24 protein-coding genes, 1 tRNA gene and 1 pseudogene (1 of these 26 only partly in view) are annotated in these 41,634 nt (G+C 56.1%); 15 read left to right on the top strand and 11 right to left on the bottom strand.

Going from position 1 to position 41,634, the window contains the following annotated elements:
* Positions 1-14: 14 nt before the first annotated feature.
* Positions 15-728, top strand: coding sequence for an integron integrase (locus Poly51_RS08920; protein WP_146456427.1), 714 nt, complete (start codon positions 15-17; stop codon positions 726-728).
* Between the two features lie 883 nt (positions 729-1,611).
* On the opposite strand, the gene Poly51_RS08915 is transcribed toward Poly51_RS08920, so the two are convergent.
* From Poly51_RS08915 to Poly51_RS08910, 3 genes are all read right to left on the bottom strand, one after another.
* Positions 1,612-2,094, bottom strand: coding sequence for a hypothetical protein (locus tag Poly51_RS08915; RefSeq protein WP_146456425.1), 483 nt, complete (start codon positions 2,092-2,094; stop codon positions 1,612-1,614).
* Positions 2,095-2,492: 398 nt separating this feature from the next.
* Positions 2,493-2,897: a hypothetical protein gene (locus Poly51_RS30360; protein ID WP_186775431.1), complete on the bottom strand. Its 405-nt coding sequence runs from the start codon at positions 2,895-2,897 to the stop codon at positions 2,493-2,495.
* Positions 2,898-3,015: 118 nt separating this feature from the next.
* Entirely contained in the window at positions 3,016-3,363 is a 348-nt protein-coding gene (locus Poly51_RS08910) for a M48 family metallopeptidase (RefSeq protein WP_146456423.1), read from the bottom strand.
* A 566-nt stretch (positions 3,364-3,929) separates the two neighbouring features.
* On the opposite strand from Poly51_RS08910, the gene Poly51_RS08905 reads away from it, so the two are divergent.
* From Poly51_RS08905 to Poly51_RS08880, 6 genes are all read left to right on the top strand, one after another.
* Positions 3,930-4,982, top strand: a complete 1,053-nt coding sequence (locus Poly51_RS08905) for a hypothetical protein (RefSeq protein ID WP_146456421.1) — start codon at positions 3,930-3,932, stop codon at positions 4,980-4,982.
* A gap of 178 nt (positions 4,983-5,160) precedes the next feature.
* Positions 5,161-5,406: a helix-turn-helix domain-containing protein gene (locus tag Poly51_RS08900; protein WP_146456419.1), complete on the top strand. Its 246-nt coding sequence runs from the start codon at positions 5,161-5,163 to the stop codon at positions 5,404-5,406.
* Between the two features lie 146 nt (positions 5,407-5,552).
* Entirely contained in the window at positions 5,553-6,206 is a 654-nt protein-coding gene (locus Poly51_RS08895) for a DUF669 domain-containing protein (protein WP_146456405.1), read from the top strand.
* Positions 6,203-7,174: a DNA primase gene (locus Poly51_RS08890; protein ID WP_246114365.1), complete on the top strand. Its 972-nt coding sequence runs from the start codon at positions 6,203-6,205 to the stop codon at positions 7,172-7,174. The genes Poly51_RS08895 and Poly51_RS08890 overlap by 4 nt, the downstream gene beginning before the upstream one ends.
* Positions 7,171-8,082, top strand: coding sequence for a DnaB-like helicase C-terminal domain-containing protein (locus Poly51_RS08885; protein WP_246114364.1), 912 nt, complete (start codon positions 7,171-7,173; stop codon positions 8,080-8,082). The genes Poly51_RS08890 and Poly51_RS08885 overlap by 4 nt, the downstream gene beginning before the upstream one ends.
* Positions 8,079-8,411 carry an HTH domain-containing protein gene (locus tag Poly51_RS08880; RefSeq protein WP_146456402.1) on the top strand — a complete coding sequence of 111 codons (333 nt, stop codon included), beginning with the start codon at positions 8,079-8,081 and terminating at the stop codon, positions 8,409-8,411. Before Poly51_RS08885 ends, Poly51_RS08880 begins: the two co-directional genes overlap by 4 nt.
* Before the next feature lie 461 nt (positions 8,412-8,872).
* Here the strand turns inward: Poly51_RS08880 and Poly51_RS31220 are convergent, their stop codons facing one another.
* Positions 8,873-9,094 carry a hypothetical protein gene (locus Poly51_RS31220; RefSeq protein ID WP_246114363.1) on the bottom strand — a complete coding sequence of 74 codons (222 nt, stop codon included), beginning with the start codon at positions 9,092-9,094 and terminating at the stop codon, positions 8,873-8,875.
* Between Poly51_RS31220 and Poly51_RS31670 the strand changes: the two are divergent.
* Positions 9,008-9,997, top strand: a pseudogene (locus Poly51_RS31670) (tyrosine-type recombinase/integrase); the annotation flags it as partial. The gene Poly51_RS31220 and the pseudogene Poly51_RS31670 overlap by 87 nt on opposite strands.
* Before the next feature lie 350 nt (positions 9,998-10,347).
* Here the strand turns inward: Poly51_RS31670 and Poly51_RS08870 are convergent.
* Positions 10,348-10,421: transfer RNA gene (locus Poly51_RS08870), tRNA-Val, on the bottom strand.
* 344 nt (positions 10,422-10,765) lie between these two features.
* On the opposite strand from Poly51_RS08870, the gene infC reads away from it, so the two are divergent.
* The 4 genes from infC (at position 10,766) to Poly51_RS08850 (ending at position 14,910) form a co-directional block, all read left to right on the top strand.
* On the top strand, positions 10,766-11,296 hold the full coding sequence (gene infC / locus Poly51_RS08865) for a translation initiation factor IF-3 (RefSeq protein WP_146456400.1): 531 nt from the start codon (positions 10,766-10,768) through the stop codon (positions 11,294-11,296).
* A 59-nt stretch (positions 11,297-11,355) separates the two neighbouring features.
* The gene (locus tag Poly51_RS08860) at positions 11,356-12,204 is read left to right on the top strand and encodes a Nif3-like dinuclear metal center hexameric protein (protein WP_315853660.1); all 849 of its coding nucleotides are present in this window, start codon (positions 11,356-11,358) and stop codon (positions 12,202-12,204) included.
* Between the two features lie 244 nt (positions 12,205-12,448).
* The gene (locus tag Poly51_RS08855) at positions 12,449-13,201 is read left to right on the top strand and encodes a glycosyltransferase family 2 protein (protein ID WP_146457284.1); all 753 of its coding nucleotides are present in this window, start codon (positions 12,449-12,451) and stop codon (positions 13,199-13,201) included.
* Between the two features lie 86 nt (positions 13,202-13,287).
* Entirely contained in the window at positions 13,288-14,910 is a 1,623-nt protein-coding gene (locus tag Poly51_RS08850) for a hypothetical protein (protein WP_146456398.1), read from the top strand.
* A 22-nt stretch (positions 14,911-14,932) separates the two neighbouring features.
* On the opposite strand, the gene Poly51_RS08845 is transcribed toward Poly51_RS08850, so the two are convergent.
* Both Poly51_RS08845 and Poly51_RS08840 read right to left on the bottom strand, forming a co-directional pair.
* A complete protein-coding gene (locus tag Poly51_RS08845; RefSeq protein ID WP_146456396.1) occupies positions 14,933-17,497 on the bottom strand; it encodes a serine/threonine-protein kinase in 2,565 nt (854 codons plus the stop codon).
* A gap of 6 nt (positions 17,498-17,503) precedes the next feature.
* Entirely contained in the window at positions 17,504-18,121 is a 618-nt protein-coding gene (locus tag Poly51_RS08840; protein ID WP_146456394.1) for an ECF-type sigma factor, read from the bottom strand.
* A 140-nt stretch (positions 18,122-18,261) separates the two neighbouring features.
* Here Poly51_RS08840 and Poly51_RS08835 point away from each other — a divergent pair, with 140 nt between their 5' ends.
* The 3 genes from Poly51_RS08835 to Poly51_RS08825 all read left to right on the top strand — a co-directional run bounded on the left by Poly51_RS08835 (position 18,262) and on the right by Poly51_RS08825 (position 34,087).
* Positions 18,262-32,253: a dockerin type I domain-containing protein gene (locus Poly51_RS08835; RefSeq protein WP_146456392.1), complete on the top strand. Its 13,992-nt coding sequence runs from the start codon at positions 18,262-18,264 to the stop codon at positions 32,251-32,253.
* Between the two features lie 389 nt (positions 32,254-32,642).
* Complete coding sequence (locus tag Poly51_RS08830; RefSeq protein WP_146456390.1) at positions 32,643-33,092, top strand: EVE domain-containing protein; 450 nt, start codon at positions 32,643-32,645, stop codon at positions 33,090-33,092.
* Positions 33,093-33,202: 110 nt separating this feature from the next.
* Positions 33,203-34,087: a D-hexose-6-phosphate mutarotase gene (locus tag Poly51_RS08825; protein ID WP_146456388.1), complete on the top strand. Its 885-nt coding sequence runs from the start codon at positions 33,203-33,205 to the stop codon at positions 34,085-34,087.
* A 569-nt stretch (positions 34,088-34,656) separates the two neighbouring features.
* On the opposite strand, the gene Poly51_RS08820 is transcribed toward Poly51_RS08825, so the two are convergent.
* The 4 genes from Poly51_RS08820 to rplO all read right to left on the bottom strand — a co-directional run.
* Positions 34,657-39,258 carry an outer membrane protein assembly factor BamB family protein gene (locus tag Poly51_RS08820; RefSeq protein ID WP_146456386.1) on the bottom strand — a complete coding sequence of 1,534 codons (4,602 nt, stop codon included), beginning with the start codon at positions 39,256-39,258 and terminating at the stop codon, positions 34,657-34,659.
* 118 nt (positions 39,259-39,376) lie between these two features.
* Positions 39,377-39,946 carry an adenylate kinase gene (locus tag Poly51_RS08815; RefSeq protein ID WP_146456384.1) on the bottom strand — a complete coding sequence of 190 codons (570 nt, stop codon included), beginning with the start codon at positions 39,944-39,946 and terminating at the stop codon, positions 39,377-39,379.
* A gap of 46 nt (positions 39,947-39,992) precedes the next feature.
* On the bottom strand, positions 39,993-41,387 hold the full coding sequence (gene secY, locus Poly51_RS08810; protein WP_146456382.1) for a preprotein translocase subunit SecY: 1,395 nt from the start codon (positions 41,385-41,387) through the stop codon (positions 39,993-39,995).
* Positions 41,388-41,596: 209 nt separating this feature from the next.
* On the bottom strand, positions 41,597-41,634 hold the 3' end of the coding sequence (rplO, locus tag Poly51_RS08805; protein ID WP_146456380.1) for a 50S ribosomal protein L15. Its footprint extends 460 nt past the window's final position; 38 of the gene's 498 nt are visible here — the last part of the coding sequence; its start codon lies off the right edge, out of view; it ends in the stop codon at positions 41,597-41,599.

The following is a 41,634-nucleotide window of genomic DNA, read 5'->3' as shown; positions in this document are numbered from 1 at the left end:
AGGTGCCGACGGTGATGAGCACTCGCGAGGTGGCGTCCGTTTTCGAGGGACTCGAGGGAGTTCATCTGACGATCGCCCAGTTGTTGTATGGATGTGGAATGCGGATCAGTGAGGCAATCCGTTTGCGAGTGAAGGACATCGACTTCGACAATCACCTGATCGAAATTCATGGTGCGAAGGGTGATAAAAGTCGTCTGGTGCCGCTGCCGGCTGAGTTGGTGGAGCCGTTGCAGCGATTCGTCGAGTCCCGCCGGGCTCTTCACGAACATGACTTAGCCAATGGTACGGCGTCGGTGTGGTTGCCGCACGCTTTACATCGCAAGTATCCGTCGGCTCATCGCGAGTTCCGCTGGCAGTACTTGTTTGCTTCGCACCGATTGTCGCGGGACCCTCGCACCGGCGATCGCCATCGGCACCACATTCATTACGAAACATTTCCGCGACATTTGAAAGTGGCGGTTGATTCGGCGGAAATCGATAAGCATGTGACAAGCCACACGTTCAGGCACTGTTTTGCGACACACTTGCTTTGGTCGGGGACCGACATCCGAACGGTGCAGGAGCTGCTCGGGCACAGCGACGTCAAGACGACGATGATTTACACCCACGTGATGANCCGGCCGGGCGTGCGGATCGTTAGCCCGCTGGATCGACTGTCGGAGGCAACCGGCCGGCAGCCCGCGGGGAAAAGTTACCAGGAAGGCCGGATCGCCTACGAGGCCGGCTGACTCGTCCAACAGCCTGCTGTGTCGAACGGGCAGAAATTTTGAGTGCGATCGCGAATCCTTCACAGGTTTGCTTTACGCCATCCAGATGGCGGCATCGAAACGCCGTCGGCTTTGCGAAGCTGTTGTCAGTCGACACTGGTCAAGCAGTTGATTTGCCATCGCGAGTTTCGATGGCATCGGTTTGGGAAGAACCTACACCGGATCCAACAAGCTTCGATTGTCGGTGGCAATTGTCGCGGGCCACACTGATCAGGACTGCATTGACGATCAATGAAGCGTTGCTGGCCCATTGCGTGGGATGCAAAAGCCCAGGCACGTGGTTTGAAACCGCACCCGCTCGGCACCCGCAAAGCTCATTGATTGGGTGTCGAAACTGGCTTCGCACCATGCCGTTAATTCGGGTGCCCAGTAGATGCATTTCGAATTCTTTGACCACGCTTCTCGATTTTTAAGGTGGCAAACGTTTGGGCACCAGTTTTGGCCCCTTTTGGCGTTCAGAAGGCCATTTTTGGAAACATGGCGATGCAATAAGTTGCTAAAACACCGTGTTTTCGGGGCCGCGTTGGTTGGCACCTCTGCTGAGATTCCGAACAGGTGCCAAAACGGGATTTGCAATAGGTCGGGAAAAAGCATGGGAATCACCCCCTTTCCCACATCCTTTTGACTACACATCTTTTGCCTCTCCCCCGTTGCAGGGGACGGAGGCGGGTAATTCCTTTTGACGATTTCCGATCGAAAAATTGTTACGACGGATCAAAAACTTGGGTGCCAACCGGCGACGGTGGTGAAGTCGCCGGTATCGTGACGCCCGGCCTCTCGTTCTTGCCGGTGCCTACCGTCGCGGCAGGCACCGGCGTGTTACGACGTAGGCACGGCTGCCTGATCAGGCGACCTGCGAACGCTTTGCCCTTCTGGCTCTCGCTCTTCGGTTAGCACGAGTTGAGATGCCCCGCTTTAGCGACGTCATCAGATCCGCGTTGTCAGATGGACTGGTTGCGGCCATCCACTTGTTCGCGTCTTTGATGCGATAATTCAGTTCATCGTAGTAGTCGTCATTCAACGCGACGTAGGGACAGATGCCAGCGAACACGTTTAGCAGACTGATGGTGCGACGACTCGGATTCAAGGTATCGCCGGACGCAATTCGGTTGATCGTTGACGGGTAGCAACTGCAAAAATCAGCCAGTCGCGTCAGTGTCGGGAACCGTTTTGAGGATCGAACGCCTTGCTGGTTGCATTTGTTCAGATAGTCGACCAACCGCTCATCGGAATCCATTATCCGCATTTTGGATCGGTGGCTTAGTCCCTGCATTTCGATCATCTCGCCGAAGGCTTGCAGGTCAATATCGTTGAGGCTCGTATTCATATCGTTGCTTTCAAGTCAGAGTCGGGTCAGGTCGCCGCAGCAACACTGCGGTGACGCAAAAAGTCATGTCCCGATTGAACAGCAAATTGCCCGGACCGCAAAATGTGTGAAGGCTGGGCTAAGTTCGTGCAAGCGATGCACAAGCCCAGGCACGGTTCTGAGTTAGGCGATGATCATGCCACCACCGCGGCCGAACACCACCTCAACCGAAGTGCCTGCGATGCTGCTCAGATGACCATGCGACTGCATGGGTTCGATCCATTACTGGACGGCCACCAAGTCAAACGATCCGGCCTGTCGCGTGTAGCTCAATGAAGTGCGTGACACCTCATGCCCAAACTTGGTACCGGTGCAGTCGGTTAACTTGCGAGGTGCTGCCGAAGTACGCTTCGAGCCTTTCACTTCAGCAATGGCTGCATCAGTTGGTCCCGGCGGACTTGGAATGATGCAAAACGAGTTTGCGAGCGATGTTTAAAATCGGAGTCCGATTCGAGCTTCAAATTACAGGTTTGGCAGACGACCCACATCTCGGTTGGCCGACTTTTTGATTTCGAATACCAATGATCGTATTGGGCGATCGACAGCGGGCTGCCACGGTCATCGAGGATGGCGACTTCCTCGCAGCATGGGCAGTTGTAGCTTCTGTAAAAGTCCCTGACGGTCCTTACCAACTGTGCCCTTGTCTCCCCTGTCGGATTTCGACGACGTTCAATTGCCTCGATGCGGTCGATGATTTGTGCAAACCCGATGTCGATTTTTTCTTCCAGTCGTTTTAGGTGCGTTATCACGTCGTCTTCGCTCATGGGATACTTCTTCGCAATCGTTTCGGGGAAATGACAGTCGGTTTCGGGTTAGATTTCAACCAATCATCGAACCGGATCGGTGCGGCCGGCATGCACAATGCTTGATTCGATCACGGATCTAGTATTCCCAATCCTCGTGCCGCACTGGTAGCCGATTGAGTAGTTGGCGGCGGTGGGGCCAGTCGGGCATGAACTGGTGCATCCAGTTTTGGAATCGTTCGTTGTGCGTCGGTTCTAGGATGTGAACCATCTCGTGGACCATGATGTACTCCAGGCACTCGGGCGGTTTCTTGGCCAAGTCGGTGTTCAGCCGGATCGTTTTTGCGTTGGAGTTGCAACTGCCCCAGCGGGTTTTCATTCGGCGAACATACATCCCCGCGACTTCGACACCGATGACGCGTTCCCATTTCGTCATCAACGGTTCGGCCGCTGACTTGACCTGGTCGCGGTACCAGTCCTCGACGATTCGGTGCCGCTTAACATCAAAACACGCATTTACGGCCCCAAACGCCGTGGCCGCAAGTCTAGCAAAGCCCCCAACCGGCTAATACGACGCAGACGGGTGGTAGCGAATCGGCGGCTCAATCTGGCGATCGAAAAAATTCGAAATTTCAGTCAACCGTGACCGGGGAAGCCAGGAATACGCCAGATAACCCATGGCGTAAAGGGCTGCGTGGGACCGCCGACGGCCGAGTGGGTTGCTAGTCGTACAGTTCCGCCACGAGATTCGAAGTTGCAAGGTTGAAGATCGAGTTACCGCTATTGCGGCGATTCTGTTTTGGTTTTCGGGCAACTTTGGCAACTGCGTTGCCGGGGGGCTGAGTTCACTCAAATGGCCTGCGGAGGCTGTCGGCCGAACGGTCCACTACCGCCAGCCTGTGCGGTCACCAAAGTGCCCTCTGAAATCGTTGGCGTCCTGTTCGCGGTGGGCGGTCAGTCCGTCGTAAGACCTTGACGGGTTGAAAACGCAACTTGGGGTGGCTATCAACGAAGGTCCCTCGCTGCACCACCACCCCGAAGCCAGCCTTAGAAATGTCAATCGATGAAATGTGCCAGGAACTCGTGGCAATCGAACGTGAGGCCGGTCAAAAGATCGGGTTTGTCATTCTCGCTATTGAGAATGCGACCGGCGAGGCGAGTGAATATGGAGTCTACATCTGCGAATATTGCGTGGCTGCATGTCTTGATTACTGCCGCTATCGCTTGAAAACGAATGACGATGAGATTCCCAACTGCCAATGCCTTAAAACTTTTCGCGGTGACGGTAACTGGATCGTCTGTATCGGTACCGAAGGAGCAACTGAAGTGTTGTCGGTACTTCAACGGTACGGGCATGACATCCACGAAGAGGACATCGTAAAAATTAAACCAGACGATGCATCACTACTGCCGTTTACTCGGTATTCCCGGTTGATCAAACCGCCGGAAATTGTTCCTGAATTCGGCGGCAAGTTGAACTTTGACGACATACCCAAGGGAAATACAGTACGCCACAAGGCCCCAGTCCCCGCTGAAAATTTCAAGTGCATCAAGCGGCGTATGCAGAACGATGACATAGTGAAATCGGAAGTCGATGGGTTGATCTTTGAATTTGAAACTGTTGCAAATCCGCAAGACCGATACCCGGACGACCTGTCCAGCGACCCGCCGATGCTGTTGACCCACGAGGTCGTCGTTTACGACTTGGTCGGTGCTTGCATAGTTGCATTGGGGCTCTCAAAAACGAGAGTAGAGCTCGAACGACAAAGCGAAAAGGCAGCATCAGAGTCGGCGAATCTGAGTGACGAAAAACGAGAGTCTATCACTAAAATACTTTCGCCGAAATCCGATAGTCGCTCAGCGAAAAAACGTGGCAGGCCCCGGGTGAAGGTACTTACCGGCATTGAGAAGCAGATCATGTACTTGCGTGAAGCTGGAAGGAAACCAAAAGAGATCAACAAGTTGCTGGCGTCGGAGTTGGCGGCGGCCGGTATTGAGTGTTCTTCGAAAGTTATCGACAGGATTCGCAAGCGTGTCGAAAGTAATTCGACACGCAAAAACTTGGAAGAATCGTCCGATTCTTCGGAGGAAAATAGTTCGAGCTAATTCCTCCAAGTAGAAAACTGAAAAAAAAAATTGTTCGGGTGCCTCTTGGAGTTTACGTCAATTCGTAACGTCGACTTTCGGAATCAATTCTCTTTTTCGCTTTTCCTCCCGTTCGTCAGGTCAAATTTCGAAACGTCAGACATGGTGTTTGAACGAAGTTTCCTGAACGGGAGTTTTCATGAGCCAACAGAAGCGAAGCACGCCCTCCGGCGACAGAACTGTGCCCGCGATGATGAGCGTCGATGACGTTGCACGTGAACTGGGCTGTTCGCCCAAGCACATACGCCGGATGGCGGATGTGGGAAAAATTCCGCCGTTTGTGAAGCTGGGCCGGCTTTCCCGAATGCCCAGCGAAGTGTTCGCCGAGTGGTTGCGAAACGGCTGCCAACCAGTACGCAAAGCGTCGCGGAGCCGACGCCAGTGAGCGTGCTACGGAGTCCGCAAGATCATGCGGATTTTCCAGTCATGCGATCGCTGCAGTACCAGCAGCTTACGCAAAAGTCCAACACGGCGGTAACTGCCACCGGCCGGGACGAAATTCAATTCAACAAATGTTTTGTGAGCATCAAGATGGTTAAAAAATTAAGCGAGATCCTGCGAGAGAAAAACCAAGCGACCGACGTTGCGAAAGTTTGGGCGGCGACACGCCACAACGATGGACGTTTGCCAAGTGGCGAGTACGTTGCGGAAATCGTTCAAGGGGAAGCGTTTGAATCGTCGAACGCGACCCCGGGCTTCCGCTTGACATTCGAGGTTGTCGAAGGCAAACACAAGGGTGATAGGTTTTGGCACAGCCTTTGGATCACCGATAAGGCAATGCCGATGACGAAGCGCCAGCTCGAAAAACTCAACATCGCCGAACTTAAACAGCTCGACGACCCACTGCCAGTCGTTTTTCGATGCAACGTGTCTCTAGTCCTCAAGGTGAGCGACGGTGGCTACGAATCCAACGAAGTGAAGTGGTTCAACGTAATTGGCCGAACGGAGCCCGAACCCGATCCTTTTGCACCGAAACCAGGACCGAGTCCGTCTGGTGACGCGACACCATCGGACCCTGACACGATTGTTGCCGGAACGCCAAAGCCTGGCGAGAAGAAAGTTTTGTCACGATCGCTTAAGTCGTTTGTTGGAGGGGTGGAGATACCCGCAGCGACTGGTCCAACCCATATGGAGCGGTTACACGCCGCGGCTAAGAAAATGGGTGAAGGGAAGGCCGGCAAATGATTAACGTTGCGATGCCCCTGGGTTATCGCATCGTCGGTCCGTGTGACCGCGAACGCAAGTTGGTCGATTACGACCTAGCGTTCGCGGCATACGCCGACTGCGATGACACTGCAAAAATAGATCGCGAAGCATTCCTATCATCCTTCCAGTACGACGACGCGATTCGTGAACGAGCGAATAATGGAGCCGGACGGCTCGATGTTCGCGGATTCGATGGCCCGTGCTGGTCGCGGTTCGTTTGGTTCGACATCGATCGAGCGGACGATATCAACGCGGCGAAGAATGACGCTTTTAGATTGGCGTCCTTGCTGGTCGACCGATACGAGTTCGATGATTCGGAGTTGCTGGTGTTTTTCTCGGGTTCAAAAGGCTTTCACGTTGGCTTGCCAACATCGCTTTTTAATCCGATGCCAGCGGTCACATTCAACGCTTCGGTTCGGAACTTGGCCGAAAAGCTGGCCGGTATGGCGACGTGTTCGATTGACTCGTCCATCTACGGCAAAGTCCAACCACTGCGGGCGCCGAATAGCCGACATGGCAAGACTGGCCGGTACAAGCGGCTAGTGGCTTTGCCTGAGTTATTTAACGTGCAGGCAGCTGGAATCGTAGAAAGAGCGGCAAATCCGCTGGAGTTCGAAATTCCAGACCCTCCTGCCAACAACGAGCAAGCGATGGAGGACTGGCGAGATGCGTGCGAGATAACAACGGTAGCCGCGGCGTCGGTGAAGACCTGGGACGCTGACCGCACGGCTCTTAATCGATCCACTTTGGAGTTTATTCGCGATGGCGTAGCGGAAGGCGAGCGACAGAGAAGGTTGTTTTCAGCAGCTGCAAACTTGGCTGAATTTGGCTGCCCGCCGCAGCTAGCTCACGCACTGCTAACAGATATTGCGAGGGACATCGGGCTCACACCGAGCGAGACCCGCCGAACTATCGATAGTGGCCTGACGAAAGGCGGTGCCCAGTGAGTGCTGGCAACTACATTCTTTGCGAACAGTTGTTTAATGACTGGAAAGACGATGTCCTTCACGGTGAACCACCACGTTTCTTCGATGTTGGGATGGGGGCGAATGGATTTCGTCTTTGTCCCGGTACGGTAACGCTGCTTGGTGGCTCACCTGGTATGGGGAAAACGGCGTTTGTGATGCAGTGTGTGGTTACCGCACTGGTGAATGCGCCGTCACTCTCTGCCTGCATCGCCAACGTCGAAATGCCACCGGAACGATTGCTGGAACGGCAGCTCAGCCGTCTTAGCGATCTACCGCTGGATGGCATTCAACGCCGGACGTTGGACGCGGTCCAGAAAGGCCAGCTGGAACCAGCTCTGGGGTTACTGAGCGGCGTGGCCGATCGGTTAGTTTTTGTTCAATCACCGATGACGATCGACAATGTCGCAGCGGCAGCCGACTCAATCAGTGCCGAATTGATTGTTCTTGACTATATCCAGCGGATTCGTCCGGTCGGAAGTCACGATGACAAACGAGGTTCGGTGGATGCAACCATGGATTCGATTCGACACTTTGCAGCGGCCGGCTACTGTGTTGTCGCCGTGGCGGCCGTTGGCAGAACGAAGGACGCTAGAGGCCGATCCAGCTATGCCGGTGATGGCTTGTCGCTTGCTTCGTTTCGTGAGTCGTCCGAACTGGAGTACGGTGCCGATGACGCCTACCTGATTGTGCCAACGGAGGATGACGAGTCGGGTGCATTGGAGATCGGCGTCACACTTCGGCATTTGAAGTCACGGTATGGAAAGCCCACCGACATTGAGCTGGCGTTCAACCGGTCACGGCAGTCATTTTGGCCTCAGCCGGTTGATAGTTTTGTGGCGTCTGGCCCCCGTCGCGGTCCTGTTCGCGGGCTCTGGAGGGATTCATGACGCGACCAACTTCAAGGCAACGAAATGTTGTGACAGCGGATCGGTTCACGATCCTAAACACCTTCGTCGACGTTTCGCTTAGGACACTGAGCTCATCGGAGGCCGCCGTGTGGTTCGTGCTCTACCGCGATACGAGAGACGGGATGGCTCGGTCGGGGCAATTAGACATTGCCAATCGTGCAGGCGTCAGTGATCGCACGGTTCGCCGTGTGCTCAAGCGACTGGACGAGCGGGGATTGGTCGAAGTGGTCAGTCGTGGCGGCCTCAGCCAAGGGGCGTCCGTGTATCGGGTTTACGCGATGTCAAAGCCTTTGGCTGAGACGAGGTAGCGCATCGGAGTTAAGGCCGTGTCCGTCGGAAGGCGGACACGGCCATGTCCGGTGTTACTGGACACCGGGAGTCATTTGTCGCGGACACAGCTGTGACCGGCATCCCATAAGGGACCATAAGAGCGTCCGTCTCTTTCGGTCCTGCGGACCGAGACGGACACGCAGAAAACGAACTGTCACGACCGATTTTTGGGTCGTGATCGTACGAGCGCAACAGGTATGATGCGAGGGTGGCGGCTAGATCAGCCCGCCAAGAGCCCGCGTCACTACCAAGCTGTTGCCGAATTAGAAATCCAATTCAACTAATGCAAGTGGAGTAATGAAATACGATGGGGACTCTGATAAAGAAAGCTGTGACGCGACCGCTGCCTGGCGGTGCCACGATCGTTATCCGTGACGGCAAAAAGTTTGCCGAGTGGGAGGGACGCAAAGGAAAGAATGCAAGGCGAGGGAGGAAGCGATCAGCGGAAGTGATGACCGGTCGTGACGGTGTGCTGCGGATCAGAACCGAAGCGGCAACGTGGACGGCCAAGTACCGCGACGGTGAAGGGTTTGTTCAAGAAGTTGCAACGGGGTGCAGGGACAAGCAAGCCGCGATGGCGGTCCTCAATGAGTTGACGACGCGGGCCGAACACGTCAAAGCCAAAATCCTGTCGCCCGATCAAGACCGGATTGCCGACCATGCTGGCACACCAATCGCCGAGCACATCGAAGCGTTCTTGGAATACCAGCGGCAGAAAGGAACACACGCCGATCGGGTAAAGCATTACGAAACAAAACTTTACGAGACGGCCGCCGCTTGCCGGTTTCGAACGCTGTCAGATTTGTCAGTCGATCGGCTCGAAAAATGGTTGTCTGAACAACGCAAGGGCGACCGTGATCTGTCGGCATCGCTGTACAACGGCTATCGCGAAACGTGGTTGGTGTTCGGGAATTGGTGTATCGGCAAACGACAAAGTCGAAAGCAAACACACTTCAATGGCGAGAAGCGTCTAATCGCCAACCCGTTCGAGGGCATGACACGGCTGAATGAGCAAGCCGAACGCCGGCGGGAGGCTCGGGCGTTAACCGAAGCCGAATTGGTCAAGCTGTTGGAAGCCGCTCAGGCACGACCGCTTATTCATGCTCGGACGATTTACCGGGGCAAGAACAAAGGCGAGTTGTCGGCGAAGGTGTCCGATGACCGACGCCGGGAACTTGAGCGGCTCGGACGCGAACGGGCGTTGATCTATAAGACGCTAGTTCTGACGGGTCTGCGGGCGAACGAATTGCGAACGCTGACGGTTGGCGATTTGCAGTTCAAGGAAGTACCCAGCATTAAGTTGAAGCACGGCAACGAAAAGAACCGAGCCGGGTCCGAAATCGCGTTGCGGTTGGACTTAGCCGCCGACCTGCGGAAGTGGACCGATGGCCGCAATCGATCCGATCGAGTGTTCAACGTGCCGTCTGGCATCCTGCGGATCCTTAATCGCGATTTGGAAGCCGCCGGCATCGAGAAGACGGTGGACGAGCGAGTCGTCCACGTTCATGCGTTGCGGCATAGTTTCGGAACACACCTTTCGTTGGCGGGAGTGGCCCCGCGTGTCGCACAAGCCGCGATGCGGCACAGCAACATCAGTCTAACGATGGGCACCTACACCGATGCCCGGTTGTTAGACACCGCCCAAGCGGTCGAATCGTTGCCCTCGCTACCAATAGCAGACGAGCAAACGACCAGCGAACCAGCAGTCGCAAGCGGTTCAACCGGCGAAGCGCGGCCAAAGGACGGTCAGATCAGCTCACGAACGGTTGCACCAGTGGTTGCACCTAATGCAGGCCAAGTGGGGTCTTTAGGGTCCATTCCTGACCATTTGGCGACCGATTGCATGGTCGAAACAGACTCGGCCAATAACGAAAAAAGCCCGCAAAACGCTAGGTTTTGCGGGCTTTTCGGTGATGGACGATACAGAACTCGAATCTGTGACCTCCACGATGTCAACGTGGCGCTCTAACCAACTGAGCTAATCGTCCGGCTTTTGAGCGACGGTTTTTGTCGCCTGCTGGGTTCTACATCGACTCGTGGCGGTCAAGAGATGAATCCACACTAGCATCGATGTGTCGCGTAGTTTGGGATGGCCGATCCGAATCGTCAAGACGGTCCGACCAGGAGAATTTTGCCGATTGGACGAGGAATCGGTAAATCTTGCGTTTTCTGCCGTTTCGCTGTTGACGGTCCCCACCCGCACGTCGGATACTCTTCGAGTTGGGGTTGACAGTAATTGGCGATCCTATCCCCCGTCATGTCGCTTTGACACGGCGGAACATTCATTACCTTTTGTGCTGGTACGCCCACCGGCCGGAGAAGACAGCTTTTAGTGGCATTGGCACGAAAAAACACTCAACCAGAGAATCGCGACGGCGTTCGTATCAACAACAATATCCGCATTACACCCATCCGGGTTGTTAGCGAAGAAGGAGAGCAGTTGGGGATCATTTCCACTGACGATGCTCTTCAACGGGCTCGCGATGCGGGCCTGGATCTTGTCGAAGTAGCCCCTGGCGAGCGCCCGCCCGTTTGTCGAATCATGGATTACGGCAAGTACAAGTACGACAAAAACAAGAAAAAGAACACCGGTCAGTCGCACACCAAGACGAAAGAAATTCGTCTGCGCCCCAAAACCGGCGATGAAGACATCCGAACCAAAGTCCGCCAAGCTGAGAAATTTCTTGAGCACAAGGACAAGGTTCAGGTCAGCGTCTTGTTCCGAGGTCGCGAAATGGCTCACATCGAAGAAGGCCGCAAGGTCATGGAGATGGTCATTGAAACCCTCAGCGAAGTTGGCAAGGTCGAAACAGCGCCCCAGCAACACGGCCGGCGAATGATCTGTATGATCGCGCCAAAGTGAGTGACGGCTGAGTCGCATCGGCGTTCAGGTGACAGGTTTCAGGAAATAGGACGATCAGTTTGAGCGGCAATGATCTTTCTTGCGGCATTGGATTGGCTCGGATTTGTGAAGCCTTGTCTGTCATGGCGCCGCTGAAGTTGGCCGAGGACTGGGACAACGTCGGACTATTGCTTGGCGATCGTCGATCTTCCATCGCCAAAGTGATGACTTGCTTGACAATCACGCCCGACGTGGTCGAAGAGGCTGTCGAATCCAACGTTGATCTGATCGTCACGCACCACCCGCTGCCGTTCAAACCGCTGACGAAAATTACGACCGATTCAGTCACGGGCAAAATGCTCTGGCGGTTGGTCGGCGCGAAGATTGCGGTCTACAGCGCCCACACTGCGTTCGATTCCGCAGCCTGCGGCATCAACCAACGCTGGGCCGAATCGCTGGAACTGCATTCGATCGAAGCACTGGTCCCCTCGGATGCGATCTCTGATCCGAAACAACTCGGCACCTGCCTGGGCGCCGGGCGACTGGGCCGACTCGGGCAACCGGTCCAACTTGGACAGCTCGCGTCATTGGCGGCCCAAGTTGCCGGGCATCTCAATTCTGAACCGAAACCTCGCATTGTCGGCTCGGCCGACGACCTAGTCGGCAAGATTGCGATCGCATGCGGCAGCGGGGGGAGCTTCTTAGCGCCTGCGGCCCGTCGAGGTTGTGACGCCCTGATCACAGGCGAGGCAACCTTTCACACTTGCCTGGAAGCCCGCTCGCAGGGGATTTCGCTCGTGCTATTGGGGCACTATCGCAGCGAACGGTTTGCGATGGAGTTTTTGAGCCAGCAACTGTCTGCGGAGTTCCCCGATCTCGAGACATGGGCTAGTCGTCACGAATGTGACCCGATCTCGCCATTGGGCTGACATTTTGGCAAACCCGGTGGATCTTTCTTCAATTGGGACGCCCGCTTTCGATGGCGGCCGAGACGAAACATTGACCATCATCTAAATGTCTCTAAAATCAGATCGCTGGCATGACGATTGCTTCAGCGCTACAGTCCAGCGGCTCGAATGTCGTTTTGGCGATCGCTTTCAGTAAGGACAGAAGAAGATGACTGGCTCACCATCCAACGGTCTCAACCGTGCTGGCAATGTTGCCCCCGACCCCATGGCGTCCCGATCCACGGGATGGTTGGCGGCGCTGCCGGTTTACAACGAAGTCGGGTACGTCGACGGAGTTTTGGACGAGGTGGTGAGGTACGCGGCCGATGTGCTGGTCGTCAATGACGGATCCAACGACGGCACCGCAGACGTACTTGACCGGCGCTCGGATGTGACCGTGATTCATCACCCCAAAAATCGCGGATATGGCGCGGCACTGATCACGGCGTTCGAGTTCGCGATCTCGCGGGGATACGCGGGACTCGTCACACTCGATTGCGACGGCCAACATCAACCCAAGCGGATCCCGGAATTCATCGCGGCGGCGTCCGATGCGGACATCGTTTCGGGCAGTCGCTATTTGAAAGTTTACGATGGGGACGACGCGCCACCGGAAGAACGACTGTTCATCAATCGGCGGATCACTCGCGAACTGAACCAACGACTGGGCTTCGACCTGACCGATGCATTTTGCGGATTCAAGGCGTATCGAACTTCCGCATTACAGCATCTGGACATCACGGACGAGGGTTATGCGATGCCGCTGCAATTATGGGTCGAAGCGGCGGCGGCTGATTTGCGAGTGATTGAGATTCCGGTGCCGCTGATCTACTTGGACTTGGAGCGATCGTTCGGTGGCTCGCTGGATCATGCCGAGACGCGTTTGCGTTACTATCATCAAGTGCTCGACAGCGCGTTTGCGGTGGCCGCAGCGGACGGCCGGGATTTCCCTGGCCGTGATATCGCGCTGAGCGTCTGATGGTCGTTTCTCAGTCGCCACTTGTTTGTTCGCCGCGCACGTCGTCTTCTGCGTCGGCATCACCGTCTCGCCGATACGATTTTTCCTTGAACAGCTATCGACAATATCGAGCTCCCGTCGAAAACGGTTCATCGTTGATCGAGCCGCCGTTGTCGGATGCCGCAGATTTGCTTCGCAGCAATGTCGCGAAATCGGCATCGCATGGTCCGTTTTGGGATTCGCTGAGAACGCGGGCGCGGGCCAGCTTGATCGAAGACGCGATTCGGTACACGTCGGCTTATCGTGACACAAGCTGGGTCGACGCTGGATCAGTCGGGCCGATCGTGATGGCCGGGCATCAGCCGTCCCTTTTTCATCCCGGCGTTTGGTTCAAGAACTTTGCACTCGATGACATTGCCCGCCGTGTCGGTGGCATTGGTGTGAACTTGGTGGTTGATAACGACGTTGCCTCGGGCAGTTCGATTCGTGTCCCCAGCGTTCGTCCCCATGGTCCGACCGGTTCCAGGCAGCCTCACTATGAAGTCGTTCCGTACGACGAAGCCGGTGGTGGTGTTCCCTATGAACAGACCACGGTTCGCAGTCGCGATCTTTTCGACCACTTCGATAAAGCGGTCACGGAAGCGGTTGGAGGTGTCGTGGATGAACCGTCCGTCACCAAGCTTTGGCGGCACGCACTTTCGGCGATCGATCGATGCGGCGTGGCGGGGTGCGCGCTCGCGCAGGCGCGTCATGGACTCGAAGGTGAGTTGGGCTTGCGCACTCTCGAGCTTCCGCTTGGTGTCGTTTGTCGGACGAGTGCTTACGCGGAATTCGTGCTGGCGATTCTGACAGAGCTTCCCCGTTTTCATGGCTGCTACAACGACTCGGCCGATCGTTATCGCGGCGCGCACGGGATCCGCAGCAGTGCTCACCCGGTTCCCAACTTGGCCGAGCATGATGGTTGGTTCGAGGCGCCGCTGTGGATATATGGAAACGATTCGCCAGAGCGAAAAGCCGCTTGGGTGAAGATGGCCGACGACCATTTGATCATCAGCGATCGAGTTGCTCAGCGGCCGCGAGAGTTGCGAATCGATGTTCGCCATCCCAAGCTGGCGGCGGAGCAGTTGGCGAATTTAGTGTCGCCAAACTTTAAGCTACGGCCGCGTGCGCTGGTGACAACGATGTACGCACGGATGGTGCTAAGCGACCTGTTCTTGCACGGCATTGGCGGCGGCAAGTACGACCAGTTGGGCGATCAGATCTGTGCCGAATTCTTTCACGTCGAGCCGTTACCGTTCATGGTCATCTCGGCGACCATCCAGTTGCCCGGTTTAACGCAGGCGGATCACGGCCAACAGACACGCAGCCTGCGCCGGCAACTGCGCGATCTCGATTTTCAGCCCGAGCGATTCGGTGACCGTGTCGAACTTGACCAGAAATTGGTGGCCCGCAAGTCTGAACTGATTGCGATGGTGGCCGAGCCTGCGGAAAAGAAGCTGAGTTCAAAAAAGCAGAATTCGAAAAAACAGTGGCACGACGAAGTCGCGACCATCAACGCTGAACTTTCCAAGCAACTCGGTCCGCTGCGCAGTCAGTTGCGATCCGAGTTGGCCGAGAGCGAGCGAGCGCAGGCGGCGCAGCGTCTGATGGCCAGCCGCGAGCACCCGTTTTGCGTCTTCCCGATCGAGTATCTGCAAACGACTTACGCAAAGTTGTTGAGTCACGATTAGCGTGCGGCTATTCCTTTCACGCTTACGGTGATCGGGCCACGTTTCCGACGACTCGCAGCATGGCCTGGGTCCGAATATTTTCGGCGCCAACGGTGTCCGTCATGATTTCACTCGCTTCGACGAGCAGTCGTTTTGCTTCTTCGCGTTTGGCAGGCTGTTCCAGCAATTGCAGCCCGAGTGCTTCCATCGCGAAAGCCGTTCTCGGCTGACGGCCGTATGCTTTTCGAGCCGACTCGATGCCTTCGCGAAGCAAGGCTTCGGCGGTCTCGTGTTCGCCAGCGGCGAACATGCGTTTGGCTTGATCCACCTGGATGTAGTTCACCATCGGGTGCGTTTCGCCAAGCAGTTTCTTCGTCAACGCAATGACTTCGTGAGTCTGCTGCATCGCGATTGTGTTGTTGCCGGCTTGCCAATTGATGGTCGCCTGGACGGCCAGCAGGGACGCTTCCGCATAAACTCCGCCACCTGGTTCCAGGGCTAGGTATCCGCCCGCTTCGGCTAACGAAATCAGCGATTTGGCGTACTCCGCCTTGGTGCGCTGAAAAATAGCTTGACCAGTCAAAGCCATGGCCATTTGATACGGCGGCGGTTGGGTTTGGGAGCGTCGGATTTTGACAACTTGTTCGAGGATCTCGCCCGCAGCCTGCCACTGTTCGACGTCGTTGCAGCTCTCGAGCGAGACAAATCCGAGTGCTAGTTTGATGTCGGCCGTTTCGGGTGCGTTTTCGCCAAAAATTCGGTTGTTGATTTCAATCGCTTCGGTCAACCGAGTCTTCGATTCGTCGTAACGGCCTTGGATGTATCGAGTCAAACCCAGGGTTGCCAATGTATCGGCCAGATCGACACTGTCGCCCGCGACTTGCTGGACCGTGTGACTGCGTTTTAGGAGCGGTTCGGCTTGATCGACGGAGCCTAACGCAAGATAAATTCTCGCGATTTCAGTCGACAGGGCGGCGCGGACGAGTGGTTGGTCCTGAAGTTTCGTTTCGATCATCGCCGCACCGCGACCGAGAACGTCGCGTAGCGTCGGATCGTCGGATTGGTTGGGCCGCGAACCGAACTGGTATCCCAGGATGCCGACGGCATCGGACTGCTGGATCATGCCGACTAGAAAATCGGAAACCTGTTTCGCTTTTTCTGCTTGCCGCTTTGATTCTGCCGAAGCGACAAGCGACGCTCGCTCTGCTGTCCGCGCACGCGCCGCTTCGTGCATTGCTTCGCTGGCAAACTGTTCGGCGCGGATGCGTTCGTTTTCGGCACGGGCCCACTGGGTGCTCGTGCCCGCAATCCCGCCAATCAACATCAGCACGCACATCGTTGATACCGTGACCGCGAGTCGGTTGCGACGTACAAACTTGCCGACACGATAACGCAGGGTATCCTTGCAAGCGCGGACAGTGTGCCCCGAAAGCAACCGGCGGATGTCGTCGGCGAATTGATCGACAGTCGCGTACCGACGGGTGGACTCTTTTCGTAAAGCCATCATCACGATCGTCCCAAGATCACCCGCCAATTGTCGTCGCAGTCGCGTCGGTGTCGTTCGCCGCTGGATCGAGATTTTGTTTGCGGTTGAACCATCATCGCCTGCGGCAACGACGCTTAGAGCGACATGGGGATGCATCGGCTGAACCTGTTCCAAGGATCGGACCAACCCGACCGGATCGGTCGTGTCGACTTCGTACGGCGAACGACCGGTCAGCAATCCATACAGGACCACGCCCAGCGAATAAACGTCGGTCGACGTTGTCGGCGTTTCGCCGCGCGCCTGTTCGGGGCTTGCGTACGCAGGTGTCAGAACGCGAAACATCGTTTGGGTATCGTCGTTGGGAGTATCCGGCAGCGTGTCGGTCAATTTAGCAATCCCGAAATCAATCAAATGCACCCGAGCATCGGCAGTGACCAAGAGGTTGCTCGGTTTCAAATCGCGATGAATGATGGCCGATCGGTGAGCAAACTGGACTGCGTCGCAAACCGCAAGAAACAATTCAAGGCGTTGGTCGATGCTTAATCGATTTTCGTCACAGAAATCGTCAATGCGGATTCCGTCGACGTAGTCGGTGACCAGATAGGCGATCCCATCGTCCGTGATGCCGGCGTCGATCAGGCTGGCGATCCCCGGATGGTTGCCGAGCGCGGCAGCGAACTGTGCTTCGTTACGAAATCGTCGTATCATCTCGTCTCGATCGACTTCGCTGCGCAAGATTTTGATGGCGACTTGTTGTTCGGGGCCCTCGGTGCGATGCGCTAGAAACACCGACCCCATTCCGCCTCGCCCGATTTCTCGCTGGATCGCAAAGGGGCCGAAGTGGCGACCGATCAATCGGTGGCTGGCGCTTTCCGCGCCTCCCAATCCCGCGCTATCGATTTTATTCTTTAAGTTTTGGTCGGTGGGAAGCAAAAAGTCGATTTGATCGGCGTCGATGTCCCGTTCTAGCAGCAGTTCGACTCTCGCCCGCAAGTCACGATCGCCCGCGCAGGCGTCGTCTAAGTACTCGCTGCGACGGTCGGTCGGCAATTCGGACGCGATCGAAAAAATTTCGAACTCCTGATCCGATTGCCCGTTTTCCGATAGAGGATTTGTTGTCATCGTCGGTCACGCATCGTCTAGGTGGTCGTTCAGCCATGCGCGCGCATATCGCCATTCGCGGTTCACGGTCGCCAATGAAATCGTTAGCTGATCTGCGATCTCTGGCAGACTCATCCCACCGAAAAATCGCAGTTCGACGACCTGACTGCTGCGCGGTCGTTTTTCGGCAAGGGCGTTCAGCGATTCGTCTAACGCGATCAAGTCCACACCGGAATTCTTTTCCATCACTTCAATCGCATGATCGAGCGAGATGACGGGTTGGTCGGATGAGCGCCGTCTCGCATTCCGCGATCGCGCATGGTCAATCAGGACGCGGCGCATCGCGCGAACCATCGATGCGAAAAAATAGGCACGATCGGGTATCGACTCGATCGCACTGGTACCCAACAACCGCAGTGCCGCTTCGTTGATCAGAGCACTGGGTTGAAGTGTGTGATTGGCCCGTTCCCGATGCATCAAGGCAGACGCAGCGCGGTGAAGCTCTTCGAAAGCGAAGGTGAACAATTCGGACTGGGCTTGCGGGTCGCCTGCCTGAATCCGGTTGAGTATCTGGGTCACGTCACCGGGTTTCACCTGCGGACAAATGTTCAGGTCCGGCGTTTTTTTTCTAAAAATCCGTGACATGAAATCAAACTTTTTCACGCAGGTGATAGGAGCCCCGCAATATTGGGGATGTCATCGATTGTAGTTGATTCACGGGACTCCATGAAGAATCACTCAACCTGTGTGGCATACCTTGCTTTTTTCAGAGAAGAATATCCGTCATGTCCGCACGTTCCACCTATTCCAATCGCCGTCGATTGAACGCGAATTCGAATCGCAACCAGTCCCGACGCCGCCGTCTGATCGTCGAAAATCTCGAATCGCGACAGATGCTGGCGGCCGATTTCGAAGTCAATGCGATCGGGCTGGATGTGCAGCTTCAGCGAATTGGCGACTCGATCCAGGTGATCGATCGGTCGGACAATTCAGTGATTCGTTCGGAAGGCGTCGACGACATCGATTCCAAGATGATCGAGATTACCAGTCGCTCGTTGCTGGTCGATTCAAGCGTCGACATCGAGGCAAACTCACTTGCCGTTTCAGCCGGATCGATCTCCGTCATTGGCGGTGCGATCAACAGTGACGCGGACGTCACATTAACGGCGATCAAACAACCTGATTTGCTCGGAACGATCCTGTCCGACGCGGTCCTGCGTGGCTTGTTGGCAACCGAAACATACTCGATCGAGATCCATAGCGCGTCGATCTTTGCCAACCAAATTGTCTTGTCGGCCGAGGGCGCGACGTCGACGGGCTGGAATGAGCTTGGCGCCCATCAAGACGGCATTGCCGGCGATTTGATCAGCCAACTGGAAGCCATCCCGCAAATCGGTCTTAGCTCGGTCGGCCCGCTTTCCGGACAAGCGAAAATTCATTCTGCTTCGGCCAATATTACTTTGGAAGAAGCGGTTTTGCAAAGTCAGACCTCGATCGATGTGATCGCGACAGCTGCGGCGGATGCTTCGCTAAATGCGATCGCCGTGACCGGATTGAATGCGTCAGGTTTCCCGGTTTCGTTGTCCGTCGGATTCAGCAGGTCACAGTCATCCGCCACCATCGATATGCTGGGAACTAGCCAGATCACAGCCACGGCGGGCAACGTGCGGATCGCCACCGACGCCACCAGCACAGCCGAAACCGTTTCTCGCAGCGAAGCCAACTCGCGGGCGACAGCCCCCGACGCGCCGAAGGTCAGCAACGCAATCAACCTTGCGATTGCCTTTACGGACGAGACATCAACAATCAATGTCGGCGAAAGGACTGCGATCGATGCGGGTGGTGCGGTTTGGGTCGATGCAACTTCCAGTGTGGCCAATGAAGTCAGTGCGACGACCGCGATCTTCAACGATGGAACCGCCGGTTTTTCGGGCGCGGTTGGTGTCGACAACGCGACGGTGACATCGCAAGTTCACGGCACAATCATGAGCCGCGAAACGGGCACCCGTCGAATCGAGTTCCCCGGAAAGGACCTGTTTTCGAGTCAGGATGCGATCATTTTTCGGGAAATCCCGGCCAGTAATCCGTTGAAAGTCGGCGAAGCGATTACGTACCAAAATCTGGGTGGCGGTGATCTGGGATTGGATGATCGCCAGACTTACATCATCCATGAGATCACCAACGAGAATCCGGTCGGCGACAAGCTGGAACAAACGGTTCGGTTGATTCGCGCAGCCAGTATTGAACTGGACAATCGCCAAGTCGCCGCTAGTAGCCAGCACTCGCTTACGCGACTCGGTATGGCAACGTTTGCGGCGACCGATGTTGCCACCGAAGCGGGGACGTCGGACGGCTTGATTTCTGTTTCACTTCCGTCCGGCGTCACGCGAGTGACGTACCTGGGCCCGCAAGGTAACGACGACCCATCGGTCCGTGGCATTGATGGATTGGTGCAAAGTCAAGTTTACGAAGTCACCGTCGTTGGCGGACAAATCAAATTGCGGTTGCCGGGTGAGACTGCGTTTATCGATTTCGACGCCCCGGCCAACGGGAATCACGGGTTTCGCTTTGCAGAAAGCGTACAAACGTTTGCGCCCGAAACCGCCGTTGACTCCGAAGGGAACTGGATCGAGCTGCCCAGTGGACACGGACTGCAGACGGGCGACTTTTTGCTGTACCAAACCGATCCGGCGAAGTCGGTGACGCAGGAGATGTTTGCGTTTGATGCGGACGGTGAAGTTGTCGGCAGCCTTGGGAATGTCACGTTGCCTGACGCACCCATCGAAGGCCTCCGTACGAATCACGGTTACTACGCCGTCGCCGATTCGCGAAATCCCAACCGCATTCGATTGGCAGGATCGCTGGCCGGAGCATTTGCCGCCGCCGTGGTTGACGTGCGAAGTGCGGTGCGCACCGGCAACCCGCTGGACCACGCTTTCGATCGCGAACAGATCGGCGGCATTCGTGTCACCGCGAGTCTGGCGGCTTCGAACAAGGCCGAATCGGGTGTTAATCTGACCGAGGGCGAGCAGCCTTGGTCGGCAGTGGTGGGCGGTGCGCTGGCAGGTCGGATCGAGAACATCGCATCGGCCGGGTTAGGATTTTTTGACTCGCTGCGCGACAGTATCCAAGGCAACGGTGTATCGGAAGCTATTGACGTGACCGACGTCGATCCGAACCAAACCAAGGACCCGGACGATTCGTCCGAAAGCGGTGGCTTCGATGCGGCCGGTTCGATTGCGGTTGCCTTTTTCGATCACGACGTCCACGCAATCATCGGCGCCACCGCTGTGCTGACGTCCGATACCACGATCACGGTAGACGCGGACATTGTCCAGCGCACCAAACTGGGGTCGATTGCAGAATCAACACGCGGATCGTTAAACGAGGAAGGCGATAAAGGAAACGAGTTCGCTGTCAGCGGCGGAATCGGAATTTACAACAACGATGCTCAGGCCGTCATCGTGGACCAATCTCTGGATTCCGAGGATGTACTGCGACAAGCCACCTTGAATGCCCGAGGCGAAACTCGCGTCGATTCGGAAATTGTCTATCCGTTTTTGGCCAGCGATGACGACGGCGTCAACGGTGCTGTCACGATCGATCAATTGGGACTCGACAGTTTTCAGTCGTTTCTAGACGGGACGCACGGATTGGCCGGATTGGTCAATGTGTACTCGCGAACGTTGGCAAGTGGTGACGACAGCAAGTTGTCGCTGGCACTTGGAATCATGGTGACGGACACGACGAATCAAGCATTGGCATCAATCGGCCAAGGTGTGCAAGTGAACCAGGATCCGAGCTTTGCCTCCGATGATCAATTTGTAGTGGTCGAGTCGTTGTTGGATGTGTTTGTGATCGAAGCTGGCCACATGTCGTCGTTGAATTTGAGCGCGCCGGGTTTGGCCGAAGCAATCTCTCGGGGTAACAAGCGAGAAAACGGAAGCGTCCACGACTTCCTGTCCGATCTCGCCAATCCGCTGGGCGTTTCCGGCAAGAACGGTGCCGGCGGATCGATGCTGCTGACACTGACTGACAACTCGGCGGTTGCCGAAATCCGGGACCATGCCGTCGTCAATGCAAAGGAGGCTGTCACGGTCAACGCTGTCAGCGATATCTACAACTTGGCGATGGTGCAAACCGGTACCGGATCAACGCAATTTGGTTTTTCAGCCGCCATCGCAGCGTCCGACATTCGAACCGACACCCGTGCAAGCATCGGCGCAAGCGCCAAGATCGATGCCGGTGCTCTTGTGGTCTTGGCCGACGACGTTCTTGACCGGGTCACCGTCGTTGGTGCATTCTTGAAGGGAAAACAGGTTGGTATCGGCACTTCGGTCGGTGTCAACGTGATCGCTCAAAACGTCGATGCTCACATCGGGCACGCTGACTCGCTGAACGTCGGCGGTCTCGTTGACGTCTCGGCCATTGCCGGCGGCGACATGTTCTCGTTGGTCATGGCGGGGGCGTTGCAGGGTGTCGGAAGCAACGCGTCGTCGGCTAAAGCGGATGCGAAACCGATCGGACCGATTGCATTGACGGTTCCTGTTGCTGTGAACCACATCACTGGCAACGTCACCGCTTACTTGGAAAGCCAACAGGTTGACGTGGGATCGATCGTCGTTCATGCACAATCCGGCGTCGAGGTCCAGGCGGTCGTTGTTGGCGCATCGTTTGCCGTGCAAGTTTCAAGCACAGGCCCCGCCGGCAAACTAAATCTTGCCGGTGCCGGCGCGGTGGGAGTCAATACGATCGAGCAAAACGTCGCTGCGTTCATCAAGGACAGCGACGTGCTTTCCGCAGGCGATGTCAGCGTGACGGCATTGGACCGATCCAACATCGAAGCGGACGCCGGCGGATTCTCGATTGCCGCTTCGCTCTCGCCCGCGACAAGGACTGCGTTGTCGGCGGGTGTCAGCGTCGCGATCAACGACATCAGCGGCGTCGTCGCTTCATCGATCGAAAACTCCGATGTCGCACTGACTGGCGGCGACCTGTTGGTCGATGCAAATTCCGACTCGCTATCCAAGGCTCTTGGAATCGCCGGAAGCGTGTCGGCGAACCTTGGCGCGGGCCAATCGGGATCGTTTGGCGGCGCAGGCGCCGCTGCGCAGAACGTGATTGCGAAAAGGGTTTCGGCCGAACTAAACACCGGAAGCACCGTCACGGGCAATGCCGTGACCGTCACGGCCACTGATAGCAGCGAGATCGTAGCTGACGCGGGCGGTGTTGGAATCGGTGTGACCGGAGGGGCTGGCGGAAGCATCGCCGGCGCGGTTGGGATCAGTATGGCGATCAACGAGGTCGGCAATACCGTTCGTGCAGCGATCGATACTTCGACCGTGACGGCTTCCGATCAAGTCAGCGTGATCGCGGCAAGCGACGAAGCCAAAATCAGCGCACTGACCATCGCCGCTTCAGCAGGATTGGCGGGCAGTGCGGGTTTTGCTGTTGCACTTTTTGGCGCCGGTGCAGGGTCTGGTAACACGATCGCCAACACGGTCACGGCGACAATCAACAACAGCGCGGTCACGTCCACATTCGCCGCAGCAGACGATCGAATAAAAGGCATCGGCGTTAACGCTCGGGACGACTCGGAAATCGTGGCGACTTCGATCGGCGCCGCACTTGGCGCCACGCTATCGAGCACCACGGCCGTCTCGGTCGCAGTCGGGGTTTCTGTGGCCAATAACGAGATTAGCAACAAGACAACGGCGTCGGTTATCGGATCAACGCTGGACTCGTTAGCAAGCATTCATGTCGTCGCGGAAGAGACGGCCAGTATCTCGGCGATCTCAACCGCTGCGTCGGTCTCACTAGCCATCGGATCGACGGGGATTGGTGTTTCCGGTGCGGGCGCCGCAGCCGACAACGTCATCAGCAATCAAACAGTCGCGTTGGTCAACGACAGTGTCATCAAGTCCACCGACGATGTCTTGGTGACTGCGATCGATATGGCCGACATTACCGCGCTTGTCCGAGCGGCTTCGGTTGCCATTGCCGGTGGCGTCACGGGGGCTGCGGCCTCGTTCGGTGTTTCGTCGTCGTCGAATCGTATTGGCGATTCCGCAACTTTCCTGGATGACCCGACTGCCGAGCGGGGTGCCGGATCGGCGCAGGTCAAAGCCTACGTCAATCAAAGCCAGATCGACGCTGACGGTCGGTTGAACGTCACGGCCGATGCCAAGGGTACGATCATGGCGTCGGTCGTTGCCGGTTCCGTCGCCGCCGCAGCGGGCAGCACCAGCGGCGCGATTGCGGGCACCGGCGTTTCGGTAGCAAATGATGTCGAAGTCGAAATCGTGGCGGTCATCCAGGATACGACGGGCCCGGGAATCGACGCCGATCATGGCGTTGCGGTAGTGACGACCAGCGATTTTACCATCGAATCTTTCGTCGGTGCCGCTTCGCTTGCCATCGCCGCGGGTGTATACGCCGGCGGCCTCTCGGTCGCCGCGGCCAGCGGCGTCACTGATGTGAAGAACAAGCTGCAGTCACAGATTCGTCGTTCGGTCGTGAACACCGCTGCTGGCGGAATTTCAATACTCGCAAGTGATGACAACGACGTCACGGTGACCGCTACCGCCTCGTCCGTTGCCGAAGCCATTTCGCTGAACTCGATCGCAGTCGCTGGCGGCGGCGCGGGGGCCCGTGGCACGATCACGTCGATCGTTGATAGCCGCGTCGAGGACAGCACGCTGACTGCGACCAGCTCCATTACCATTGAATCGTCGCAAGGCTCGATTTCCGATGTTCAAACCGAGGTCACGAGCGTCGCGGCGGGCGCAATCGGAATCGGACTGAGCGGTTCATCGGCAACTAGCATCATCACCCCGGTCACCCATGCTCAGGTCATTGCGAGCGAAGTGACCGCTCTTGGTTTGGCGATTCTTGTTTTTAGCAATCCAGTTGCGACCGCGGATGCTGCAGGCATGACGGTTAGCACCGGATTGGCCGTCGGAGTCTCGGCCGCTCGCGTCGAACTCGGCGGCACCGTTTTGGTTTCGATCGGAAGCCGCGGAAACGGAATCGTCGTCGGCAACCTGGGAGTCAACGTCGACTCTGGAAATTACCTTCCATCTCGAGCGTTCGCGCAAGGTTCCGCCGGCGGCGTTTTGTTGGGCGTTGATGCGACGGTAACGTCGGCGGTCGACACAACGCAAGTCACTGCAGAAATCGCTGACGAAAGTGTGATTGATTCCGTCGGCGACATTTCGATCACGAATAGTCACACCGCGGAACTGATCGCCCAGTCGAGTAGTCTGGCGGCTGGTCTGGTTGCCGCGGGTGTCTCGAAATCATCGTCTGAATCCAGTGCAAAAATAACCACGCGGATTGGAGCGAACGTCGATCTGGACGGCGACAACTTGACGCTGTCCGCAACGTCACGTCCGAAAAATTTCGCTAAGACGGTAGCCGGCGCCGTGGGTGGGGTGAGTGGTGCCGTCGCGATTCCGAATACTCGCGTGGTGACCGAAGCAATCGTGGAAATTGGCGATAATGCCGCGATCCATTTAACGGGTGACGCCTCCTTGTTTGCGGTAAGCGAACCAGGATTCGACTCGACATTGCTGGCCGCTGCCGGCGGGTTCATCTCCGGTGGCGGTGGCGACTTGGACAATGTGATCATGCCAACGACTCGTGTCGACATTGGTAACGGTGTGACGTTCGATAGTACCGGATTGGACCTGAGAGCCGAAAGTCAGCTCACCAAACGATTCGATCACTTCTTTGGAAACGTCGACGCTACCGCCGGTGGTTTGATTGCCGGTGTTGGCGTCGATAGTCACACCGACTTGACCATTCGTACGACCATTGACATTGGTGCCGATGCAGCGATCAACATTGACAACCTTTCTGGTGGCGATGTTTCCATGGTCGCCAAAAACCGCATCGATGCGTTGGATGAGCTGACCCTGCGAAGCGGTGGAGTCGCTGCTGGCGGCAGCAACATCTCGACGATTCGTACGCTGGCGGATGATGCGATCGTCACGTTCGCGCCTCGCTCGAGTTTGATCACAACGGGCACCGCCAGCATCTACACCGGCGGCAGCGGCGACATCGACATCCAAGCCAACTCGGAAACCTTTGGTGGTGCCACCATTGGTTCGGGGGTATCGACGATCGATATTCGCCCCAACAATCGCATCTCGCTACAGGACGGTGCATCGATCGAGACGGGTCGCGATTTGAACCTTGCCGCGGGCACCGACACTCATTTCAATCCAGATGAATACAACATTCACTCGCGTGTGGACACGTTTGCCGGCAGCCTGATTCCGATCGACGTCATGGACGCCCGTGCTTTTCTGTACCAAGAAAATCAGATCACGATCTCGGCCGGTGCCACCGTTCGCTCGGCGGGAGATGTTCGCATGCACGCCGAACAATTTGGCGACAACAACGTTTTGGCACAAGTCAAAGCGGTCAATTGGACGACCGGCGTCACTGGCGTCATCGACGGTCTACTGGGCGAAGGCGGAGTCGAACAGTTTGCCGGCACGGCGGATTCGGATGCAAGTGGCATCGTCACCGTCGCAGGCACCGTGCAAACCGGGATCGCCCGCAATCGAGTGCTTGAGATCACGAGCATTGACCGAGTGAACCCGCCAAATAATCCGAACGGTACGCCCGGCGAAGAAACGCCCGATCTCTATACGGTGAATCTGTCGGATCGCTCAACGGGAGATGTGCCATTTCAAAAAATCGTCGAACCGATCAATTCGGCGCTCGACTTGGCTCTTGCCCAAGCGGAAGAGCAACTAGCGACTTACAGCGACAACGCGCAACTGAAAACGTTTTACGAACGCGAAGTCACTCGATTGAAAGCTGAACTTGCCGAGCAAAACTTGCTTGACACTCCGCCCGGTGCTCCCGCTGGCTACCTCGAACGTGTCGAGCGATTGGGGCTAACCCTTTTGATCGATCCGATCTTTGCGAAAGCCGGTTCCATCGACGTGCGCGCTGACTCGCTCGTTGGGTCAGGCGTTCTTGAAGCGCCCGGCGATGCAAGTGTCGAAATTATCAATGACACGCGGGCTCAGATTGATTTGTTGGGAATTGAAGTTCCCGAAGACAACGGTGGCGTCTTTCTTAATGGTCGGACGGTTGGTGGTGGCGAGGGTGTGGATGCAGCCACCTTCATTTTGGTCGACAATACCTACATTGTGCCCTCGGGAAGCAGCTCGATTTCTTGGCCGAACATCACTGTCTCGGGACCGATCGAAAACTTGGGCGGTGACGTTACCCTGCGTACCGTCACCAGCGGCGCCGGCAGCATCACCATCAACGCATCTGTCAGCGGCGAAACTCAAACCATTTCGGCGGGCAACAACGGCAGCGTCGTGATCAACTTGCCCGACGTTGGCAGCGTGTATGAAGCCGGTGGTGCCGAACATGCCAAGTGGAATAAGTTAACCGAACGCCACTCCATTTTAGGCACCGTGGGAGGTCAGGGAACGACAAGTGCAGAACCGACCGTATTGCCGGGCGGGACCTTCAATTTGGGAATCACCAGCGAAACCAATCCGGCCGTGACCAACTACCTGGCGACGGAACCGACGGACATCAGTCTGATCGGAAGTGCGATCTTCGTTTCGGCTCAGTACATCAACGTCAACGGCATCATTCAAAGTGGAAAACCAGAGTACAAATTAGTGATTGGTTCAGCCACCGCTAACGAAATTGCGTCACTGCAGCAGAACAGCAGTCTGACCGGGCTGATCAAGCTGAATTCACTTGATCGTTCGGACTTGTTGGCCCGATGGGATGCCGACCGCGACCGTATTGTCGTCGAAGAGCTTCGTGTCAGCGGCGGCTACGTTGACCTGACCGGACACATCGCCAACACGCGCAACGGCCAGATTCGTGTTCTCAGTGACTACGCCAAAATCAACATCGATAACCAAACGTCATACGACATCGAAGTCAAACGTCTGGACGTCTCGCGCCGCGGTCGAGGTACGGTCATCATCAAAGATCTTAGTGACGCGACCGTGGAAGACCCACGCGTTTCTATCTATCAACGCGAAGGTGACGTGATCCGGACGGATACCCCCGCGGGAGTCGAAACGGTTGCGAACGGAACCAACTTCATTTATCAGCCAAAGGAAAACTTGCGATACGGATGGACGATCGCCGAGGAGGAACTTGAGCGAACGACTGTGAAGTATGGTTCATCGAGTTGGCTTGGACTCGATTTCATCGCGCCCGATCCCGAGGACGAAATCTCAAGAACGGTGCAGCCGATCGGCGTGCCAAAGATCCTGGATGCGGGACCTTACTTCTTCGTCGGCCTATCGGGAGGGTTCTTGGGTCTTTCTCTAGATCGTTACACCTACAGCTCGCAAGAATATACGTTTCCATCGACCACCAGGACGTGCTGCAACTATCAAGAAACCAACTGGATCGGCACCACAACCTATTACAGCACGCGAATCACGACCCGGGGAACGCGGACACTGCACACGCATACGATCGAAGCCGACCGGCCGATTGACATTCAATTTCAAGGACAATCCGAAGGTGAAATTCTGATTGAATCAGTTGGCAACGTTTTCATCGCAGGTGCGTTAGTGAATCCGAATGGCACGACCACGATTCATAGCGACGGTTCGGTGCTGCAGGGTTCGGTCGATGGCGTCGTAGGCGGCAACATAATTCGTGTTGTTACCGAACGATCAATCGGAAACGAAGATGTCCCGCTGCGAACAAACGTCGTTGACGTCGTTCCTTTTGATCTTCGTTCGGACGCAGCGACGGCTCGATTGGTGAACGTCGGTTCGCGCGTCCGCATCGCGGAAGACCACGTTGCCGGCGGCGAACCGGGCGACGTCTATCGCTACCAGGGAACTCGAGCAATGATTGATTTGTCACTGCAAGATTACACCGATGAAGCGAGTTGGACGCATGTGGAATTGTTTTCCAGTGTGGGTTTGCAAACAACGGACGGTCACATTTCCGTGTACGAGATCAGTGGTGATTTGCCGATCGAGCGGGTGTGGGCAAACCGTGCCCAAACCGACGAAACCGATGGAGACGTTTTTCTGTCGGCCCAAGGCAGCATTGTCCAAGGGCGAGCGGAGGCAACCACCTATCACCTCGGTTGGGTCGATGGAAATGCGATCCACTTGGAATCCGAAACAGGAAGCATTGGTCAACTCGATGGCGATGTTGGTGGTGAAGACCGAGCACTTCCGGTCGACGCCGGCTATTTCAACGAGATCAAGAACCCCAATCATCGTCTGACAGCCACTGCCGCGCACGAAATCTACATGCACCACTTTACCAGTATGATCCTGGATCGCGTCGTGGCCGGTGGCGATGTCCGGATTGACTTTGTGGCAGGCGGTACGCTGATCGATGGCAACCCGAACGACGTACGCGACGAGCGGGCGATCGCGGAAATCGCGGCTAAAGTTTGGGACGATCTACAATTGACCGTTGATCGCGGTTCGAGCGACAAGCGTGACGAGCGAATCGCCGCCCTCGTCGCTTCACAAACGCAATCCTACGCAGCGTACTGGAATTTTCGCGAGACTCAGGTCGACCCGTCGGCATACGACCTGAATCATCGGGTGACGCTTTCGGATGAAGAAGCCGACTTTTATGACGGCGATGAAGCCGCCATCACGACACTGAAAGAAAGTCGTACGGTCCAGTACCACGACTTGCACGACACGTGGGGATCGCGCGGCGATTCGCGGATCGAAGGTTTCGTGTACGAGCCCTCAACGGAAGACCTGGACGCCATCGATGCGTCGATGAAGGTTTGGACCGATGACGAATTGTTGTCACTGCGAAGCATCGAATTCCTGAACGTCACCGACACCGAGTTTGTGATCGAAGAACCAAACATAGTAGGGCGAAACGTGACTTTGAACGTCACCGAAGGCATTGGTCGCTATGACAACGGGACAACGATCGACCTGCGTTCCACCGATGGCAACGCGGCTGTCCTGACGCTGGACGAGCAAGCCAACCTGACTGCCGCAGAGCCTGGCGACATTGTTTACCTGCAGCAGGCTCCCAGTCTCGTATTGGCTCGGATCAATGGTGACTCGATCGACTTGATCCAGCAAAATGACGACACCACCGTCTGGGCCGACTACGGGTTTGTCGACGGTCAGTTCGTTTATCTGGAAAGCAACACACGCGATACGACCGACGACGGAATGTTCTATGAGATCACCGCGATCGAGGGAACGCGAATGACATTGGACGTGTCGGAAACCGAGGCGGGATCACTTCAGCTCGACCAGCCGAGAAACATTCTGATCGCACCTGCTGTCACCGATCCGGCGGATCATGATTCGGCACCGTTCATTCGAGTACTGCGCCGAGAGGATATCGACCTCGAAATCACCGGTTTGGTTACGGCAACATCCAACCGTCATATCTTCATTGGGTCCGAAAGCAGCTTGCGCATCGATCGTGTTGAAGCGGGCGCCGACCAACGAGTGCAAATTAAGATCGAAGGCGACCTTTCCGGTGAAGCGACCAGCAACGGCGAAGCAAACATCGTTGGCGGCCGCATCGTTTTGGAATCCGGTGCCGGCAGCCTCGGGTCGGTCGCCTCACCCATCGGAATCGAATCAGGCCAAGGTGGGTATCTGATCGCACGAGCCGACAACGAAGTCGTCGTCGAGCAGCGTAACGAAACAGGTGACGCGGCTGACCTGCAAATCAACCAAGTCTTTTCAAAGACGTCGATCGTTCAGATCGAAGCCGACGGATCGATCTTTGACGCATTCAATTTAGACACCACCAACATTCAAGCTGTCGAGATCGTTTTGCGAGCCGGAGGATCGATCGGCAAGAGCGATGATTTTCTTGACATCAACGCGGGCGAAAATGGTTCCGTCACTGCAATCGCGGACGGATCCATTTGGATTGTCGAAACAGCCGGCAACTTGAATGTTCGGCAAATCCTTTCTCGCTCCGGCGACATCAGCCTGATGGCGGATGTTTCAATTCTTGACGCCGTCGATGTGGCGGATCCGTATGATCCCGAATCTGCGGACGGCAGCATCATCGCCGGCAACCCTCGCGCCGATTTAATTGGCAATCACGTCGCTTTGACCGCCAACTTGGGCGGCATTGGCGTTGCGGGTAACGAGCTGGATATCGATTCAAGTCATGCGGCCGACTCGGCCGGTTTTGTCACGGTCCATAGCACCGGCAATGCCTACGTCAATGAAACGAATGGCGACTTGGTATTGGTCCATGTCTTTACCGACGATACGGCGTTCATCGCCGCACTGAGTGGCAGTATCTACGGTCGCCCCGACGCGCCGCCGAACGTCATTCACGTCGATGGGAAAGTTTGGCTGTTCGCGGCCGATAATATCGGGACAGCCGCGTTACCGCTGCGAGTGGGAGCGACGTTCGTTGAAGGGCAAGCAACCACGGGTGATGTTTTCCTGGAAACGATCGGCAAAATTTTTGTCGGCGGCGTGATCGAAAATGAAGCCGACAACAGCGGCGAAGGTGAGTTTGTCAATTCTCGTCACGGGGCAACGCAAGGAATTTCGGCGGGGCGAACGCTTTCGATCCTTTCGCCACAAACGGTCAACGTCAGCGAGGGACTGTCTTCGCTGGGCGACATTTTGATCACGGCACGTAGCGCCAGCCTGCCAGCCGGACGCTGGGTCCAAAGTGGCGGCGACATCGTTTTCACATTGACGGACAGTTTTGATGCTGGCACGGACAGCGAAATCTCGGCCGATGGTGAATTGATCGTCCAGCTTGCCAGTGATTCCGTAACGTCAGGCCTGATCAGCATTGACGGTTCGGTCCTTGCAATGCAAAGCACCCTTCGCGGAACGGGCCTTGACGACACCGTGATCTTCACACCCAACTTGCTTTCCGGTTTGTTGGTGATCGAAACCGGGGACGGAGACGACACGGTCGAGACAAACCAGGGGAACGTCCAGTTTTCCGGTGGCGACGGAACGGACTTGTTGAAGTTGATCGGTAGCGACGTACACCTAGATTTGCTCGCCCTGCCCGACGGCGCACTGGAATCGCTGGAAACCCTTGACCTTCGAGGCGACGGTGGCAACACGCTGTTGCTTAGCCTTGCAAAACTCGCGAACCAGGATAGCCAAGCCGGGTACCTAGAACTGATTTACGACGAAGACGATTCAGTCGACTACGGTGCCGGCTGGGTTGCCGAAGCACCGATGTTTGTCGGAAATAGTTTCGTTCATGTGGCGCGTCAATCGGGAGTCGAAATTCGCATTCAGAATCCTACACCCTTCGTCAATCCGCTCGACCGATTCGATGTCAACCGCAGCGGCGAGGCATCGGCGCTCGACGCGCTAGTGATCATCAACCGGCTCGCGCGAATCGGCGACCCGAACTCGAACGGCCTGACGATGCCGATTACCGAGGACGACCTTGCTGATTTCCTTTATCTGGATGCCAACAACGACAACCGAGTCTCGGCCCTTGACGCACTGAACATCATCAATTCGCTGAGCCGTATTTCGAGCAGTGGAGAGAGTGAAAGAGTCCTTGCCTTGGCAATTGAGCCAGTGGGAAGCCTGACGCAGACGCCAAGCGAAGCAAAGGACCGAATCGACCGGACGGATACCTCGAGTCCTATGGCGGACAAGGTTTTCGCGAAACTCATTGCAAACCAGTCGCCGGTTGCCACACCGCTAGCGGCGGAAGTGGCTACGACAAACGATCGGGTTGGTGATGACGTTGACCCAACGATCGACGAGATGATCACACTTCTGGCGCTTGACGTACTGGCGGTAAATCGACGCTGAAGTGTCTAGGTCATCATTGGCGATGGGAGCTCATCTATCGGTTTCCCACTAAGATTTGGCCGACGAATAGCCAAACGAAGGTGAAGGTCAAACCGAGGGCAGTGTGAATGGCGTCGACGTGCATGGACGGGCCTGTACAAAAGAGGAAACGGGAGGGTTCTTGGCCCGTTCCATGGCCCGACTAGCAGCATTTTCCGATTCTCGGGATGCTACGGTCGCTTCACTGCACGCCTATCCCGGCGCACACTAAGTGGATCGTCCTGTCTTGGGTAAAAACTGTTAGAAAAATCCATTGGCGACCACAGCTTGCCCAGCCGGCACACTTTTACATTCCACGAACATCACGCCACAACCAACAAGACGGAGCACCCATGACCAAGTACTGGCTCATGAAAACCGAACCCACAACGTTTTCGATCGATGACTTAGAAACATCCGAAGAACAAACCACATCGTGGGAGGGCGTTCGGAACTACCAAGCCCGCAACACACTTCGCGACGAAATTCAGGTCGGTGACCGCGTCCTCTTCTACCACTCGGCCTGTAAAGAACCAGCCGTCGTTGGCACGGCGACCGTCGTGCGCAGCGGCTATCCCGACATCCACGCTTTCGACCGACGACACAAGTATTTCGATCCTAAGAGCGATCCCGCGAAGCCGACGTGGTACATGGTCGATATCCAACTAGAACAAAAACTCGACACGCCGGTCACACTAAAGGCGATGCGAGGCCAGGCAAAGCTAGAGGGCATGGTGCTGTTGCAAAAGGGCAGCCGTTTGAGCGTCCAACCGGTTAAAAAAAAGGAATTCGACACCGTGCTGAAAATGGCGGCAGTGTAAAACCATTCCATCGAACCACATGAACGGCAACGCCCTATTCATGGAGTGCATGCCTATAATCTCGCGTACATTCGATCCACTCAATCCAGCAAGCTAGAACGGATTTCACGATGAAGTTAGAAGATTTGAATCAACGTTTTGGGATTGCCGAGGTGAAGTTCGTGGCGGGGCAGGGTGGTTTGATCAAAGCCGTTGTGACCTCGGACCAATGCGAAGGTGAAATTTATATTCACGGCGCCCACGTGACGCACTTTCAACCGACGAACCAGAAACCCGTCCTCTGGATGAGCGAGCAATCCGTATTCGAAGCGGAAAAAGCGATTCGCGGCGGTGTGCCGATCTGCTTCCCCTGGTTCGGCCCATTGGCGGGACATCCCAAAGCCCCCGGGCATGGCTGGGCGCGAACACGATCTTGGGACGTCGTGAAGACGTCGCTTCGCGAAGGCAACGTCGTCGAATTGGTGATGAGAACTGAAATCGAAGACTTTGCGTTGGCGTACACAGTGCGTTTCGGTGAAGTGCTCTCGCTGGAACTTCATGTCACGCTGTCACCACAAGCGGCTGCCACGGTGACCTATGAAGAGGCAATGCATACCTATTTGACGGTAAGCGACATTCACTCGGTAAGCATCCGCGGTCTGGAGCCGGCCGGATACATCGACAAGGTCGATGGAGGCACGACCAAAATGGAAACAGGATCCGCCATCCGATTTGACGGTGAATGCGATCGTGTCTATCTGGAAACCACATCAACGACGCGGCTTACCGATCCTGGCATGAAGCGGATCATCACGATCTCAAAATCCCATTCCCACAACACTGTCGTGTGGAACCCTTGGGTCGATAAAAGTGCCCGCATGCCCGATTTTGGCGATAACGAGTGGCAGGGGATGGTTTGCATCGAAACGGCCAACATTGGCAAACGATCGATCGAGCTGAAGCCCGGAAAGTCTCACACGATGACGGCGACGATCGCGGTGGACCAACTGGACTAAGTTGGATCGCACCACGCAAGAGCTAGTTCGCGGGAAAGCAGTCGCACACCCGGCGAAGGGGGTCGCAAGACCGCGACGGTCAACGCGATGTGGACCTGGGATGCCCCCAATTCCTGTACCAGGCGTTATGAAAGATTGGGTTGGGGAATTGGGATCGGTGATTCGCAGTGCTGCTGGAGTGAGGCCGTAGGCCGAACGGAAGCAGCACTGCGAAGCGCGAACAGTTCGCGCTTCGCAGTGCTGCTTCCGTTCGGCCTACGGCCTCACTCCAGCAGCACTGCGAATCACCGATCCCAATTCCCCAACCCAATCTTTCATAACGCCTGGTACAGGAATTGGGGGCATCCCACAGGGATCGGTCAACGGCAGCAATGGACGTTTGCCGAATCGTGTCGGCGACCAAAATGACTTGCAGCGGACCGCATTGAACGTAGAACTTTGGCATCGGTGATGTCCTCGACGAGGGTGACTTCCTTGAAACGCTTCGTCAAATGAAGCGACAAACAAATCATCGCCCGGGGGCGTGACAAGGTTGGTCAACGCTCGCTGAGGAGGTCGTTTTTACGATGTTATTGTAGGGCGGGAGAATCTTCCGGTTCGGTGGCTGGTTGGGTTTGGTCGGACGGTTGGGACGCTGGATTTTCGGTCAAGCCAAACTTAAACGCCAACATTTCGGGACCAATTTGGGCGATCACTTGTCCCAACGGTTCTTGAACCGTCAAGCGAACTTCCAGTTCGTTGTTTCCGCTAAGAATCGGCTTTCCGGATTTTTCAAACAAAGGCTTGCCGTCAAGCACATCCAACGCCAGCACATCCAAGTACTTCTTTCGGCTCGGGATCGAATACGTAAACGGGCTGCGGGTGAGCAGAAGGATGGGTGTGTCGGCCGCTTGAGTGAGGGTGCATCCCCACGGTTTCTCAAATTCCTGGCCCCACCGAACTGCTCCGTCATCCATCGATACGGCGTAGACACCATGGGCCGTTTGGTGCGCCGCGCCGTCGGCAGTTTGCAGTTGTTCCACCGTTTGTGTTCGTGGTCGATCAACTTGGCGTTTGGGAAGGAAGATCATCTGGTCACGCAAACGCATCGCGTGAAAACCTTTCATGTCGTCGAAGTCGGGCAGCTTCGGTCGGCCAATTTCCTGGCCCGTCACTAAATCCCACAGCAACGATTCACCGCGACTTCGCATCAGTGCGAGATAGCGACCGTCGACAATTTGTCCGTACGACACTGTCGAATCGGGTCCGCTGCCGTTGCTGGAATAGGTCGTCTCGCTAAGTAAGACTTGATCCGTCAGCGGATTGACTAGTGACAACTCAAGCGAAACTTCATCGTCGAGTTGTCGATATGCAAGCACGTGGGAGCCGGCCGCTTCCCAGACTTCGCCGTATGGCCACGGACGGCGATCCAATCGTCGACCATCGAGCAGGTCGAACGAAACGACTTCGGAAGTTGCGGATGAGACGACAACGCATCGTGTTCCATCGCTTAGAACGACACCGCTTTTGGGTGCCGTCGAATTACGCCAGAGTGTTTCCTTGGATATCAAATCAATCGCCACCAAGTCGCCGCCCTGCAGCATCAGCACTCGATCGCCGATAACCGGACCGAGCGAAAATTCGGGAATGACTTTGGACGCTGCCGTCGATTTCAAGTGATAGTGAATCACTTGATCGCCGAACGGAGTTTGGATCCCACGTCGGTTAGCGATCGGGCTGCCGTCACCGGATAGGTTGCGTTGCCACATCAACGATTCGCCGCTGCCGGCGATCACGTGATTCAGATCGACAAGTACCAAGCCACTGGGCATCAACACCAACATCGCGCCGCCGCTGATCATGGCTTCCTTGTCGATGTCGTCACCTTGCCGCATCGTTTCAATGGGAATCATTCGCGGTACACCCGACGGGTCGCGAAGGGCAAGCGGCGTCGCGGCGTCGCTGATCAATTGCCAACCTTGGAATTGTTCTCCCATCAAGACTTGCGTTTTTGACAACCGTTGGGCGTTGCTGCCGAATCGCGTTCGTATTTGACGCGAGTCCCAGGAGACGTCAACGTTGTTGGGCCATTGGGGAACCCCAATGCTGGCACGGGCCACTTTTCGTAGTGACGCAATTTCTGGAGACTCGGATTCGTCGTTCGATGTCGCATCAAGGATGGCGACCGCGTCCCGTCCGAACCGAGCCTCGGCGTAGAGTCGTGCCAATCCGATTTTGTCTTCGGCGGACCATGACTCGAGCGATTGGGGGGATGCAACGCGAGAACCCAGTATCAGTCGTTCCCATTTCAAAAACTCGCCGGTCGATTGATATCGATCGATCAGCTCGTCGCGAAGTCCCTTGACGCCGTCGAAAGGGCGAAAGTGATGGTAGATTCGGTCGACGAGAGTCGTTGATGACTGGCGACGCGATTCCATCAATTTGGAAAGGAGTTGGTTAACCTTCGCTAAGTCGTCGGCCGATGCCGAATTCGCAATTTCAGCCGACCTCGCCGCCAACCAGCTGTCCATGGTGCATTGTCGCGACGGGTCATTGATGACTTGGTCCGAGACCGATTCCAGCATGGGCTCAGAAACCACCAGCGTCGAAAAGTCGATCAATCGCTGTGCCGCTTCGACATAGGATCCGTTGGAAAGTGATGTGCGAATGCGAAGCGACATCAGCTCGGCACGTTGAGCGGGGCGATCGATCAGTGCTTCCAATGCTTCGACCAATCCCGGATCAACTTCGGCGTCATCTCGCAACAGTCCAAGCATCGCGGAAACGCTAAGCATTTGGACTTCGTCGTTATCGGGTTGCATCTGTCGTGCTCGTTCGAGCAGTTCCAACGCTTCGCTGCGTTGGTTTCGTTGGATCAAGAGTTCTGACTTTCGCACTAACGCTTCGAAGTCATCCGGGTTTTCTGAGAGCATTCGATTGACGATCGGTTCCAGCGTTGCTTCGCCGAACGCAACCGACAAAGCCGTCGGGCTCTGCACGATCACTTCGCCATCGATTGCGACCAAGTTGCCCAGTGGATACCGAGTGTTCCTCCGCTCGATGACCGATCCATCGTCGAGCGAAATCAAAACCAATTGGTTCGTTGTCGTAGGCACTAAGTAGTTGCCATCGCCAAAAACGCCACGTCCTGCGGTCTGTTGACCGGCGGTCATCAGATCGCGAGTCGTCCAAGTGTTTGTTCCGTTTTCATCGATCGCGAACGCACGAACTTGGTTGCTGCCGACGACAAGAAAATGTCCGTCACGGATACCGGCCAAGTACCGCATTTCGACGCGATTTTTTTCGGGGAACAAGGGTCTGCCGGACAACAAGTCGAAACCGAATAGGCGGTCGGCTTCGATCGGCGTGACCAGAACGGTTTGACCTTCTGCGATCGCAGTTCCGTTGTCCCAACGCTGCATCAAATGGCTGGCGTCCATCCCCGCGCCGCGACCGTTGAACGCGCGGACCATTTCTGTATTTCGTTCATACATCATGCCCCAACGCAGCATCCGATCGCCAAGGTCGATTGCGACCGTCGATCCGGCGCCGGTGGGGCAGACCAGTACGCCTTCGTGGTACGTCGGCATCGCGCCCGCGATCCGTCGGATCGGATCCGTATCGATCCCACCCGATTCCACGGCAACCAAGTGTTGTCGCCATATTTCCTTGCCGGTCGCCGGGTCCAAACACGACAGGTTAATGTCACCTGCGATCTCAGCCATCACATAGAGTCGGCCGTCAACGGGCAGCGGCGGACCCAAAAAGAATGCGTCGGAGAGCGGCGAATTCTCATCGGCCCCGGAACCCAGCCGCCATAGCAACTTGCCCTCCGTTGCCATTTCGAGCGCCACCAACGTGTTGGTGCTAGTGTCGGCCGGGCGCGTACCTCGCAAATTGATCATCGGACTCAACGACGCCATCTCGACTTCACCGAGATCACTGAGCATGAAAACTCGCTCGCCGTCGCTGGTGACTTGACCGTAGGGCACGTCATTCCACACGCGTTGGGTCAGCAGATCGCTGGCATCGTCTTCGCCAGTCAATTCGTCGAACGCCACATCTTCACTTTCGGCGGTTTCGAATGCGGTTTGCCAGGGATACGTCCACAGGCGTTTTCCCGTGCGATAGTCGACGCCCACCAATCGCTCAGTCGTTCGCATCAGCAACTGCTCGCCGACTCGAATCGGCATCCATGTCGGCGGTGGCAACTTCCCGCTGGTCGTCAACTCGTTCGCGACGTCTCGGAGTGTCCGCTCTTGGCGCGGGCTCGCTGTGGTGTTCAACATCCAGCGCAGATTCGTCAACGGTAATTGTCCGGCGGAGCCACCGTTACGGCTGGGCGTTGATCCAAACATCGGGTAATCCGACGTCTCTGCCGCCGCGTAATTGGGCAGTTGTGCGCTATGCCTGGCAAGCCAATTCACTTGATCGTCCGTAGCCGGAATCGTCTCTTCTTTGCCGGCCAGCGTGACGACGCCGACGCCCAGTTCGGGAACATTTCGATCCGCCAAACGACACGCCGATGCATGCAGCAAGGTCACGCCGTTTCCCAAATGCTTGATAGCGCCGGGATGGGTGACAACATCGTCCAATAGGACCGAAGCCGCCAATGGATGTCCGCTATAAATCTCGCGTTGCGCCAACAACCACGACGCCTCGTAACCGGCACGCGTGTGAAAGAAACGACGTCGGACTTCACGGACTTGTTCCCAGTCACGATTCTCGCTGGCCGCGATCAGTGATTTTTTTGCGATCGACCCGTAACGCAGTTCATAAGTTTCCATCGCAGCCGACGGAAGGCTAGCGATCATTTCACGCGCCGCGCGAAACAGACTCATTTGCAACGGCGTTCCAACAACGGCTTCGTCTGCGCCAAGAAAAAAGTCTTGCCCGGTAAGGTCGGACTCGTCCATCTGTTCGGCGTCACGAGAGAGCAAGTCACCCAGTGCCACGACGGCGTCGCTGTAACGCTTTTCCCCCAATGCGCGGTCAGCATCACGTAACTGCTGTTCGATCGCACGCGGAGGTTCAATAAAACGTCCTGATTGGGCGCCCGTGATGGGACGCAAAAAGCCTTGCGCCAACGCGGAAGCCGGACTCAAGATTCCCGCAATGACGGCGATGACTCCTAACGTCCCGGCAACCCAAAATTGCGATCGAACCTGAGAAGACGAATTCGAAATGATCACGTTGGAAACCTATGCTTGAAGAAGCTGCCCAGAATGTCTGCATTGTACAGGCCAACGCGAAGAGTGTCCGCCAGTACGTTGGCGGAACGGACGCTGGGATACCAGCGAATCGATGCGTCTAAGACGGTTTTGGCACGAGGTGTTTCTCAATCGCGGCGAAGACGTCCTCGGGAGGATGCATGCCGTCGATGGTGCGGACCAAATCGCGGCCGCTGTAGTAGTCCAACACCGGTGCCGTTTGGGTATGAAAAACTCTCAGCCGCGCTGAAATCGTTTCTGCGTTATCGTCGGCTCGATTCTCAACGAGCGAACGTTTTAGCAAGCGTGAAATCAGCTCTTCTTGATCGGCGACCAGATTCAGCACGACGTCGATCTTTCGATTCTTCGTCGGCAGGTATTCATCCAGCATCCGAGCTTGGTTGACCGTCCGCGGAAATCCGTCGAAGAGGCAACCGTCTTCGCAGTCCGCCGCCAGCAATCGCTTCGTGACGATCCGCATGACCAAGTAATCGGGGGCCAAACGCCCGCCATCGATATAGCTTGCCACCACGCGACCGAGAGCCGACTCGTTGCGAGTACCCCGCAACATCTCCCCCGTTGAGAGGTGGGGGATTCTTAATCGCTCGGTTAACCGCTTGCACTGGGTGCCTTTACCGACACCCGGCGGACCGATGAAGATGATTCGCATTGAAACACCTTCATCGTTGCGGAAAAAGGGTGACTTTGGAACTCGATTAGACGACGGGCGAGGTACCGCCGCCGGCGCCCTCGAGTAGTCCACGATAGTTTCGCATCACCAAGTGGCTGTCGATCTTTTGAACCAAGTCGAACGCCACGCTGACGGCGATCAACAGACCAGTGCCACCATAGAAACCGGCAATCGAATAGGGCACGCCAAGCGAGCCGTAAACGATGGTTGGCACGATCGCGACGATCGAAAGGAAAGCAGCACCGACGTAAGTGATTCGAACCATTACCTTCTCAAGATAATCCGTCGTTCGCTTGCCCGGCCGATAACCGGGAATGAACGTGCCGCTGTCACGCAGATTGTCCGACATCTCCTTCGGGTTGAACGTGATCGCCGTCCAGAAGTAGCAGAAGAAGAAAATCAAAACGACATAGAACAGATTGAACACGAACGAACCTTGGTCGTTCAACGTCAATCCGATCAGGTTGAGGGGTTTGAACAAAGCACTTTCACTGCCCACAAAACTGGCCATTCCACCCATCAACATTCCGGGGATGATCAGCAAGCTGCTCGCGAAAATGATCGGCATAACGCCCGCCTGGTTGATGCGAAGCGGCAGGTGTTGACGCGTACCGCCGTAAACACGGCGTCCACGAGTGAACTTGGCCGATTGAGTCGGGATCTTGCGTTGGCCCAGGGTGATAAACACCACACCGAACACGACGCCGACGAACAACACCACCAGCAACACAAGTGTTTCAATCCCGATTTGGCCGCGGCTGAGCCCCGTCAATTCGGTCTTCATGTTGCGAACCAGTTCGTACAGTGCCTTTGGCATTTGAGCCAGAATGCCAGCCATGATCAGCAAGCTGATACCGTTACCGATACCATGCTCGTCGATTTGTTCGCCCAACCACATCAGGAATACCGTTCCGCAGGTCATCACCAACACGGCAACGAACTGCCAGCCCCAAAACAATGAACCATCGCTGGCCATGAAGTTCGGGTTGATGTCCCCGTTGCCGGACGGGCCGCCCGACATCAGCATGAATTTCAGGTACATGTAAGACTGAACCACGCAGATCAGCACGGTCAGATAACGAGTGTATTCGTTCAGCTTCTTTCGACCAGCCTCGCCCTCTTTCTTCAAATCTTCGAGCGGCTTATAGACGCTGCCCAGCAATTGAAAAATGATCGACGCCGAGATGTACGGCATGATGCCGAGGCCGAAGATCGTTGCTTCGCGAAGATCGCTCGCGGCGAACAAGGTGATCTTCTCGAAAAACTCCGAAGCGGTTCCGCCCGCATCACCGATGTTCGTCGCGATCATCGGCAAGGGGATGTGGAAGCCGATTCGATAGATCGCCAACAATCCAATTGTCAGCATGACCTTCTTGCGAAGCTCAGGAATCGAGAAAATGATGCGCAGCTTTTCAAACATGCGTCAGGTCCGTCTTTGAATTCTTGGGATGCACGAACAGGGTTCGGCATCGGGATCTTAAGGAGAGATGATGGTTGGTCGAAGTTTAACGACCGATGCGGTCTCAAGCGATACCAACCATGACTTAACGCCCACCCGTGGGCACCGGAACTCGAAGGCCGGCGCCTACGGCTGGGCGTTAAGCATCGTTTAACAAATGCGACCAGCGACTAAGCTTTTGCTGCTTTCAAGTCCGCGACGCGTTCTT

Origin of the sequence: Rubripirellula tenax (assembly GCF_007860125.1) — a bacterium.
Classification (GTDB): Bacteria; Planctomycetota; Planctomycetia; order Pirellulales; family Pirellulaceae; genus Rubripirellula; species Rubripirellula tenax.
This window is presented reverse-complemented; position numbering and strand designations above follow the sequence as displayed.

Coding starts and splice junctions, on each gene's coding strand:
- Poly51_RS08915 (WP_146456425.1), bottom strand. CDS start 2,094: ATGAATACGAGCCTCAACGATATTGACCTGCAAGCCTTCGGCGAGATG.
- Poly51_RS30360 (WP_186775431.1), bottom strand. CDS start 2,897: ATGAGCGAAGACGACGTGATAACGCACCTAAAACGACTGGAAGAAAAA.
- Poly51_RS08905 (WP_146456421.1), top strand. CDS start 3,930: ATGTCAATCGATGAAATGTGCCAGGAACTCGTGGCAATCGAACGTGAG.
- Poly51_RS08900 (WP_146456419.1), top strand. CDS start 5,161: ATGAGCCAACAGAAGCGAAGCACGCCCTCCGGCGACAGAACTGTGCCC.
- Poly51_RS08895 (WP_146456405.1), top strand. CDS start 5,553: ATGGTTAAAAAATTAAGCGAGATCCTGCGAGAGAAAAACCAAGCGACC.
- Poly51_RS08890 (WP_246114365.1), top strand. CDS start 6,203: ATGATTAACGTTGCGATGCCCCTGGGTTATCGCATCGTCGGTCCGTGT.
- Poly51_RS08880 (WP_146456402.1), top strand. CDS start 8,079: ATGACGCGACCAACTTCAAGGCAACGAAATGTTGTGACAGCGGATCGG.
- Poly51_RS31220 (WP_246114363.1), bottom strand. CDS start 9,094: ATGGTCGGCAATCCGGTCTTGATCGGGCGACAGGATTTTGGCTTTGAC.
- Poly51_RS08855 (WP_146457284.1), top strand. CDS start 12,449: ATGGCGTCCCGATCCACGGGATGGTTGGCGGCGCTGCCGGTTTACAAC.
- Poly51_RS08845 (WP_146456396.1), bottom strand. CDS start 17,497: ATGACAACAAATCCTCTATCGGAAAACGGGCAATCGGATCAGGAGTTC.
- Poly51_RS08840 (WP_146456394.1), bottom strand. CDS start 18,121: ATGTCACGGATTTTTAGAAAAAAAACGCCGGACCTGAACATTTGTCCG.
- Poly51_RS08835 (WP_146456392.1), top strand. CDS start 18,262: ATGTCCGCACGTTCCACCTATTCCAATCGCCGTCGATTGAACGCGAAT.
- Poly51_RS08830 (WP_146456390.1), top strand. CDS start 32,643: ATGAAAACCGAACCCACAACGTTTTCGATCGATGACTTAGAAACATCC.
- Poly51_RS08825 (WP_146456388.1), top strand. CDS start 33,203: ATGAAGTTAGAAGATTTGAATCAACGTTTTGGGATTGCCGAGGTGAAG.
- Poly51_RS08815 (WP_146456384.1), bottom strand. CDS start 39,946: ATGCGAATCATCTTCATCGGTCCGCCGGGTGTCGGTAAAGGCACCCAG.
- secY (WP_146456382.1), bottom strand. CDS start 41,387: ATGTTTGAAAAGCTGCGCATCATTTTCTCGATTCCTGAGCTTCGCAAG.